Origin of the sequence: Actinophytocola xinjiangensis (genome assembly GCF_001921215.1) — a bacterium.
Taxonomy (GTDB): Bacteria; Actinomycetota; Actinomycetes; order Mycobacteriales; family Pseudonocardiaceae; genus Actinophytocola; species Actinophytocola xinjiangensis.
In genome coordinates, this window is record NZ_MSIF01000001.1 from 567,252 (window position 1) to 624,922 (window position 57,671).

Genomic DNA, 57,671 nt, shown 5'->3' on the forward strand with positions numbered 1-57,671 from the left:
CGGGGCCCGGTTCGGGGTCCGGCAGCTCGGTGAGCGCCAGGGAGCCGGCATGGCCGGGCTCGATCGTCAACGCACGCATAACCGCCGGTTACCCGCTCGCGTCGGCGTCACGCCACCCGATGGACCGCCTCGGGGAAGGTCAGCCGGTACGGGTGACCGCCAGCGCGCCGCAGCTCTCGGTGAGCATGGTGCCGTTCAGCTCCGTCATGCCCTCCGCCAGCTCGCTGGTCACCTCCAAGTCGACCATGACGTAGTTCGGCGGCTGCTCGATCCACTCCTCCTGGGTGAACACCAGCCGGCTGCCGCTGTAGGCACCGAGCAGGACGTAGCTGCCGGACTTGGCGTCCGGGTTCTCCGGCAGGGGGAAGAACTCGAACGTCATCTTCAGCGTCGACTCGTCCACCGCCTCGATGGCGAGCTTCGCGCCGGTCTCGCCCTGGGCGCAGGTGTAGGCGCCCTCCCAGGTCCCGACCAGCGCTCCCAGGTCGCCGCCGCCGTCGGGCTCATCGGGCTCACCGGGCTCGCTGGTGGTGGACTCGTCGCCGTCGGGGTCCTCGTCGGGCTCCTCGACCGTGGAGGTCTGCTCGGAGTCCCCGGTGTCGGCGCCGGGGTCGGCGACCGGCGTGCCGGTGACGGGGGCGGCGCAGGCGGTGGCGAGCAGCAGCGCCGGCACCAGGGTCGCCACCCAGCGGCGACGTGCTCTGTCGGTCATCGGTCCTGGCTCCAGGCTTCGGTGTCTCCAGTGGTCGGTGACATCCTGCCTGGTGCGCCGCCGCCGCGTTCACCACATCGGCATAATCGTCAGCGTTGGGCCGCCGCGCCCGCGCCAGCGCCACGTTGACGAGACGATGCGGCTCTGAGCTGGACGGACGGGCCGGGCGGCACATACCGTCGGCCGCATGGCAGCCCCCACCTCCGCCCGCCCGTCCACCAGCTCGTTCTGGGCCGACGCCGACCGGCACCTCGTGCGCTACGCCGGCGCCGGGGACTTCACCCGGGAGATCATCGCCCGCGCCGCCGGCAGTTATCTCTACACCGAGGACGGCCGGGAGATCCTGGACTTCACCTCCGGTCAGATGAGCGCGATCCTCGGCCACTCGCACCCCGAGATCGTCGACACCGTGCGCCGCCAGGTCGGCGAGCTGGACCACCTGTTCAGCGGCATGCTCAGCCGCCCGGTGGTCGACCTCGCGCGCCGGCTGGCCGAGACCCTGCCCGACCCGCTGGAGAAGGCGCTGCTGCTGACCACCGGCGCCGAGTCCAACGAGGCCGCCATCCGGATGGCCAAGCTGGTCACCGGCCGGCACGAGATCGTCTCCTTCGCCCGGTCCTGGCACGGCATGACCCAGGCCGCCGCGAACGCCACCTACTCGACCGGCCGCAAGGGCTACGGCCCGGCCGCCCCCGGCAACTTCGCCATCCCGGCCCCCGACTCCTACCGCCCCGACATCACCAACGCCGATGGCACACTCGACTGGGAGCGCCAGCTCGACCTCGGCTTCGCCATGGTCGACGCCCAGTCCGCCGGCAGCCTCGCGGCCTGCATCGTGGAGCCGATCCTCAGCTCCGGCGGCGTGCTCGAACCGCCGCCCGGCTACCTCGCGGCGCTGCGGCGCAAGTGCCGCGAGCGCGGCATGCTGCTGATCCTCGACGAGGCGCAGACCGGCCTGTGCCGCACCGGCACCTGGTACGCCTTCGAACGCGACGGCGTCGTGCCGGACATTCTCACGCTGTCCAAGACCCTGGGCGCCGGCCTGCCGCTGGCCGCCGTGATCACCAGCGCCGAGATCGAGCGCGAGGCGCACGAGCGCGGGTACCTGTTCTTCACCACCCACGTCGCCGACCCGCTGGTCGCCGCCGTCGGCAACACCGTGCTCGACGTGCTGCACCGCGACGGGCTCGACGTGCGGGCCGCCGAGCTCGGCGCGTTCCTGCGCCGGGGCCTGGAGGGCATCGCGCGGCGGCACCCGGTCGTCGGGGACATCAGGGGACGTGGCCTGCTGGCCGGCCTGGAGCTGGTGACCGACCGCGAGACCAAGGAGCCGTCCTCCGAGCTGGGGGCGCGGGTCACCGCCCGCTGTCTGGAGCTGGGCCTGCACATGAACATCGTCCAGCTGCCCGGCATGGGCGGCGTGTTCCGCATCGCCCCGCCGCTGACCGCGACCGAGGACGAGCTGGCGCAGGGCCTGGCCGCGCTCGACCAGGCCATCGGGGACGTGGTGGCCGCCGGTTAGCCCAGCCACATCCCGCCGTTGACGTCGATCACCGCGCCGGTGACCGACGCGGCGGCGGGCGAGCACAGCCAGCCGACCGTCCCGGCGATCTCGGCCGGCTCGGTGACGTGGTCCAGCGGGATCGTGGCCCGCAGGTCGCGCATCTCCTGGTCGGTGAGCCGGTCGAGCATCGAGGTGGCCACCGGGCCGGGGGCCAGGCAGTTCACCCGCACGCCCCGGGCCGCCTGGTGCTTGGCGAGGTGGCGGGTGAGGCCGATGATGCCGGCCTTGGCGACCGCGTAGGCCGGGCCGGACAGTTCGTTGCCGCCGTGGCGGCCGTTGACCGAGCTGAACAGGACCACCGAGCCGCCCCGGCCCATCATCGGCAGTGCCTGGCTGGTCACCACGGCGGCGGTGGTCAGGTTGTCGTCCAGGACGCGGCGCCACTGCGCGAGGTCGAGACCGGTGATGCCGCCGCTGCCGACCGTGCCGGCGGCGTGCACGACCACGTCGAGGCGGGGCACGCCGGCCAGTACCCCGGCGACCGAGTCCGGGTCGGCGGCGTCGTGGCCCTCGGCCCGGTCCAGGACCACCACCTCGTCGCCCTGCTCGCGCAACCACGCGGCGCACGCCGCCCCGATACCGCCCGCACCACCGACCACCAGCGCTGTCCGATCCATGGCCGGTTTCTAGCACGTGAAGGCGGGTGCCGCGCCGGGATGTGATCACCTAGAATCCACCGCCATGGGTCCGGAGTCCGAAGACGGTGAGACCAGCAGCGGCATCGCCCGGGCGCTGCGGGTCGTTTTCGCCGTCGCCGAGTCGCCGGAGCCGGACGTCGGTGTGTCCGAACTCGCACGCACCCTCGGCTACAGCAAGACCGTCGTCCACCGGATCGTGCGCACGCTCGTGGCCACCGGGTTCTTCGTGGTGGACGAGCGGACCCGCCGCTACCGGCTGGGCCCGGGGGCGGTGAGCGTCGGGCTGGCGGCGCTGGCGCGGATGGAGGTCCCGCGCGTCGCCCAGCCGCAGATGGAGCGGCTGGTGGCCCGCACGGCCGAGACCGCGACGCTGTCGGCGCGCTACGGGGACCAGCGGATGTACCTGGCCCAGGTGCTCTCCCCGCAGGAGATCCGGATGGCCGTGCCGCTGGGCCAGCTGTTCCCGCTGCACGTCGGCGGGTCGTCGAAGGCCATTCTGGCCTCGCTGGACCCGGCCGAGCAGGCTGGCTACCTCGACCGCACGCTGACCGGAACGCTGTCGGTCACCAGCCGCGAGGAGCTCGAGGACGAACTGCGCCGGGTCCGTCGCCGGGGGTACGCGGTCAGCCGGGGCGAGCGGCAGGTCGACGCCGGTTCGGTCGCCGCGCCGGTGTTCGACGCGACCGGCCGGGTGTACGGCGCGTTGTCGATCTGCGGACCGGTCGCCCGGATCAGCGACGACAAGCTCGACGAGTACGGCGCGCTGATCATCGACGCAGCCGCCACCGTCTCAACCGGACTCGGGTACCGCCGCGTCGGCGGCTGATCGTTAACACACAAGGAATCCGCGTTACCGTCGAGTGACGCCCCTGGTCGGTCGACCGTCCACATCGCACTGAACCGGTCCAGGTGTGACCGTGCGCGCACGGTCCCCTGCGGACCGTCCGGTCATGACGAATCCACTTCGGAGCAACCTGCCGGACGGCCTTGACCGCTCTTCTCGTGCCGACCTAGCATACCGAAATCCGGTACGGCGTTCCGCTAAGCGATACAACTCGGAACGTCCAGGGTTTCCCGTGGAGGACACCGCATGGTGAGTGCGACCCAAGCCCCATCCCCGACCGAGCCGAGGGTCGGACCGTCGCCGAAGAAGCGCGACACCGGTCCCCGTTGGTTGCTGTGGGTGACGACACCGCTGATCCTGGCCGCCCTCATCGGCGCCTGGAAGCTCTACACGGTCGTCTTCGACATCGGCGAGCTGATCCTGCCGCCGCCGGAGATGGTGTGGACCGCGCTGGTCGACCTGCTCGGCCAGTCCATGATCTACGAGGCCACGTACGTCACGTTCTACGAGACGATCGTCGGCTTCGGCATCGCCGTCGTCGTCGGGGTCGTGCTGGGCATCGTGCTCGGCAAGATGCGCTCGGTGGAGCGGGTGCTCTCCCCGTTCCTGGTCGCGACCCAGGTCGTGCCCAAGGTCGCGATCGTGCCGCTTCTGTTGCTGTGGTTCGGTTTCGGCCTCTCGTCCAAGATCTTCATGGCCGCGATCATCTCGTTCTTCGTGATGATGCAGAACACGATCCTTGGCATCCGCTCGATCGAACCGGGGCACCGGGACCTGATGCGCGTCATCCAGGCCCCGTGGTGGAAGCGGGTCATCTCGCTGGACATCCCGGCGGCGCTGCCCGCCGTGCTCACCGGCATCGAGCTGGGCATCGTCTTCGCCATCACCGGGGCGATCGTCGGCGAGTACCTCGGCGGCGACGAGGGCCTCGGTGCGCTGGCCACCGTCATGCTGGCCGCGCTGCGCACCGACCAGCTGTTCGCGGTCGTCATCATCATGACCGTTCTCGGATTCCTGCTCTACGCCATCGTGGCGGGCATTCGGCGGTTCGCGATCCCCTGGCACGAGTCGTCAGGGCGTGCCACCTCCCTCTAGTCCCCACAGCAATCCTGGAGCAGTACACAATGGATCGACGTTCTTTCCTTCGCAACAGCGGTTTGTTCGCGGTCACCACGGCGGTCGGCTCGTCGTTCGTGATGGCCTGCGCGCCCTCGACCGGCAACGACTCCGGCGACCAGAACCCCGCCGACCCGAGCCTGCGCGACCTGGCGTTCGTCACGCCGTTCCAGCACATCATCAACTACGCCGACGTCTACGTGGCGATCCAGGAGGGCTACTTCGAGCAGGAGGGCCTGCGGATCGAGCCGATCGGCGGCAGCGGCACCGCCAGCTCGATCTCCCAGGTCTCCGCCAGCCAGGCCTTCTTCGGCAAGGCCGCCGCCGTGATCACCTGCCCGCTGATCGCCGACACCGGCGCCACCATCATCACCGTCGCCCAGGGTGACCAGAAGAGCCAGTACAGCGTCGCGTCCCTGCCGGACAAGCCGCTGACCCACCCGGAACAGTGGCAGGGCAAGACGATCGGCGTCATCTCCAAGGGCGGCTCGACCGAACTGCTGCTCGACGCGATGTCGGTCGCCGAGGGCCTCGACCCGACCAAGGTGCGCAAGGTCGTCACCGGCGCCGACGTCGGCTCGCTGGAGTTCCTCAACCGGGGCGAGGTCGACGGCTTCATCACCTACCTCGGTTCGGAGACCGCCTTCGAGCAGCGCGGGATCGAGCTGAACTACCTCAACACCGACGACTTCGCCAAGATGCCCGGCGACTCCTACTTCGTGAAGTCCGCCGACGTGCAGAAGGAGGGCGAGTCGATCGTCGGGTTCCTGCGGGCCTCCCGCAAGGGCTACCAGTTCCTGGAGAAGTCGGAGAACCTGGACAAGGTCCTCACCGCCGTCGGCGCCTACAACGAGGTCGAGGTCAGCGACCAGGAACTGGCCCAGCTCAAGGTCCAGGCCCAGGTTCCGTTGTGCAAGCCCGAATCCGGCGACTACCTCAGCGTCGACCTGGCGTCCTGGGAGTCGGCCGTGGAGCTGATGCGCAGGTCCGGGATCATGAAGGACACGAAGATGCCCATCGAGAACTTCGTGACCTCCGAGTTCGTGGACCAGATCTGAGTTGGGTACCACGGAGCAGGTCGACCTGCTGATCATCGGCGCCGGCACCGCCGGCCTGCCGGCGGCCATCGAGGCCGCCCGGCACGGCCTGAAGGTGACCGTGCTCGAACAGGCCGACCAGACCGGCGGCACGCTGTGGCGGTCCTGGGCCCAGCTCTCGGCCGGCGGCACGGAACTGCAACGGGCGCGCGGCATCGACGACAGCCCGGCCCAGCACTTCGCGGACGTGATGCGGATCAGCAAGGGCACCGCCGACCCGACGCTGGTCCGGCTGGCCGTCGAGCACGCCCCGCACACCGTGGACTGGCTGGTGTCGGCCGGGTTCGACATGGACCCGGACGCCCCGGCGATCCTCTACTTCCACGAGCCCTACTCGCTGCCGCGCACCTACTGGGGCCGGCGTGCCGGCCGCTCGGTGCTGGAGGTCCTGCTGCCGCGCTTCGAGCGGGCCTGCGAGGACGGCGCGGTCACCCTGCACCTCAACACGACCATGACCGCGCTGCGCACCGACGGCGCCAACCGGGTCGCCGGGGTCACCGCCACCGGCCCCGGCGGCGAGGTCATCGAGATCGACGCCGCGTCGGTCGTACTGACCACCGGCGGCTACTCGGGCAACGCGCGGCTGTTCCCCGAGCTGACCGGCGGCGCGCCGCTGGTCGGACCCGGCGCGCCGACCTCGACCGGCACCGGTCTGCTGGCCGCGCTCGAACTCGGCGCGAAGACCAGGGGCGGCGACCTGTTCCTGCCGACCTACGGCGGCGTGCTGCTGCCCGACAGTCCCACCAGGACGGTCCCGCTCGACGACTACCCGCAGCTCACCCCACAGGCAAGGCCGCCGTGGGAGATCCACGTCAACGCCAGGGGCGAGCGGTTCGTCGCCGAGGACTCGGCCAGCGTCGACGTCCGGGAGACCGCCCTGCTCGACCAGCCCGACCTGCGGTTCTGGGTGGTCTACGACGAGGCCGCCCGGCGCAAGGCCCCGCCACTGCTGCCGAGCTGGACCGAGGCCGAGCTCGACGACGCCTTCGCCACCCACCCGTCGTTCAGCCGGGCCGACACCCTGGCCGAACTGGCGGAGCTGGCCGGGGTCGACCCGGAGGGCCTGCGCACCTCGGTCGAGGAGTACAACGCGGGGGTGGCGGCCGGGAACGACCGGTTCGGCCGCGCACACCTGCCGCTGCCGATCGAGCAGCCGCCCTTCCACGCTGTGCGCAACCACGGCTCGACCCTCAAGAGCCCGGCCGGGCTGGTCGTGGACGAGAACCTGCGGGTGGTCGGTCCGGCCGGCCCGATCGAGAACCTGTACGCCGCCGGCGAGGCGCTGGGCGGCAGCACGCTGTCGGGCAAGTCGTTCGTCAGCGGGATGAGCGTGACGCCGGCCCTGTCCTTCGGCCGGTTGCTCGGCCGGCGGCTGGCCGGCGCTGACCAGGGGAGTGTCTGATGTGGAACCGACCCGACGTCGACTTCGTGCACACCGCCGACCTGCCGTGGGTCCTGCCCGCCGACGGCGAGTTCGGGGCCACCGGCGGCGGCCGCAAACGGGTGCTGTCCCGCGACCCCGGCGACGGCGCGGAGACCGCCGTTCACCGGATCGCCGACCGCTGCCGCGGCGTGCTGGCCGCCGAGGTCGACGCCTACGTGCTGGCCGGCGGCGGCCTGCTCAACGGCCGGCCGGTCGAGGTCAACGACTACCTGCACATCGACGCCGGCTCGGCCGTCGACCTGCGGCCCGGGGTACGCGGACTGGTGCTGTACTGCGGCTTCTGGGCCACGCCCGGCCTGACCGCCGGAGACGGCCCGGACGGGGTGAGCGTCACCTCGACCGAGCGTCTCACCTGGACCCCGGCGACCTGGAGCGGTGAGGTCGAACTGGCGCCGGGCGCGATGCTCAAGACCCTGCGCCACGACGACCGCGCCTACATCTACCTGGCCGCGATGATGCCCGGCTGGCGCTCGGAGGCCGAGGAGTCGCACCCGGTCTACGAGGAGTCGTTCAAGATCTACGGCGACGTGCTGATGGGCGCGCGCGGCGTGATGCGCGACGGCGCCTACTTCTTCCGCTCGCCGGACGTGTTCCACGGGCCGCTGTACTCGCGCGGCGGCACCATGTCGTTCATCCGTTCGGACGCGGCCACCACGACCGAGTACCGAGACCCACCGCCCGGCGGCGCGTGGAACGAGTTGGCGAGGCAGGCCTATGTCGACTGAGAGCACCACCCGGGAGAAGGCGATGACCGAGACCACCGACGACCTGCCACCACAGGCGGGCAGCGGCGAGGCGATCTCCGTGCGCGGCGTCGGCAAGACCTACGCGGCCGGCGCCGGCCCGGTGCGCGCGCTGATGCCCACCGACCTGGAGGTCGAGCCGGGCGAGTTCGTGGTGCTGCTCGGCCCGTCCGGCTGCGGCAAGACCACCCTGCTGCGGATGCTGGCCGGGCTGATCTCGCCGACCGAGGGCACCATCGAGATCGGCGGTCGCCCGCTGTTCACCGGCCGCGACGCCACCCCGGCGCGCGACGCGCTCGGCTCGCTGGGCTTCGTGTTCCAGGCGCCGAACCTGATGCCCTGGCGCAAGGTGTGGCGCAACATCGCGCTTCCGTTGGAGGCCAAGGGAATCGGCCGGGCCGAGCGCAAGCGCCGGGCGACCGAGCTGGCGGAGCTGGTGGGACTGGGCGAGTTCCTCGACCACTACCCCAAGCAGCTCTCCGGCGGCATGCAGCAGCGGGTCGCGATCGCCCGCGCGCTCATCCACCGGCCGTCGATCCTGCTGATGGACGAGCCGTTCGGCGCGCTGGACGCGATGACCCGCGACACGATGAACCTGCTGCTGCAGAAGCTGTGGCAGGACACCGGCAAGACCGTCGTCCTGGTCACCCACTCGATCTCCGAGGCGGTGTTCCTCGCCGACCGGGTCGTGCTCCTGTCGCACCGGCCGGGCCGCGTGCAGGACATCCTCGACGTCGACTTCCAGCGCCCGCGTGACCTGACCGTCTCCGCCGAGCCGGAGTTCGGCGACCTGGTCAGCCACCTGCGCGGACAACTCGGCGGGCAGCAGTGACAGCTGTCCCACCGACCGCCGCACTGGCCGATTTCGCCGCCGGACTGTCCTACCGGGACCTTCCGCCGGCCGTAGTCGCCAAGGCCGGTGCGCTGCTGGTGGACTTCGTCGGCGCGGCCGTCGGCGGGGCCACCACGGCCGAGGTGGCGACGATGGTCGACCTGGTGGCGGCCCGCGCCGGCCGGCCGGCCGCGACCGTGCTCGGCGCCGGGTTCGGCGCACCCGCGCCGGACGCGGCGTTCTGCAACGGTGCCGCCGCCGACGTGTTCGAGCACCAGGACGGCTACCGCTTCGGCGGCTTCCACCCCTCGCACACCCTGCCGGCCCTGCTGGCGGTGGCCGAGGAGACCGACGCCGACCTGCGTGACCTGCTGGTCGCGGCGGTGGTGGCCTACGAGGTGGCCGACCGGATCGGCCGGGCCACCCACCCGCGCGCCACCCAGGCCGGCTGGTTCCCGATCGCCGCGTCCTTCGGGGCCGCCGCCGGCTGCGCGAAGCTGCTCGGCCTGCCGGCGGAACGGATCGCCGACGCCATCGGCGCCACCGCGTTCTTCGCCCCGGCCGTGCTGATCGAGTCGATCTTCGCCGGGCCCTCGGCCAAACCGGCCTTCGCCGGGCAACTGGCCAGGGCCGGGGTCGAGGGCGCCCAGCACGCCGCCGCCGGCCTGACCGGGTGGCGGGAGGTCGTCGAGCACCCGCGCGGGCTGGTCGCCGTGCTCGGTGGCGAGCCGGTCAGCGACCTCACCGACGACCTGGGTCAGGAGTGGACGATCCTCGACGTCCACCAGAAGCGGTTCGCCGGCTGCCGGCACACCCACGGCGCCGGGCAGGCGGCCGTCGAACTGGCCGTCGAGCACGACCTCGACCCGGCCTCGGTCACCGGCGTCGACGTCGAGACCTACGACATCGCGCTGCTGCTGGTGGACCGTCCGGTCGGGACGGATCCGTCCACCGTGGCGTGCACGCTGAGCCTGCCGTACGTGGTCGGCGCGGCGCTGGCCGACCGGGACGTCGGCGGCGCCCAGTACGACCGGGCCCGGCGCACCGACCCGGCCGTGCTGCGGGTCGCCGACCTGGTCCGGCTGCGCCCGGCCCCCGACCTGCAGGCACGCTACCCCGAGTACACCGCCACCCGGGTCACCATCACCACCGCCGACGGCGCCCGGCACACCAGGACCGTGGACGTGCCGGCCGGCGACAGCCGCGCCCCGCTGACCCGCGAGCAGCTGCTGGCCAAGTTCGGCGGCTACGTGGGCACGGCGTTCGGGGAGCGGATCGCCGCCCAGACCGCCGACCTGCTGCTCGCCCCGCCGCCGGCCTCGCCGGTGCGCCACCTGACCCGCCAGCTCGCCGCCCGACCGTAGGAGACCACGCTCGATGTCCGATGTAGACACCCAGATCCACACCATCACCCCGGAGCCGGTCACCGCCGAGGCGTTCGCCCCCTTCGGCGAGGTGGTGTCGCTCGACGACACCCCGAAGCTGCCGATCGACCTCTACAACGGCCTCAACGCCATCCACGGCCCGGTCGTGCTGCAGGTCGACGAGCGGCCGGAGTTCATCCTGTTCCGGGTCGGCTACCGGGGCGGCGAGATCCGCTACCTGGAACGCCACCACGGCATGACCCAGACGTTCATCCCCCTCAACGGGGACCCGTTCGTCTCGGTCGTCGCCCCGCCCGACACCCCGCTGGTCGACGGCTTCCCTGAGTTCTCCGCGATCCGCGCGTTCCTGGTGCCCGGCGACGTGATCCTCAACATCCACCGGGGAACCTGGCACGAGCCGCCGTTCCCCACCCGTGACGGCCAGAAGTTCTTCATCACCAGCTCCCCGGGCGTCACCGGCGGCCTCCAGTCCAGCGTCGACGCCAACGGCGAGGTGCACAAGCTCGACGTCGACAAGCGCAACCCCGTGTACCGCACGGGAAAGCGCCTGCGGGTGGCGATGCCCTGATGTCGGCTCCCGCCCGGTCGGGCATCGGCGCGTCGCCGCGCAAACGCGACGGCGCCGAGCTGCTCACCGGCCGTGCCCGGTTCCTCGACGACCACCGTCCCGAGGGGCTGCTGCACGCCGCCGTGGTGCGCAGCGAGATCGCGCACGGGCGGATCCGCTCGGTCGACACCACCGCCGCGTCGGCGGCACCGGGCGTGGTGCTGGTGCTGACCGGTGAGCAGGCCGCCCGGCACGCCGGCCCGGTGCCGTACTTCATCGACCCGGCCGCCCGGGGCGGGAACCGCACCGACATCCGGTGCCTGCAGGTCGACAAGGTCGTGTACGCCGGCCAGCCGGTGGCGGCCGTGGTCGCCCACACCCGCGAGCAGGCCCAGGCCGCCGCCCGGCTGGTGCGGGTCGACCACGAGGTCCTGCCGCACGTGCTCGACGCCCACGACGCGCTCGCGCCGGACGCGCCCCGGCTCTACGACGACTGGCCGGGCAACGTCGTCATGCACAACCGCTACGGCACCGGCGACCCGGACGCACGGCTGGCCGAGGCCGACGTGGTGGTCTCCGGGGAGGTGCGGATCGCCCGCAGCACCACCGCGCCGATCGAGCCGCGCGGCTACCTAGCGTCCTGGCAGGGCGACACGCTGACCATGCACGCCTCCTGCCAGAACCCGCACCAGCTGCGCTGGATGCTGGCCACCGCACTGGGCGTCGACGAGGGCCACATCCGCGTGGTGACCGCCAAGATCGGCGGCTCGTTCGGCCTGAAGATGCAGGGCTACCCGGAGGAGACACTGGTCGCGCTGCTCAGCAAGCTGGCCGGCGCGCCGGTGAAATGGGTGGAGGACCGCCGCGAGACGCTGCTGGCCGGTGCCCGCGAGCAGACCCACCGCTTCCGCGTCGGCGCCCTGGCCGACGGGCGGATCACCGGGCTGGTCAACGAGATCGTCGCCGACATCGGCGCCCTGACCGCGCAGGCGGGGTGGGCGATGCCGAACATGTCGGCCACCACCCAGCCGTCGGGCTACCGGATCCCGGACTGCCGCATCGAGCTGGACATCGTGGTCACCAACAAGCCGCCCAACAGCGCCGCGCGCGGGTTCGGCAAGGACGCCGCGCACCTGGTGATGGAACGCGCCATGGACCTGGTCGCCCGCGAGCTCGGCCTGGACCCCGCCGACGTGCGGCGCCGCAACTTCGTCCCGGCCGGCGAGTTCCCGTACCGCACCTCCACCGGCCTCAACATCGACAGCGGCGACTTCCACGGGCTGTTGGACAAGACCCTCGACACCGTCGACTACCCGGGGGTGCGCCGCCGGCAGGCCGAGCTGCGGGAGCACGGGCGGTACCTGGGCGTCGGGCTCGGGTTCGAGCTGACCCCGGAGTCCTCCGACAGTCCCGGCACGTTCGTCTCCGGCTTCGACACCACGACCGTGCGGATGAGCGTCACCGGCATGGTCACCGTGCTCACCGGCGTCACCTCACCCGGGGGCGGCAACGACACCGGCATCGCCCAGATCGTGGCCGACGAGCTGGGGATCCCGCTGGCCTGGGTGGAGCTGGTGCAGGGCGACACCGACCGCTGCCCCAACGGTTTCGGCAACTTCAGCGGCCGCAGCATGGTCGTCGGCGGCGGGTCGGCGACGCTGGCCGCGCGGGACGTGCGGGCCAAGCTGGTGGCGGTCGGGCGGCTGCTGCTGGGCGCCGGCGAGGTCGAGGTGCGTGCGGGCATGGTGTGCGGCGACGGCCGCGAGCTCCCGGTCCCCGAGGTCGCCCGCGCCCTGCTGACCAGGGCGTTCGCCATCGGCGACATCGAGCCGGTGCTGGAGTCGACCCGCGCCTACAAGCCGGGCAACATCAACCACGTCCCGGACGAGTTCGGCCGCATCCAGCCCTATCCGACCTACTCCTCCAGCCTGCACGCCGCCGTGGTCGACGTGGACGCCGAGACCGGGAAGGTCACGCTGCTGGACTACGTGATGGCCCACGACTGCGGCACGATGATCAACCCCGCGCTGGTCGAGGGTCAGGCCAGGGGAGCGGTGGCGATGGGCCTGGGCAGCGCGCTGTCCGAGCAGCTGCGCTTCGACGCCGACGGTCGTCTGCTCAGTGACCGGTTCAAGTCCTACCTGGTGCCCCGCGCCGGTGACCTGCCGCTGCTGCGGATGGTCCACCAGGTCACGCCGAGCCCGTTCACCATGCACGGCAACAAGGGCGCCGGTGAGGCCGGTGTCGGCGGCGCCCAGGCGGCGGTCGCCAACGCCGTCGAGGACGCCCTGGCCCCCTTCGGCGTCACCGTGCGGAGCCTGCCGCTGACCCCACCGGCCGTCCTGGCCCTGATCGACGAGGTACGGCCATGAGGTTCACCCGCCCACCGGACCTCGACGGCGTGACCACGGCGCTGGCCGGCGGCGACGCGCTGGTCGTCGGCGGCGGCACGATGGTCGTCCCGGAGCTGACCCACGGCAGGGTCGACCCGCCGGCCGTGGTCGACCTGTCCCACGCCGGGCTCGACGGGCTGACCCGCGCCGGCGGCTGGGTGGTCGGCGCGATGGTGACCTACACGGCCCTGGAACGCGCGGACGTGCCGCTGCTGTCCCGGGTGGCGCGCGGCATCACCGGCGGCCCGCAGATCCGCAACCGGGGCACGGCCGGCGGTTCGGCGAGCTACGCCAACCCGTCCTCGGACGTGCCGGCCTGCCTGGTCGCGCTGGACGCGCGGCTGCGGCTGGCGTCGGTCAGGGGCGTGCGCGAGGTCGCGGCGGCCGAGTTCTTCCTCGGTGCGTTCCGGACCGTGCGCGAGCCGGACGAGGTGCTCACCGAGATCCTCCTGTCCGATGTGGATGGAAAGATCGGCTATCTGAAGTTCAAACTTGTCGAGGGCAGCTGGCCGATCGTCACCGCGGCGACGGTGGCCAGGCCGACCGCGGTGCGGGTGGTCCTCGGCGGTGCGGCTGCCGTGCCGGTGGCGGTGGAGTTGGACCCGCCACCGGCCGGTACCACCGACCCCGCCTGGCGCGCGCACGTCGCGTCGGTGGTGGAGCGGGGGATCGACGAGGCCGGCGGCGGGTGGGACGACGTGCTCGCGCCGGGTGGCTACCGGCGGCGGATCGCCCCGGTCATCGCGGCGCGCTCGGTGGCCGACGCGCTCGGGGAGGTAACGGCATGACGACCGTCCGGCTGACCGTCAACGGGGTCCAGCGCGAGATCGACGTGGCCCCGGGAACCCTGCTGGTGCACGCGATCCGTGAACAGGTCGGGCTCACCGGCACACACGTGGGCTGTCTGACCGGCGACTGCGGGGCCTGCACGGTGGTGGTCGACGGCGCCACCACCAAGTCCTGCTCGGTGCTGGCGCACAGCGCCGACGGCGCGACCGTGGAGACCGTCGAGTCGCTGGCCGACGGCGAGGAACTGCACCCGGTCCAGCGGGCGTTCTGGGACGAGTTCGGCTTCCAGTGCGGCTTCTGCCTGCCCGGCATGCTGCTCACCGCCAAGGAGCTGATCGAGTCCACACCGGACCCCGACGACGCGGACATCCACCGCGCGATCAACGGGAACCTGTGCCGCTGCACGGGGTACAACACGATCGTCGCGGCCGTGCGCCGCGCGGCCAAGGAGGCGTCGTGACCACAGTGGACCCAGCAGCGGACCCAGCAGCGGACCCGGTGGCTCTCGTCGAGGACTACCTCGCCTGCGTCGGCGCCGGCCGCCGCGCCGACGCGTCCCGGTACCTCGCCCCGGACGCCGAGCTGGTCTTCCCCGGCGGCCGGCGCTACCGCGGCCTGGACGAGCTGGCCGCCGGCTCGACCGGCCGGTACCGGTTCGTCGACAAGCACCGCGACACCTACGAGTCGCTGTCCACCCCGGACGGCGCGGTGGTGTACTCGCTGGGCCGGCTGTTCGGCGAGAACACCTACGGCGTGCACTTCACCAACGTGCGCTACGTCGACCGGTTCCGGCTGCGCGACGGGCTGATCGTCGAGCAGTGGGTGTGGAACGACCTGGCCGAGACCGGCGTGCTCGACGCGGCCACGCCCGCGGAGTTGGTCGCGGAGTTCCGTCCGTGACGGCCTACCCCCGGGTGTTCTCCCCGGTCGAGCTGGGTGGGATCACCCTGCGCAACCGGGTGTTCGTCTCGGCCCACACCACCAACTTCGGCACCGACTTCCTGCCGACCGACCGGCACGTCGCCTACCACGCCGAACGCGCCAGGGGCGGCGCCGGGCTGATCATCACCGAGCCGCTGCGGGTGCACCCGACGAGCCTGGGCCGTGCCGGCGGGCTGGCCGCCGACCCGGCCGCCCTGCCCGGCCTGACCAGGATCACCACCGCCGTCCGCGAGCAGGGCGCGGCGGTGTTCACCCAGCTCACGCACGCCGGCCGGCACAGCGAGAACGTCTTCCGCCGCTCGGCGGCCTGGGGGCCCAGCCCGCGCCGCTGGACGGCGTCGGGCGCGGTGCCGCACGCGATGAGCCGCCGCGACCTGGCGCAGGTGCGCGAGGCCTACGCCGACGCCGCGCGGCTGGCGGTGCTCGCCGGCTTCCAGGGCGTGGAGATCCACTTCGGTCACGGTCACCTGCTGCACCAGTTCATCTCGCCGCTGGCCAACGACCGTGCCGACGACTACGGCGGCAGCGAGACCAACCGGCTGCGTTTCCCGCTGGAGGTGCTCGACGCGGTCCTGGACGCGGTCGGCGACCAGGTGGTCGTCGGCGTCCGGCTCAGCGCCGACGAGCTGGTGGCCGGCGGGCAGGACCTGGACACCGGCCGGCGGATCGCCGCCCTGCTGGACGGCACCCGACCGATCGGGTTCCTCAACGTCTCGGTCGCCTCCTACACCGTGCCCTCGATCGGCCACCACGTCGCCGACCTGAGCGAGGGCCACACCCCGTACCTGAACGAGATCCTCGCCGTGGCAAGGGAATGCGCGCGGGTCCCGGTGCTCGCCGCGTGCCGGTTCGTCGACCTGGCCGACGCCGAACGCGGCCTGGACACCGGACTGCTGGCCGCCATCGCGATGACCCGCGCACACATCGCCGACCCGGCGCTGCTGGCCAAGGCACGGGCTGGCGAGGAGCACCGGATCCGCCCGTGCGTGTCGTGCAACTTCTGCATCGGCGAGATCGCCGGCCACCGGCCGATGACCTGCATGGTCAACCCGCGTGTCGGCCGGGAGGCGCAGTGGCCGGAACACCCCGGCAGCGCCGAGACTCCCGGCCGGGTGCTGGTCGTCGGCGGCGGCCCGGCCGGGCTGGAGACGGCCAGGCTGGCCGCCGAACGCGGGCACGCCGTGGAGGTGTGGGAGCGCGCGGAGGAGCCGGGCGGCCAGGTACTCACCGGTCGTCGGGGGGTCGGGCGGCGAGACCTGGACCGCCTGCGGGTGCATCAGCAGCGCCGGCTCGCCGAGCTGTCGGTGCCGGTGCGCACCGGCCGCACGGCCACCGGCGACGCCGTGCTCGCCGAGGGTCCGGACGTCGTCGTCCTGGCCACCGGCGCCCGGCACCGGCCCCGACGCGTCCCCGGCTGGGGCCGGGCGCTGACCGTCCACGACGTCCTGGCCGGACGGACCTGGACCGACGCCACCGTGCTGGTGCTCGACGACGACGGCGGCTGGACCGCAGCCTCGGTCGCCGAGACGATCGCCGCCGGCGGCGGCACGGTGCACCTGGTGTCCCCGGCCGGCACGCCGCTGTGGGGCGTCACCGAGTACAGCCGGATGACCGCCGTGGAACGCCTGCGCGCCAACGGGGTCCAGCTCTGGACCGCCGCGGGTGCGGAGATCGACGGCCCGGTAGCGCGGATCACCAGCACGCTGGTGGACACCGTCACGACCGTCACCGGCGTGACCGACGTGGTCGCGCTCGACCCGCCGGCCGCCCAGGACGACCTGGCCACCCCGCTCACCGACGCCGGCCTGACCGTGCACGTCGTCGGCGACGCGGTGGCCCCCAGAACCCTGCTGGAGGCCATGGCCGAGGCACACGCCCTCGGCCGGGCGCTCTGAGAACGGAGAGGAGATTCCCATGGCGCGCAAGCTCGTGCTGCTGACCTACAACATCAAGCCCGGGGTACCGCTGGAGGAGTACGCGGAGTACACCCGCTCGGTCGACTACCCGGTCTTCCGCCGCAACCCGGGGATCCAGAACTACGCCAACTACGTCGTGCGGCGCAACGCCCGTGGCCAGGAGTGGTTCAAACACTTCGACCTGATGTTCGTCGACGACCTGGACGCCTTCCACGCCGAGGGCAAGCTCCACCACGGCGACCCGGCCGTGCTCGAGCACGCCGCCGGCTGGCGGGACAAGTGGGGCGCCGACCCCGACAGCGGCTGGCGGACCGACGTGAACATCACCTATGCGGACGAGATCTGGGGGTGAGGGCGACCACCCGAGGGGTGGTCACGCTCGCCGTACTGATCGGTGCCGCCTACATGTTCCCGCTGTACCTGGCGGGGGCGGTCGGGGTGGCGGTGCGGGCCGACCTGGAGATCTCCGGGACCCAGCTCGGCGCGGTGGTGTCGACGTTCTTCGCCGTCGGGGCGGTGCTGCTGCCCTTCGGCGGCCGGATCGTCGACGGCATGGGGCCACGGACCTCGGCCAGGATCGCGATCGCCGGGGCGGCGGTGTGCCTGGCCGCGGTCGCGGTGCTCGGCGGGACCTACCCCGGGCTGCTGGTCGCGATGGCCGTCGGCGGGATCGGTTCGACGGTGGCCGCGCCGGTCGGCGGGATGCTGATCGCCCGGGCGGTGCCGCCGGGCCGCCGGCCGCTGGCCTTCGCGATGGAGCGCTCCTCGATCCCGGCGGCGACGCTGCTCGCCGGCGCGGCCGTGCCGACGCTGGCGGCGGTGGTGCACTGGCGGGTGGTGTTCGCGATCGCCTCGGTCCTGGTCGCCGGCATCCTGCTGCTGCCGATCCCCCAGCTGTCCACACCGGACACCCGGGCGCCGCAGGCGCCACTGCGACCGCTGGCCCCGCTGCTGCTGGTGGTGGTGATGTTCCTGCTCGCCTCGGCGGCGGCGTTCGGGCTGAGCACGTTCTTCGTCGGCTACGGCGTCCACCTGGGACTGGCGGAGGGCACGGCCGGGGTGGTGCTCGCGGTGGCCAGCGCGGCCACCATCGGCGTGCGGATGACGTTGGGGCTGCTCGGGATCCGGGTACCCGGCCGGGTGACCTCGGCGACGCTGCTGCTGGCCGGGGCGTTCGGGTTCGTGCTGCTGGCGGTGCCCTCACCGGCCGCCGCGCTGGCCGGCGCGCTGCTGGGCGGCGCGGCCGGCTGGGGCTGGACGGGGGTGGTGGGCCTGGCGGTGGTGCAGTCCCATCCGGACGCTCCCGGCGCGTCGACCGCGCTGGTGCAGGCGGGTGGTTGTGCGGGCGGGATCGCCGGTCCGCTGCTGGTCGGCGCGCTGGCCGAACGGTGGGGCTACCCGGCGGGCTGGCTCGCGTTGGCGGGGCTCGCGTTGGTCGCGGGGATCGTCGCGGCGGCCAACTCCGGCATCTGGCGATGGGTATCACACGGGGTGGCCTCGTCCGAGGTTGACCTTGTCACCGGCCCCAGCTTAACCTCTGAGCGGACCGGCGTTAGCTATATCGGAACAACGATGGAGGGGGGCGCGGTGCAGGACGGACCGCTCACCGGGGTACGGGTGCTGGACGTCTCGACGATCCTCGCCGGCCCGCTGTGCTGCCGGATCCTCGGCGACCACGGTGCCGACGTGATCAAGATCGAGCACCCGGAGGCCGGTGACGGCATGCGCGGGCACGGCCAGGCCAAGGACGGCCTTCCGCTGTGGTGGAAGGAGATCTCCCGCAACAAGCGGGCCGTCGGCCTCAAGCTGTCCACACCGGACGGTGCGGACCTGTTGCTGCGCCTGGCCGCCACCGCGGACGTGCTGGTGGAGAACTTCCGCCCGGGAACCCTGGAACGCTGGGGGATCGGCCCGGACCGGCTGCACGAGGTCAACCCCGGCCTGGTGATCGTGCGGGTCACCGGCTTCGGCCAGACCGGGCCCTACGCCGGCCGCGCCGGGTTCGGCACGCTGGCCGAGGCGATGAGCGGCTTCGCCCACCTCACCGGCGAGGCCGACGGCCCGCCGACCCTGCCCGCCTTCGGCCTGGCCGACAGCATCTGCGGCATCGCCGCCGCCTCGGCCACCTCGATGGCGCTCTACGCCCGCGAACGCAACGGCGGGCGCGGCGAGATCATCGACATCAACCTGCTCGAACCGATCATGGACGCCGTCGGCCCCGGTGCCACCGTCTACCAACAACTCGGCATCGTGGGGGAGCGGCACGGCAACCGCTCCACCAACAACGCCCCGCGCAACACCTACCGCACCAGCGACGGCCGCTGGGTCGCGGTGTCCACCAGCGCCCAGCGCATCGCCGAGCGGGTACTGGAACTCGTCGGCCACCCCGAGGTGATCACCGAGCCGTGGTTCGCCACCGGCGCCGGTCGCGCCGAGCACGCCGACCTGCTCGACGGCCACGTCGGCGACTGGATCGCCGCCAGGACCGAGGCCGAGGTGACCGCCGCGTTCGAGGCGGCCGGTGCGGCCGTCGCCCCCGTCTACAGCGCCCGCGACCTCGTCGAGGACGAGCACGTGCGCGCCACCGGCATGCTCACCACCGTCCCCGACCCCGACTTCGGCCCACTGCTCATGCACAACGTGATGTGGCGCAGCACCGGCGCCCCCGGCCGGATCCGGTTCACCGGCCGCGCCCTGGGCGCCGACACCGACGACGTTCTGACCGAACTCGGCGTCCAGGCCGACGAACTGGCGCGGCTGCGCGCGGACAAGGTCGTGGCCTGATGACCGCAACGATCACCAGGACCCTGCTCGACGCGGTCGCCGCCGGGCTGACCGTGCACGACCTCGGCCGCCCGCTGACCGTCGGCATGCCGCAGTCGCCCAACCACCCCGCCTACTGGCACGCGCTGCCCCGCCGGCACGGCGACATGGTGCGCGCCGACGGCGGCTCGGCCGCCAACGACATGATCACCATGGGCACCCACGTCGGCACGCACATCGACGCCTTCGCCCACGTCTCCCACGACGGCCGGCTGCTCGACGGCTCGGACGCCGTCGCCGCCGGCCGGGGCGGCAAGTTCGTCGAACTCGGCGCGCACACCATCGCGCCGATGGTCCGCCGGGGCGTCCTGCTGGACGTGCCGGCCACCCTGGGCACCCCGCAGGGCTGCCCGGCCGGCTACGAGATCACCCCCGACGACCTCGCCCGCACCGAGAAGAACCAGGGCACCCCGGTCCGCGACGGGGACGTCGTGCTGATCCGCAGCGGCTGGGGCCGGCTGTTCGCCGACCCGAACCCGTTGACCTACCAGGGAAAGGACACCGGCGTGCCCGGTGTCGGCGCCGAGGGCGCCACCTGGCTCGCCGACCGGGGCGTGCACGCCGCCGGCGCCGACACCATCGCCTTCGAACGGCTCGCGCCCGGCAACGGCCACGCGGTGTTACCCGCGCACCGGGTCCTGCTGGTGGAACGCGGCGTCTACATCATCGAGGCGCTCGACCTGGAAGGCGTCGCGGCCGCCGGCGTGCACGAGTTCCTGTTCGTGCTCTCCCCGCTGCCGCTGTTCGGCGCGACCGGCTCCCCGGCCCGCCCGCTGGCGGTGGTCGGCGCATGACCACCGTGGACACCCCGACCCTCGCCGAGCGGCTGGCGGCCTTCGCGGCCACCACCCTCGCCGACGGGCCGCCGCCCGAGGTCGTGGCCAGCGTGCGCCAGCGGGTCCTGGACGTGCTCGGGCTCTGCGTCGCCGCGCGGGGCCTGCCGACCAGCGCGGCCATCGCCGGGCACGTCGCCGAGCAGGGCGGCACCGCGCAGGCCAGCGCGGTCGGCCTCACCGACCGGGTGCCGGCCGCGAGCGCCGCGTTCGTCAACGGCGTCCTGGCCCACTCCCTCGACTACGACGACACCCACCTGCCGTCCGTGGTGCACCCCAGCGCGGCGGTCGTGCCGGCGGCGCTGGCCGCCGGGGAGGCCGCCGGGGCCAGCGGCCGGGACACCGTCGCGGCCATCGCCGTCGGCCTGGAGATCGCCGTACGCCTGGGCATGGCCGGCTACGACAGCGAACTGGGCAACTCCGTCTACTTCGAACACGGCCAGCACGCCACCTCCATCTGCGGTGCCATGGGCGCGGCCGCCGCCAGCGCGCTGCTGTTCGGCCTCGACGAACCCGGCGTGCTGCACGCGCTGGGCGTGACCGCGTCGTTCGCGTCCGGGGTGATCGAGGCCAACCGCACCGGCGGCACCGTCAAGCGGCTGCACTGCGGGTGGGCCGCCCAGTCCGGGGTCACCGCCGCCGGCCTGGTGCGCCGGGGGTTCACCGGCCCACCGACCGTCCTGGAGGGCCGGTTCGGTTTCTTCCAGGCGTTCCTGCGCGACCAGACCGACCTCGACCAGGTCACCGACGGGCTCGGTACCGAGTGGTCGGTGCCCGGGATCTTCTTCAAGCCCTACCCGGCCAACCACTTCACCCACACCGCCATCGACGCCGGGCTGGCGCTGCGCGCCGACGGCGTGCCGGTCGACCCGGCGCGGCTCGCGTCCATCGAACTGCGGGTGCCGGCCGCGGTCATCCGCACCATCGGCCAGCCGATCGAGGTCAAGCGCGCCCCGGCGACCGGTTACCAGGCCCAGTTCTCCGGCCCCTACGCCGTGGTCACCGGGCTGCTCGGCGGCTCGGGCCTGGGCGCCGGCCTGGCCGACTACACCGACGCGTTGGCCACCGACCCGCTGCGCCGCGCGCTGATGGCCAAGGTCGACGTCGTGCCCGACGACCGGTGCGACGCGATCTTCCCCTACCAGTTCCCGGCCGTCGTGGTCGTGCGGGACACCGACGGTCGCGAGTGGACGGCCGAGGTGCTCGCCAACCGGGGCGGCCCGCGACGGCCGCTGTCCGAGGAGGAACTGGGCACCAAGTTCACCGACAACGTGGCCGGCCGGCTCACCCCGGCCACCGCGGCGACGATCAGGGACCTGGTCGCCACCCTGGACACCCTGCCCGACCTCGGTGCCGTGCTGCGCCCCCTCACCCGCCTTGAGTCCACAGGAGCCGATGATGACTGAACAACTGGACCTGCTCGTCAGGAACGTCCGCGTCGTCCGCCACGACCGGCCCGAGCCCGAGCGCGCCGACCTCGGCGTGCGTGACGGCACGATCGTGCGGGTGGCCCCCGGCCTCGACCCGGCCGGCGCCACGCGGGTCGTCGACGGCGGCGGCAAGCTCGCCTTCCCCGGTGTCGTCGACGCCCACCAGCACTGGGGCATCTACAACCCGCTGCCCGTCGACGCCGGCACCGAGAGCCGGGCCTGCGCCCAGGGCGGGGTCACCTCCGCGCTGAACTACATGCGCACCGGCCAGTACTACCTCAACCGGGGCGGTGCCTACCGGGAGGTGTTCCCCGAGGTGCTGGCCGAGACCGCCGGCCGGTCCTACGTCGACTACGCCTACCACCTGGCGCCGATGATGCGTGAGCACATCGAGGAGATCCCCGAACTGGTCAGCGAGCACGGCGTGACCTCGTTCAAGGTGTTCATGTTCTACGGCAGCCACGGCCTGCACGGCCGCTCCGCCGACCAGAACTCGTTCCTGATGATCCCCGAGGGCGAGCGTTACGACTACGCGCACTTCGAGTTCGTGATGCGTGGCATCCAGGCCGCGCGTGAGCGGTTCCCGGAGCTGGCCGACGAGATCTCGTTGTCGCTGCACTGCGAGACCGCCGAGATCATGACCGCCTACACCAAGCTCGTCGAGCAGGACGGCACGCTCACCGGCCTGGCCGCCTACAGCGCCGCCCGCCCGCAGCACTCCGAGGGCCTCGCGGTCTCGATCGCCTCCTACCTCGCGCACGAGACCGGCCTGCCGACGATCAACCTGCTGCACCTGTCCTCGGCCAAGGCGATGGACGCGGCGCTGCGGATGGCGACGGCCTTCCCGCACATCCGGTTCCGCCGCGAGGTCACCGTCGGGCACCTGCTGGCCGACATCGACACCGCGTCCGGGATCGGCGCCAAGGTCAACCCGCCGATCCGCCCGCGCGAGGACGTCGAGGCGCTGTGGGGCCACGTGCTCGCCGGTGAGGTCGACTGGGTGGTCTCCGACCACGCGTGCTGCCGCGACGAGCAGAAGTTCGGCGACCCGCGCGAGGACGTCTTCCTCGCCAAGTCCGGCTTCGGTGGCGCCGAGTACTTGCTGCCCGGCCTGGTCACCGAGGGCACCAGGCGCGGCCTGCCGCCCGGTGAGATCGCCCGGCTGACCGCGTGGAACCCCGCCGAGCGCTTCGGCCTGCGGACCAAGGGCGCGCTGGGCGTCGGCTTCGACGCCGACATCGCGCTGGTCGACCCGGACACCACCTGGACCGTGCGCGCCGCCGACTCCGAGTCCACCCAGGAGTACACCCCGTTCGAGGGCTTCTCGATGACCGCGGCGGTCACCGACACGTTCGTCCGGGGCCACCAGGTGTTGGCCGCCGGCAAGGTCACCGGTGAGCCCGTCGGGCAGTACCTGCGGCGGCCGACCGGCGTATGACCCCCCGCAGCTACCTCTACGTCCCCGGTGACCAGCCGGACAAGCTGGCCGGCGCCGGGCGGCGTGGCGCCGACGCGCTGATCGTCGACCTGGAGGACTCGGTCGCGCCGGGTCGCCGCCCGGCGGCCCGGTCCACAGTGGCCGAGCACCTCACCGGCGCCGTGGCGTGGGTGCGGATCAACGCCGACACCGCCGCCGAGGACCTCGCGGCGATCGCCGGCCGGCCGGGTCTGGCCGGGGTCGTCGTGCCCAAGGCCGAACCGGAGCTGCTGGCGGAGGTCGACGCGCTGCTGTCGGGCCACCCGGACCTGCCGGTGCTGGCGCTGCTGGAGACCGCCAGGGCGCTGCGTCGGCTGGACGAGGTCGCGGGGGCGCCCCGGGTGGTGCGCCTGGGTATCGGCGAGGCCGACCTGGCCGGCGAGCTGAACCTGCGGCCCGGCCCCGACCGTGAGGAGCTGTGGCCGATCCGGTCGGCGGTCGTCGTCGCCTCGGCGGCGGCCGGTCTGCTGCCGCCGGTCGGTCCGGTCGACACCTCGGTCCGTGACCTGTCCGCGCTGCGGCGCACCACCGAACTGTTGCTGCGTCAGGGTTTCCGTGCCAGGACGGCGATCAGTCCGACCCAGCTGGCGACGATCAACGAGGTTTTCACGCCCACCGAGCAGGAGGTGGCCGCCGCGCGGGACGCGGTGGCCCGCCTGGCGGCCGCACCCTCCGGCGTCGCCCTGGACGCGCGGGGTCGGATGCTCGACCCGGCCGTGGTCCGCGCCGCCAACGAGGTTCTAGGCCGCGCCCGCTGACACGGCGTTGGCCTCCGGCAGGACCTCCCGGGCGATCAGCACGCCGCCGACGAACGCCACCGGCATCACGATGATCGCGGCGAACGGGATCAGGCACAGCAGCGTGGTCGTCAGCCCGAGCCCGAGGGCCAGGCCGCGCCGGGTGCGCAGCAGCTTGCGGCCCTGGGTGAGGTCCAGGCCATGACGGTAGAACGACACCGCCGCCAGCTCCAGCGCCAGGAACCACGCGGTCACCAGCATCAGCAGGACCGGCACCACCGTCTGACCCAGGACCGGGATGAACCCGGCGATCAGCAGCGGGATCGTGAACAGCAGCGACCGCAGCACGAGTGCGAGACCGTCGCGTAACCCCAGCCACAGCAACCGTCCGCCGGACAGCTCGACGCGCCCCGGCGGGTCACCGAGGCCCTCGGCGACCTTCTCGGCGATGGACTCGTAGAACGGGCCGCCGATGGCGAGGGTCAGCGCCATGAAGCTGATCATGCCGATCACCAGCGACGCCGCGACCAGCGTGACCCCGACCAGGACCCGCACGACCGCCCGCAGACCGCTGGCCCAGTCGTCGGCGAACGGTGTGACCAGCGCGGCCAGGTCGTCGATCCGCAGGATCAGCGCCACCATGCCGCCGAGCAGCAGCAACGCGGTCAGTACCGCGGGCGCCGCGCCCAGCAGCAGCAGTCGGGGTGACCGGAGCATGATGCCCAGTCCCTGGCCGAAAAATCGGACACCAGTCATGAAATCTCGCACGGGGAACTTTCTACCAGTATGGCGCCTGGGCCAGGGCGGCGGAGCACCCACGGTGTCCGGTTCGGATCGGTGCGGGCCGGAGTGGCATTCCTATAAATGAGGGCCGGGCTTACTTCGAATGGGCCAGCGACCCTTTTCGTGCATTTGGCGTACTTTCCCGTGGTTAACATGAAGAACTTTTTGGTTTGGTATGTGTTTCACCTCACGTCGACTTACTTTGTTGGCGCGACGTGGCCCTCGTTGTCCCAGGATGTTGATCGATCAACCAAGAATGGATGCCGGTGCGATAGGGCAAATGGATGAATTGGAGCGTCTGTTCAGCCCCAGGTGTTGCATGGTGGGCCTTGTTGCCACACTTCTTGCGGCATGGTAAAACGTGCAGCGCAATCCGCGCCGAGACATGGTGCGCTGTATTTGGGTGGCTGAAGGAGAACGTCGGCGATGAGGCGATCCGCCCCTTCGAAGGATCAACCATGCTTACCGACTGAGGTCGGTTTGGGGGAATCGGCGCGGTGAACGTCGTTACCCAGCGCTACCTTGCCGCCTGTTCGGACCATGACTCCGGTCTACGGCATGCCGCACGTGATCTCGCTCTGCCGGAGGTGTATCGGACCTCCTACGGCGGACTCCAGCTCGACCGGCCGATGCTGGCCCCCGAGTCGGAGATCACCGGGTTCGGCGCGTCCCTGGTTGACCTGTTCGACCTCCTGGTCTCGTTGCCCGCCCGGGTGAGCGGCGGCGACCTACGCGGATACTGCGCCAGGCTCGGCATGGACGACCGCCTCGCGGACCTGGCGTGCCGTGGCGACCGACACGACCTTCCGGTGTACGCCCGCGCGGACGCCTACCACGACGGCAACGGATTCCAGCTCCTTGAGCTGAACGTCGGCAGCGAACTGGGCGGCATCGACACGGCCCAGGTCAACCGCGCCTTCCTCCAGGTCCCCGCGTTCGCCGACTTCGCCGAGCGACACGACCTGCGTCACCTGGACACCCTGCCCAGAACCGCGCGCGCCCTGCGCACGGCGGCCCGGGAGGTCACCTCCGGCGAACCGGTGATCGCGCTGATCGAGAGCAACGGTGGTCTCGCCGCCCACCAGCACGTCTTCGTCGCCATCCAGGAGGCGATGGCCGGACTCGGCATCGTCCTGCTGCTCGGTGAGCTGGACGAACTGGGTGAACGCGCCGGCAAGGTCACCCTGCGCGGCACCCCGGTCGACGTCATCCTGCGGTACTTCGTCGCCGGCGAACTCGTCGACGACCCGGCCGGGCAGCGCGTCCTGGACCTGGTGCTCCGAGCGCGGGACACCGTGCTGTTCGCCCCGCTCAGCGCCGCGGCCTTCGCCAGCAAGGGCAGCCTCGCGATGCTGCACGAGCCCGACGTCGCCGGCACGCTCTCGGCCGGGGAACGCGCGTTGGTCGACCGGATCGTGCCGTGGACACGCCTGCTCGCCGGCGCCGACCCCGAGCTGGTCGAACGCTGTCGCGACGAACGCGAAGAACTGGTCCTCAAGCCGGGAATCGGCTACGGCGGTGTCGGCACCGTCGTCGGTCACGAGGTGTCCGACGAGGAATGGCACCACGCACTCGCCGAACGGACCACCGGCGACCACGTCGTCCAGCGACGGGTCCGCCCGGCCACCGAGTCCGTGATGGACGCGGACACCGGCGCCATCGACGAGTGGGTCGCCAACTGGGGGATCTTCGTCGACGCCGACGGGTACGCCGGCGGTTTCGTGCGGGCACTGCGGCCCGAGCACGGTGCTGTCGTGTCCTATTCGAACAAGGGCACCCGGGGCACCTGCGTCTTCACCGCGCCCTAGCCCAGATCCGCCAAACAGCACCGAGACACCCCTCCGAAGCGTGCCCCTCGTCGGGCCGTCTTCGGCTGCTCGCGGAAGGGAGCTGTGTCCATGGCAGATTCGCCGACCGGCGACACCCGTGCACACGTCGTCGTCATCAACCGATGGCGTGAGCACTACGCCGAGTACGCCGGCTATCTCGACCACCAGACACACCGCGTGACCTACATCAGCACCTCGGTCGGCCTCGGCTCGGTGCCGGACACGGCGGCCGACGTGGTCCTGGTCGAGGCCACCGACGATCTCGACGAGGCCCGCGCCGCGCTCGCCGAGCTGGTGCGCCGGCACGGCCGGCCACATCGGATCGTCGCGCTCAAGGAGGACGACCTCCTGGTCGGGGCACAGCTGCGCGCCGACCACGACGTGCCGGGCGACCGGCCGGCCGACCTGGTCCGCTTCCGCGACAAGTTCCTGATGTGCCAGGCGATCGAGGCCGCCGGAGGGCCGGTGCCGCGGTTCGCCGCTGTGGACGGTCCCGCCGGGATCCTCGACCTGGCCGACCGGGCCGGCTGGCCGCTGGTGCTCAAACCGAGGGTGGGCAGCTCCAGCGCCGGCGTGGTGCTGCTGACCGGGCTGTCCGACGTCGCCGAGCTGGCGCCGTTCACCGAGCCGATGATGGTCCAGGCGTTCAACCCGCATCCGATCCACCACGTCGACGGCGTCTTCACCGGCACCGGGCTCGACCGGTGGCGGGTGTCGCGGTACGTCAACACCTGTCTCGGTTTCCGCGAGGGCACCGTGCTCGGCTCGGTCGAGGAGGACGACCCGGAGGTCGTCGCGGCCGTCGGGGCGGCGGCCGCCGCGTTCCTCGGCGCGCTCACCGACGCCCCCGTCCCGTTCCATCTCGAGGTCTTCGTCGAACGCGGCCCCACCGGGGTCTCCTGCTCGTTCCTGGAGGTCGGGGCCCGCGTCGGCGGCGCGGAGATCCCGTTCATCTGGCGTGACCTGCACGGCTGGGACCTGATGCGCGTCGCCTTCGACCTGCAGATGCGTGCCACGCCGCGACCGCCGGGCCGGGAGACCGGCGAGGCCGGCGGCTGGCTGCTGGTCCCGGCCCCCGCCACCCGACCGTGCGTGATCACCGAGGCGACCCCGATGGTCGGCCGGGAACCCGGCCCGTACGCCGAGGTCCTGCTCAGCCCGGGGGAGGTGCTGCCCGACGCCGACGCCTACTACGAGCACGTCGGCGGCCGGTTCCGCTTCCGCGGCCGGACCACCGCCGACGTCGAGGCCGCCCTGATGGCCACCGCGGCCGAGTTCCGGGTGCACGCCGAGCCCACCACCGCACACCTCCAGGAGATGACCCGATGAGGGACTACAACGAACAGATCCTCTCGGGCGACGGTGTCGACGACTACGCCCGCTACATGCGCACCGACACGCTGCTGTCGTTGCAGCGCGGCCCGGACGAGGTGATCCACCGCGACGAGCTGCTGTTCCAGGTGGTGCACCAGTCCAGCGAGCTGTGGCTCAAGCTGGTGTGCTCGGAACTGTGCGAGGCCGCGGTCAAGGTGCGCGACGGTGACCCGGTGGCCGCGGCCGGCCTGCTGGCCCGCTCCTCGCTGGGCATCCACCTGGTGACCGAGCAGCTGGAGATGTTCCGGTTCCTGTCCCCGTGGGACTTCCAGACCATCCGGACCGTGCTCGGCCACGGTTCCGGTGCGGACTCGCCGGGGTGGCGCTCGGTGCAGCGCGCCGGCCGCGACCTCGAACGTGCCTTCCACGACTTCGTCGACACGCGCGGCCTGGACATCGCCGGCCTGTACCGCGAGGGCCAGGGCAGCCGGGAGCACCAGCTGGCCGAGGCGATGATCGAGTGGGACGAGCGGGTGTCGCTGTGGCGCGTGCGGCACTACAAGATCGCCACCAGGGTCAACGGCAACCAGACGGTCGGCACCCAGGGGACTCCGGTGGACACCCTGGCCAAGCTGATCGAGTACAAGTTCTTCCCCGAGCTGTGGGCGGTGCGTACCGAACTGACCTCCAGCGGCCCGATGGGTGACTACCACCTGGCCAGGTCATGACCCCCGAGGACTTCCGCGCGCGTTTCCCGTCGCTGGGCCGCCGGACCCACCTGGCCAGTTGCAGCCTCGGCGCACGGTCGGTCGACCTCGACGACGCGCTGCACCGGATGCTGGAGGACATGGCCTCCGGCGGTGCCCCGTGGCAGCTGTTCGAGGAACAGGTCGCCGGGGCCCGTGACCGGTTCGCGGCGCTGATCGGTGCGCGCCCCGACCAGGTCGCCGTCCTGCCCGACGCGTCGACCGGGGCGTACCAGGTGGCCTCCACACTGGACTGGACGGGGCGGCCGGGGATTCTCGGCAGCACCCAGGAGTTCCCGTCGATCGCGCACGTCTGGCTGGCGCAGCGGTCACGGGGGGCGGAGGTCTCGCTGACCGAGGACCCCCACGACCTCGCCGGGATGATCGACGAACGCACCCGGCTGGTGTCGGTGCCGCTGATCACCTACCAGAGTGCCCGGCGCTCCCCGGTGGAGCAGCTGACGGCGCAGGCGCACGCGATGGGCGCCCGCGTGTTCGTCGACGCCTACCAGGCCGGTGCCGCCGGGGCGGTCGACGTCCGCGAGCTCGGCTGCGACTACCTGGTCATGGGCACGATGAAGTACCTGCTCGGCCTGCCCGGCCTGGCGTTCCTGTACGTGCGGGAACCGGAGCGGACCGACCTGCCGCCCAGCCTCACCGGGTGGTTCGGTCGTACCGACCCGTTCGCCTTCGACCCGACGGCACTGGACTTCGCGGCCAGCGCCGACCGGTTCCGTGCCGGCACGCCGTCGGTGCCGGCGGCCTACGCCGCGGACGCCGGCCTGCGCCTGATGGGTCTGCTCGACCCGTACGCGGTACGCGAACACGTCCACGACCTGACAGACCTCGCGATCGAGCGGTTGACCGCCGCGGGTGAGCGGGTCCAGGCCGCCGCGAGGAAGAGTCGCGGAGCCCACATCGGCCTGTACGACGCCGATCCGGCGGCCCTGGGCGCCGCGCTGGCGCAGCGTGGTGTCGCGGTCGCGCCGCGCGGCCAGGTCGTGCGGATCTCCCTGCACTACTACAACAACGCCGAGGACGTCGCCGCGCTGTGCGACGCGCTGGCCGAGCTGCGAGGGGCGGCTCGGGCGACTGACGAAGAGGTCCTATGTGCACCCACGAGCTGAGGCACTGGTTACGCAGTCCACAGCTGCGCACCTTTCCCTTCGACCAGGTGGTCCGACACTTCCACGAGGTCGGCAAACACTTCGTCGCGGCTGAGCTGCTCGACCTGCTCGCCAGGGCGCGCCAGCTGCTGCCGTCCCTGCCGGGTCCGTGGCCGCAGCTGCGGACGCTGGCGTCCTTCCTCGACACGGCGTTGGACAAGCCGGACGGACGGTACGACTACGGCACCTACCTGGGACTCTCGCTGCTCCAGGTGCCCCATGTGGACGATCCGGTCGAACAGGCCCCGTTCGCCAGGACCCGCTGCGACCGGCTGAGCGCACAGCTGCTGGCCGACGCGCTGGCCTTCGAACTGGTCGCCGCCGAGGAGGGCGCGACGCTGCTGCCCGCGATGCGCCCGGCCCCGGACCTGGTCACCAAACGGCACAAACACGGTCTGCGGGTGCTGCGGCCGATCCTGGTGCGGATGAACCTCGAACGCGCGCTGACCGGCACCGCGCCCGAGGAACTGGCACGGCAGGCGGCCGACGCGGTCCACGCCGACATGTCGATGACCGAGCAGCGGGCGATCCAGCTCAGCGTGCTGCCGGTGTACACCGCGCACGACGAGTACCTGTTCCTGCGCGTGCTGCAGACGTTCGAGACGACGTTCGCGCTGCTGGCCGTCCAGCTGCGGGCGGTGATCGCCGCGTTCGCCGAACGGCGGGTCGACGAGGCGGTGCACTTCCTGTCGGTGTCGGCCACCGCGCTGTCCGAGTCCGCGCCGCTGTTCTCGATGCTGGCCACCATGCAGGTCGAGTCGTTCCGCACCTTCCGGCAGTTCACCGAGGGCGCGAGCGCGATCCAGTCCACCAGCTACAAGATCCTCGAGTCGCTGTGCCGCCGGCCGGACGAGGACCGGCTCGACTCACCCGCCTACCACTCCGTGCCTCCGGTGCGTCAGCGGGTGCTCGACGGACAGGCCACCCTGGACGACGCCTACCGGGAGGCCGTCGACTCCGGCGACCTCGACCCGCGCGACCACGACCGGCTCGCCGAGGCCATGTCCTCCTTCGCGCACGGGCTGCTGCGCTGGCGCAACACCCACTACCGCCTGGCGGTGCGGATGCTCGGCGAGGCGTCGGGCACCGGCTACACCCAGGGCACGCCCTACCTGAACGCGGTGCGGGACATCCCGGTGTTCCGCACCGTCACGGACACCGAGAACACCGCGAGGACGTCATGACAGAGTTCACCGGCCAGGTGGGAATCGTCGGTGCCGGGCCGGTCGGCCTGATCGCCGCCCTGCGACTGGCCGACGCCGGCGTGTCCAGCGTCCTGCTGGACGTCAAACCGGAACTGCTCCGGCAGGGGTCCAAGGCCTGCCTCATCCAGGGTGACGTGCTGGAGATCCTGGACAGGGCCGGCTGCGCGGCGCCGATCGCCGAGGAGGGGGTGACCTGGACCGTCGCCCGCACCTACGTGCGGAACAAGGTGATGCGCACGACCACCTACCCGCACGGCCCCGGCTTCGGCCCGTTCGTGAACATCTCCCAGTACCGCATCGAGCAGGTGCTCGCCGACGCGGTCGCCGCCAACCCCCGCTGTGACCTCAGATGGGGTCAGGAGGTCGTCGGCGTCGACCAGGACGACGACTCGGTCTCCGTGCGGGTGCGGGACTCCGGGACGGAGGCGGAGAACACGCTGCGGTTCGAGTACCTGGTGGCCGCCGACGGCGTGCGGAGCCGGATGCGTGAGCTGATGGGCGCGGACTGGACCGGCTACACCCACGCCGACCGGTTCCTGATCACCGACATCAAGGCGAAACTGCCGCTGGCCAAGGAACGACACTTCCACTACGACCCGTCCTTCAACCCGGGCCGCCAGCTCGTGATGCACCCCCAGCCCGACGACATCTGGCGGATCGACTGGCAGTTGCCGCCCAACGCCGACGTGGACGCCGAACGCGCCGACGGCCGGTTCGACGAGCGGGTCCGCGCGGTCATCGGAGACATTCCCTACGAGGTGGACTGGGTCAGTACCTACCGCTTCCACCAGCGGGTCGTGGCCAGGCTGCGGATGGGCCGGGTGCTGTTCGCCGGCGACGCGGCGCACTCGTTGCCACCTTACGGCTCACGCGGGATGAACAGCGGTATCCAGGACGCCGACAACCTCGCCTGGAAACTCGGCGCCGTCCTCGGTGGACAGGCCGACGAGGAACTGCTGGAGACCTACCACACCGAGCGCTACGCGGCGGCCAAGGAGAACCTGCGGGTCACCGAGGCGACGATCCGGTTCATGGTGCCGCCCAACCGGCTGCGCCGCTGGACGAGGGCCGTCCTGCTCGCCTTCTCGCACACCCTCGGCCTGGCCCGCGACCGGGTCAACAGCGGCCGGATGGCCGAGCCCTACGTCTACGACGACTCGGCGATCGTCCAGCCACAGAACGGAAACCCGCTGCTCGGCGCGTTCGCCCCGGACGCCGTCGCCCGGGTCGAGGGCCGGGCGACCCGCCTGCGCACGCTGCTCAACCGGACGGGTTTCACGGCGTTGTGCGTCGCCAGCGACGCCACCCGAATCGCCGAACTGGCCCAGCGGGTGAAGGCCATCCAGGACGACGACCAGGTGCTGGTCGTGGTCCTGGCGAGTGGGGTCAGCGGGTTGGACGAGCCGGACGGGGCCATCGTCGCCGACGTCGACCCGTCGGTGGTCGAGCTCTACGGCGAAGGCTGGTGGCTGGTCCGCCCCGACGGCCACCTCGCCGCCCGGGGCGCGGTCACCGACGACCCCGCCGACGCACTGCGGTTCGGGCTCGGCCGCCCCACCCAGCCCGCACTCCTGCTGAAGGGAACCCCATGACCACCGCACCGCCGTACGCCTGGCAGAACGGCCGCATCGTCGCGTGGGACGACTGCGTCGTCCACGCCCGCAGCCAGGGCGCGTTCTGGGGCGCGAACGTGTTCGAGGGGGTGCGGGCCTACCTCAACGCCGACGACGGACGGTCCTACACCTTCCGCGTGCGCGACCACCTCGCGCGGCTGCGCCGGTCGATGAAGAGCCTGCACATGGAGATCGACCACACCGACGACGAACTGGCCCAGGCGTGCTCGGACCTGGTGCTGGCCAACGACCTGGGCGTCGACGTGCATGTGTGCGTCGTGGCCTACTTCGACACCGGCCCCAACTTCGACCCGCTGGCGCACACGACCGACACCGGCGTGCACATCACCTCCACCGTGGTGCCGCGGTCGCCGGCCTACGAGCGCGGTGTGGCGGCGACCGTGTCGTCCTGGCGGCGGATCAGCGACGACGCGATGCCGCCGAGGATCAAGGCGGGCGCGAACTACCACAACAGCCGGCTCGCCCAGCACGAGGCGAAGCGCAACGGCTACGACACCACGTTGCTGCTCAACCAGCGCGGCACGGTCTCCGAGGCCCCCGGCTCGTGCGTGGTGATGGTCCGCGACGGCCAGATCATCACCCCGCCCGGCACCAGCGGCGTGCTGGAGGGCATCACCGTCGCCACGATGGCCGACCTGGCCGCCGAGCACCTCGGCAAGACCGTGCACCGCAGGGAGATCGATCGCACCGAGCTGTACGCGGCCGACGAACTGTTCCTGTGCGGCACGATGACCGAGCTGCTGCCGATCACCAGCGTCGACCGGATCCCGGTCGGCGACGGCGTCCGAGGTCCGGTCACCCACGCGTTGCAGGAGCGCTACGACGAGGTCGTGCGCAACCGGGTCCCCCGGCCGGACTGGTGCACGCCGGTCGAGCCGGCGCGGGCGGAGGTGCCGGCATGAGTCACCTGTTGACCGAGTTGGCGGCCGCGCTGCGTGGCGGCGCGGTCGAGGTCGTCGACCTGACCGCGCCGCTGTCCGAGGACACCCCGATCATCGGCCTGCCGCCCGAACGTGGCCAGCCGTGGGCCTTCGCCCGCGAGGTGATCAGCAACTACGACGAGGCCGGCCCGACGGTCTACTGGAACAACATCCGCCTCTCCGAGCACACCGGCACGCACTTCGACGCGCCAGTGCACTGGTTGTCCGGCAAGGGATCCCAGGACGTCTCCCAGGTCCCACCCGGCCGGCTCGTCGGTCAGGCGGCCGTGCTCGACCTGCGGGAGCAGGTCGCGCGGGACCCCGACTTCCTGCTGCGCCGCGAGCACGTCGAGGCCTGGATCGCCGAACACGGCCCGTTGCCGGAGAACGGCTGGCTGCTGTACCGCACGGGGTGGGACGAGCGCGCGGGCGACCCGGCGCGGTTCCTCAACGACCGGCACACGCCCGGCGTCGCCGAGGACTGCGCGCGCTGGCTGGCCGAACAGACCCCGCTGTTGGGCATCGGCGTGGAGACCGTCGGCACCGACGCCGGCCTCGCCGGCGACTTCGAACAGCCCTACCCGTGCCACTGGTTCTTCCACGGTGCCGGCAAGTACGGCCTGACCCAGTTGCGCAACCTGGGTGAGCTGCCCCCGACCGGTGCGATCGTGATCGCCGGCCCGCTGCCGATCGTCGGCGGATCGGGCAGCCCGACGCGCGTACTGGCACTCGTGGAGCGACATGCGGGGACCTGACAGGCGATCGCCTGGGGCCGCTAGGGTCGCTGCGACGCGCGGCCGATCCGGGACCGTCCGGTCCTGCCCCCGCTGACCTCAGAACACACCGAACACCAAGGAGTTTCGACCACCGATGGCACCCCGCCTGCACATTCTCATCGCCAGCACGCGTCCGCAGCGCTCCGGTGCGGCTGTCGCCGACTGGATCACCGCTGTCGCCAAGGACAGCGGCCTGTTCGACGTACACCTGGTGGATCTCGCCGATTTCGCCCTGCCGCTGCTCGACGAGCCCAACCACCCGTCCGAGCGGGAGTACACCCAGGAGCACACCCACCGGTGGAGTGCCTCGGTCGAGTCCGCGGACGCGTTCGTCTTCGTCGCGCCCGAGTACAACTACGGGATCAACGCCGCGTTGAAGAACGCGATCGACTACCTGTTCTTCGAGTGGCAGTACAAGCCGGTCGGCTTCGTCAGCTACGGCAACACCTCCGCCGGGCTGCGCGCGCAGCAGATGACCAAGCAGGTGATCACCACGCTGAAGATGGTGCCGGTCAACGAAAGCGTCGCCATCCACTTCATCGGCACCCACATCGACGAGCAGGGCCGGTTCACCGCCACCGACGCGATGGCCGGTGCGGCCGACGCCATGCTGACCGAGCTGCGCAAGCTCGCCGACGCCCTGACGCCCCTGCGCGCCAAGGACTGACCCAACACCGCGACGGAGGGCCCGACAGTGGATGAGATCGTCGTGGTCGGCAGCGGCGGACAGCCGTACCGGGAGTACGCCTTCGAGGCGCTCGCCGGTCGGTTCCGCGTGTCGGCGCTGCTGGCCGCCGAACCCACCTGGCAGCGGCCCTACCTGGCCGAGTGGGCCGTGGCCGACCTCGGGAACGAGGTCGGCGTCGTCGAGGCGTTGTCCACGTTGACCGGGCGTGGTGCCGGAGTCCTGACCTGGGACGAGACCGCGCTGGAGATGACGGCCGCCGCGGCGGAGAAGTTGTCCCTGCGGCACATGTCCCGTGCCGGCGCGGCCCACTGCCGGGACAAGCACGACACCCGGCGGCTGTTGGCCGAGGCGGGGCTGAACCCGGTTCGGCACGCACTGGTGCACACCCCGGACGAGGCCGTGCGCTGGGCGAGCGGTGTCGGGTTCCCCGTGGTGGTGAAGCCGCGGGCGCTGGCCGGCAGTATCGGCGTCGCGTTCGCCCAGGACGCCGACGCGGTGCGGGCGGCGTTCACGCTCGCGGAGAACGCCGAGTTCGCGACCCTGCCGACGGGTCACGGCGTGCTCGTCGAGGAGTACCTGGACGGGCCCGAGATCAGCGTCGACAGCGTCGTCGACGACGGTGTGGTCACCTGCGTCCAGGTCGCCCGCAAACGCCTGGGCTTCGACCCGTACTTCGAGGAGGTCGGGCACCTGGTCGCGCCGTGGACCGACGAGCCGTGGGCCGACGAGGTCCGCGAACTCGTCGTGGCCGCGCACACCGCGCTCGGGGTCGACCTCGGCGTGACCCACGCGGAGGTCCGGCTGACCGCGCGCGGGCCACGCCTGGTCGAGCTCAACGGACGACTCGGCGGGGACCTGATCCCCTACGTCGGGGTCCTGGCCGGTGGCACGGACCTCGTGGTCGCCGCCGCCGAGCTGGCGCTGGGCCACCGGCCGAGGGTCTCGCCGGACCTGGAGCGCTGCGCCGAGGTGCGGTTCGTGTACCCGCCGCACGACAGTGTGGTCCGCGAGGTCGACCTTGGCGCGGCGGCGGCGGTCCCGGGGATCGCGCACACCACCGCGCTGGTCGCGCCGGGAGCCACCCTGCGGCTTCCTCCCCGTCAGGTCATTCCCCGGCTGGCCGCGCTGGTGGCCACGGGAGCGGGGCAGGCCGAGTGCGCGGTGGCGCTGGACGCCGCCGAGGCCGCGGTGGTCAGCACGGTCGACCCGCTGGTGGACGCCTGAGATGCGTCCGGTCAACGCCCTCATCGCGACCCACGGACTGTCCTCGTTCGGGCTGGGGCTCGTGTTCCCCTACACCGCGATCTATCTGGCCGACCAGCCGGCGGTGGGGACCACGGGCGTCGCGATGTTCTACGCGTGCACCGGCGGGGCGAACGTCGTGGTCGCGCTGCTGCTGAGCGCTCACGTGATCCGGTTGCCGAAGGTCACCCTCGGCGTGCTCGGCACCGTGCTGTGGTTCGCGGGCTACCTGCTGCTGCCCGCCGCGGCGGCGCCGCCGGTCGTGGCGCTGGCCGCGCTGATGATCGGCGCCGGCCAGGGCTGCTTCATGGCCGCCATCATCCCGTTGGTCAACGCGCTGGTGACGGCCCAGGAACGACGGTCGGTGTTCGCCCGCCGGTACGCGGTGTTGAACGTGACCCTGGCGCTGGGCTCGCTGGCGGCGGGCGTGCTGACCCTCGTGCTGCCCAGAACGGTCATCCCGTGGTTCTTCGTGGCGAACGCCGTGGGCATCCTGCCGATGACGCTCGCCATCGTCGTGGCCGGCCGGCACCTGCCGCCCGAGGAGGACGACAAGGACACCGGCGAGGGCGGGAAGTCAGGCGGTACCCTGCCGGCGCTCGGGCTGTGGAAGCTGGCGATGCCGGCGGCGGCGTTCCAGCTCGCCGTCTACCTGTTCGGGTACAGCCAGTTCGAGGCCACCGCGCCGCTGGTGACCGAGAAGCTGATGGGGATGGAACTGGTCACCATCTCGATCATGCTGGTGCTCAACGTCCTGGTGATCGTCGTCGGTCAGCGGCCGATCACCCGGCTGCTGGAGAAGCATCCGGAGACGACCGGTCTGCGGTGGACGGTGATCGCCTGGGTCACCGGGTTCCTCGTGGCGGGGGTGTGTGCCTTCGGGCCCACCGAGGTGAAGTTCGCCGGCCTGCTGGTGTACGCGGCGTTGTTCGCGCTCGGCGAGTGCGCCTACTCGTGCTCGTTCCACCCGTGGCTGATCTCGATGGTCCCCGACCACGAGTTGACCAGGGCCAACGCCCTGGTCAACTCGATGATGGGGATCGGCAACTTCACCGGCCCGTCGATCGGCGTCGCGCTCGTGCTGACCGGCGACACCAGCGTGGTCTGGTTCGGGCTGGCGGCTTCCTGCACCGCGGTGATGGTGTTGGTCGGGTTGCTGGCCCGGCGGCGGCCGGCCGCCACGGCGACCCTCCCGGCCTGACCGGCTCAGGCCGGGGCTCCCAGGTCGACCTCGCAGGCGCGGCGGACCTCCTGCACGGTGGCCGGGGCGTCCAGCCGGAACAGCCCGTCGAGGCCGCGTTCGACCCGGGAGGCGCGTACCGCGTCCTTGACCGCGAGGAACACGCTGGTGGCCAGGACCAGCGGCGGCTCACCGACCTCCTTGGCGGACAACACATCCGTCGGGTTGTCCGGCACCTCGGGAGCCAGGTCCCGGGGGAACAGGTGGGTGTTGAACACCAGCGGGATGGTGGTGACCGCCGGCGGCTTGTACCGCCAGGTGTTGACCGTGTTCAGCCGGCCCTCGGCCTGCTCACCCGGCGGCTGGAACACCAGGTCCTCGGTGAGCACGTACCCGATGCCCTGGACGAACGCGCCCTCCACCTGGCCGATGTCCAGCGCCGGGTTGAGACTCCAGCCGATGTCGTAGGCGATGTCGGTGCGCAGCACCTTCACCTCACCGGTGAGCACGTCGACCTCGACCGTCGAGCACGCGGCCGAGTAGGTGAAGTCAGGGAAGGCGTCGACCGCGCCGCCCGGGAGGGCCCGGCGGTCGACCTCGATCCCGGGGATGTCGCGCTGCTGGTCCATCGGCTTGAAGGTCAGCGCCGGCACCGGGTTCTCCCCACCGGGGATCCGCGCGCTGAACGACACCACCAGGTCGACCCGCTGCTGGTAGGCGACCTGGACCAGGTTCTGCCAGATCAGCCTGGTGGTGCCGGTGATGGGGTTGGTCAGCGGCGTCGCCCAGCCCTGCTTGCCGTAGTTCCAGAAGTCGATCTGGTTGGCACAGCACCAGTCAGGGCCCTTCTCCGCCAGCATCCGGTGGCCGAACTCGGTGAGCCGGCCCCGCAGCTGCTCGCAGGCCCGCTTCACCGCCTCGGCGCTGTAGTTGGTGCCGGTCGAGGCGCCGGTACTGGTCGGGTTGGGGGTCACGGCGGTGTTCGGTCCACTGACCCGCAACAGGTCGAACGGCACGTTCAGCACGTAGGAGGCGACCTGCTCGACGCGGGTGGTCAGACCCTGCCCCATCTCGACGCCGCCCTGGTGGATGACCACGCTCCCGTCACCGGCGTACACCGCCAGGTGCGCGACCGCCTGTTCGAGCTGGAGCAGGTTGTAGCCGGAGCCGTACTTGACCGGCATCATCGCGATCCCGCGCTTGCGCCACCGGTTGCGCCGGTTGAACTCGGTCACCTCGGCGCGCTGGGTGTCGTAGTCGCACAGCCGGCGAAGGTAGGACCAGACCTCGCGCATGTAGCAGTAGGTCAGTGCCTGGCCGAACGGGGTCACGTCGCCGCGCCGGTACAGGTTGGCCTCGCGGACCTCGGTCGGGTCGAGCCCGGCGGCGTGGGCGGCGTCGTCGACCGCGTTCTCGATGATCAGCTTGCCCTGGATGTCGCCGAACGCGCGGAAGGCGGTACTCGGCGCCTTGTTGGTCCGCAGGACGTCGATCTGGCTGCGGAAGTTGTCGATCCGGTAGGCGTTGTCGGTGCGCAGTTGCAGGCAGTTGGCGACGACGAACGAGCAGTCGTAGAACGCGCCGCCGTCGGCCAACATCACCGCGTCCAGCCCGTGCAGCAGCTTGGTCCTCGGGTCGATGGCCACCTGGTAGCCACCGTGCACGGCGTGCCGCTTGCCGATCAGACCGGTGTCCGCGTCGCGCGGCATCACCAGGCGCACCGGGCGGCGCAGCGCGTTGGCCGCCACCAGCGCCGGCCCGACCACGAACCGGGTCTGCTCGGTCTTGCCGCCGTACCCGCCGCCGACCTGCGGCACGTCCACCTGGACCCGGTGGTACTCCACGCCCAGTGCCATCGCGGCGGTCTGGTGCATCTCCATCGGGCTCTGGGTCGATGGCACGATCCGCCAGCGGTCGCCGTCGAGCGGTTCGACCACACAGGACTGGGTCTCCAGGTAGAAGTGGGCCTGGCCGCCGGTGGACTGGGTGTTGCCGACCACGACGCACTCGACCCCGTCGACGACCTTGGTCGTGCGGCTGGGTTCCCGTTCCAGCGGCGCCCGCTTCTCGGTCCAGCCGAGGTCGCTGCCCGGGCGGGTGATCCGCCAGATGTGGGAGTTGAAGTTGGCGGTCGTCGGGTAGTCGGGGAAGACCGAGCCGAGTTCGATGGCCTGCTCGACGGTCAGCACCGGCCGGCGCCACTCCTGCGGCCACTCGCGGACCTCGGTGTAGCCGAGGCAGTGGTCGGCGACGTAGCCGGCGATCGTCTGGGCCTCCTGCTCGCCGCCGGCCAGGACCAGCGCGATCGCCTGCCCGACGTAGCTGACCCGGCGCACCGCCAGCAGCGGCTGGTCACCGCCCATGCCCTGGTGGTTGATCCCGTGCTCGGGCACCTGCTCGTGGGTGACCAGGTCGACGAAGCCGGGGAAGCGGCCGGCGAGGTGGGCGACCAGCTCACCGCGCTCGACCGGTCCGCCGTCGGTGCCGGGCAGCCGGAAGTGGTAGTTGGCCAGCGCCACACCGCTCTGCACGAACGCGGCGTTGACCGTGCGGGCGGGTACCGGGGTCTCGTGGGTGTAGGTGACCTGCCCGGTGGCCTGGTAGAAGGCCATCAGCTTGATGTAGGGCTGGGAGACCGGCGCCTTCCAGTCCTGGATCCGGTAGGTCTGCTCGCCCCCGCTGGTCGGCCAGTGGCCCCAGCTGCTGACGCCGGCCGAGCGCTCCTGCTCGGGCACCTCGTTCGGCGCGACCCTGAGCAGGGTGTTGACCAGCGCCTTGTACAGGAACGAGGTCGCCAGCTGGACGCGGTACTCGTCGGTGACGCCCTCCCACGGCACGGTCCGCATCCGGTCGTGCCAGCACTCCAGCTCGTCGGTGACCTCCGCGCGCAGGATGGCGGCCAGCCGGCCGAACTCGCCCAGCGTGACCGTGGACCCGCGCAGCGCGGCCTCGGTACGGGTCGGGCGCCACGGGTAGGGCGCGATGCCGCCGAGGACGATGACCGCCTCGTCCACGGTGGTGCCGGTCAGCCGCAGTCGGGTGGTGGCGTTGACCAGGGTGTGGGCGTTGATGTCGCGCAGCGCGACCTTCTGCGCGAAGACCGTGGTCGACGGCGCGGGCAGCAGCGGGAGGTGGTAGGTGAGCAGGATCAGCCCGTCCAGCCAGGTGTGGTCGTCGGCGACCCGTTCGACCAGCCGGCCCAGCGGCAGCCGTTCGGGGGCGTCGTCGCCGGTGGCCCAGCGCACGGTGACCTCGGCGTCCACCGCGACCAGCGCGGTGAGCAGGTCGGAGGGGAACGGCTCGCCGTCCTCGATGTGGTCGAGCACCAGCATGGTGTTGCCGGCGAGGGTGGCGGCGTTGCGCACGATGGTGCCGGCGGTGCGGCGGGCCATGAACCACAGCGCGCCGACACCGGTGTCCTCGTCGAGGTCGCGGGTCTGGCGCACGTCGTCGAGCAGGTCGATCAGCTCGGCGTAGGTGGTGCCGCCGCCGACGTCGGCCCAGCCGTCGCGCACGGAGATGTCGCGCAGCTCGGGGACCAGTTGCACGTCGATGAGCACCTCGGCGGCGCGGACCTCCTCCGGGTAGACGCCGTAGGAGGTGTTGCCGTTGACCAGGCGGGTGCGTTCGCCGGGGAACTCGCGCAGCAGCGCCACCAGCTCGTCGAGCGTGGTCGGGCGCGCCCACACCCGGCCGCCGACCCGTAGCCGGTTGCCCGACGGGGTGGGCGCGCCGCCGGGCGGCAGCGGGATCCTGGGACGGGCGGCGGGTTTCACGGCGGCGAGTGCCTCCTCGGGCAGGCACTTCATCCGCCTGCGCTCGTCCTCGGCGGTCCAGTCGCTGGCGAAGGTCTCCAGGCCGGTGAGGATCGGCCGGTAGCCGGTGCAGCGGCACAGGTTGCCGTCGAGGGCGTCCTCGATCTCACGCTTGGTCGGCTCGGGGCGGTTGGCCAGCAGCGCGCACATGTTCATCACGAAGCCGGTGGTGCAGTAGCCGCACTGGGTGCCGTTGTTCATCGCCAGCCGGTGCGCGACGGGGTTCATGCCGTCGGTGTCGCCGGTGCCCGGGGCGCCGAGGGCCTGGTCGGTCTCGGTGCGGGCGGTGGCCAGCTCCCGGCTGGCGGCCGTGGCCGCCTGCGCCTCGCGGAGGGTGGCGTAGGTGGCGGCGGCGCGGGAGTAGGTCAGCTGGTGGGTGAGGTGTTCGGGCGCCGGCCGGACGGTCTGGCCGGTGCCCTCGACGGTGGTCACGGCCAGGCCGTCGAGGGAGCAGACCGGGCGCAGGCAGGAGTTGATCGAGCGGTGGGCCAGCTCACCGGTGTCCGGGTCGCGGGAGGTCAGGATCACCGTGCACGCGCCGCAGCCGCCCTGCCCGCAGCCCTTCTTGGCGCCGGTGAGGCCGACGCCGGGGGAGCGGAGGTGGTCGATCAGCAACAGGTCCGGCGACGGGTCCTCCACGGTGACCGGTTCGCCGTTGAGCAGGAAGGTGACGGAGGCGTTCACGGTCGTTCAAGTTATTCAGGACCGCGTTTTTGTCCACCATCGTGGGGTACGGAATCCGGCCCTGACCTGCACGGAAGGTGATGTGCACCCGATCGGACGCGTGCGAGTCCAGCCGATGCGGGAATTGACGCCGGGAATTCACCGCGCTGCGCGACGACGATTGTGTCTCCCGGCCACAGGTCACCGTATCGACGGAACTCGAACGGGATTCGGGTCAGCCGCCGCCGGTTCGTCGCCTGGCGGCCCGGGGGCGGCTGGCCGGCTCGTCCTCGGGCACGAAGTAGTGCGGGTAGCGCTGCTCGAAGGCCTCCAGGTGGTCCAGGACCAGCCGCAGGTGGCGGACCAGCTCGAACTCGGCGGTCCGGCGTTCGCCGCTCAGCGCGCTCTCCACGATCCGCGCGTGCTGGCCGATCAGGTCCTCGATCACCTCGGGCTCGGGCAGGCTCAGCATCCGGACCCGGTCCATGTGCGCCTTGGCCGACTGCACGATCGACCAGACCCGCCGGTGGCCGGCGATCTCCAGCAGGGTGCGGTGCAGGTCCTCGTCGAGCTCGAACCAGCGGCGCAGGTCGTGTTCGGCGGCCGCGGCCCGCTGGTCGTCGAGCAGCGCGCGCAGCGCGGCGGCGTCGGCCTCGGTCGCCCGGCCGGCGACCTCGGGCAGCGAGGCCACCTCCAGCGCCTCGCGGATGAACTGCGCCTCGCGCACGTCGCGCGGGTCGATCCGGGACACGAACGTGCCCAGTTGCGGCACGATCTCCACCAGCCCGTCGTCGGCCAGCCGGATCAGCGCCTCGCGCACCGGCGTGCGGCTCACGCCGTACTGGTCGGCTAACTCGTTCTCCGAGAGCGCCTGGCCGGGAACCAGGTCCAGCCCCACCACCGCCTGGCGCACCAGTGCGTAGACCTGTGCGCGCACACTCGGCCCCCGGGACACGCCGCCCCGCCGAATGACCTGCCTCGTCATGTGTCCCCTTCGTCCGGCTCGCTCGGTGGCTCAGTATGCCGGGCGCGTCCGGAAACCCTGTCTAAGGTACTAGTATACCAGTCGGCGGCCTGGTTGACAGGAGGTCAATTAAATGGTTTTACTACGGCCATGACGGTGCTCCTCCGAGGTCTGTGCTGGGACCATCCGCGGTGCGTCCGCCCGATGGCCGCGGCCACCGAGGCCTACCGCCGCGTGCGGCCCGACGTCCGGCTCGAGTGGAGCGCCCGCCCGCTCGCGCAGTTCAACGACCAGCCGGTGGACCAGATCGCCGCCGAGTACGACCTGATCTTCGTCGACCACCCGACCGTCGGTTCGGTCGCCGGGGCGAAGTCGTTGGTACCACTGGACACCGTGCTCGACGCGGACGTGCTGGCCGGCATCGCCGCCCGCTCGGTCGGCGGCTCGCACGACTCCTACCGGTGGGACTGCCACCTGTGGGCCCTTGGCGTCGACGCCGCCTGTCAGGTCGCCGCCTACCGCGCCGACCGGCTGCCCGGCGACGTCCCCACGACCTGGGACGAGGTGTTCGCCCTCGCCCGCGCCGTCCCCGGCTCGGTCGCGCTCCCGCTCTACCCGAGCGACGCGATCTGCACGCTGTTCTCGCTGTCGGCCGGCGCCGCCCTGGCGGCGGGGGAGGAGCCGGTCTGGCTCAATCGGGACGGCGCCGACCTGCTGGTGGAACTGGCCGGCCTGGTCGACCCCAGCTGCTACGGAACCAACCCGCCGACCCTGCTCGACGCGATGGCCGGCGGCCCGGCCGGTGGAGGAATCGCTTACGTGCCCATGATCTTCGGCTACGCCAACCTGTCCCGGCCGCCGCTGCGGTTCGCCGACGTGCCCGGAGTGGACGGTCGCCCGCGCGGCGCCGTGCTCGGCGGCGCCGGGCTCGCGGTCTCCCCGTCCAGCGAGCACGTCGCCGAGGCCGCCGCGTTCGCCGCGTGGTGCCTGCGCACCGACACCCAGCGCGAGGTGCTGCTGCCCGTCGGCGGCCAGCCCGCCGACCGCGCCGTGTGGGACGACCCCACCGCCGACGCGCTGACCAACGGCTTCCTCTCGGGCACCCGCGCCACGATGGACGCCGCCTTCGTCCGACCACGCGAACCCGGCTGGCCGGAGTTCCAGCGCGACGCCGGCCGGATGCTGGTCGACCTGCTGCGCACCGGCACGACCGGTCACCAGGTCGTCTCCGAGCTGACCGCCCTCGCGGATCGGGCGAGCGCATGACCGGGCCCTGGGTCGCCGACACCGACGCGCTGGTCGCGGGCATCGCCGACGGGACGCGGCTGAGCGTCAGCGGTTTCCACTTCACCCGCTCCCCGGTCGCCGCGCTGCGCGCGCTGGTCGCCACCGGCGTGCGTGACCTGCACTACATCGCCTGGGGTGGTGGGCTCCCGCTGGAGCTGCTGCTGGGCCACGACGCGGTCTCCCGCGCGACGCTGTGCTTCGCCAGCCTCGACGTGCTCGGCCCGGCCCCCCGGTTCCGCCGCGCGGTCGAGTCCGGCGAGCTGGAACTCTCGGAGTGGACGGCGCTGGGCATCATCAACGGTTTCCGCGCGGCCGGCGAGAACCTGGCGCAGGAGGTGCTCCAGGAGCCGGCCGGGTCCTCGCTCACCGAGGGCTTCAGCCGCCCGGTCGACGCGCTGTTCGACTCCGGCGCGGCGCCGCTGCGCGCGGTGCCGGCGCTGCCGGTGGACGTGCTGCTGCTGCACGCCCAGCGCGCCGACGAGGACGGCAACGTGGAGATCGCCGGGGCGCGCGGGCTGGACATGTCGGCGATCTTCGCCGCGCGGAAGGTCTACGTGACCGTCGAGGAACGGGTCGCCAGGGGCGAACTCGGGGCGCCACGGTCGTTCGTACTGCCGCGCACGTTCGTCAGCCGGGTCGCGCTCGCCCCGCTCGGCGCCTACCCGACCTCGTGCCTGCCGCACTACTCGGCCGACTTCCGTGCCCTGCGGTCCATCGTGGACGTCAAGGCCGGGCCGCTGCCCGACGCCGCGCTGACCCCGCGGCCGGCGCGCGCCACGGCCATCACCCGCCGCGCGTCGCTGCCGGCGGCCGCGGTCGCGGCGGCGTTCACCCCGGTCGCCGAGCCCGCCGTGACCTACACCACCGACGAGCTGATCGTGTGCGTGATCGCCAGGACCATCGACGAGAACAGCATCTGCTCGGTCGGCTCGGCCAGCCCGCTGCCCACCGCGGCCTACCTGCTGGCCAAGCACCTGTGGTACCCGCGCCTGCTGCTGATGTCCCACAACGGCGGCCTGGTCGACCCGCCGGTGCGGCCGCTGTCGCTGTCCTGCTCGGAGTTCCTCGACCACCACCTGGCGATCGCGCACACCGGCGGCGACGAGACCTACCACTGGTACTACCAGCGGGGCCTGATCACCCACGAGGTCGTCGGCGCCGCCCAGGTGGACGCGACCGGCGCCACCAACAACCTCTGGGTGTCCAAACAGGACGGAACGCCGGTGCGGCTGCCCGGTCAGGGCGGCATGGCCGACGTGGCCAACCTGCACGCCAACTTCATGATCTACCTGCCCCGGCAGAGCACCCGCAACCTGGTCGAGAAGGCCGGCACGGTCAGCGCCCGCCGCGCCTGGCACGACCCCGACCAGCGTCGCCGCTACGGCCTGCGCCCCGGCGCGACCAGGGTCGTCACCGACCTCGGGGTGTTCGGCTACGACACCGGGCGCGGCCTGCTCACCCTGCGCAGCCTCCACCCCGGCGTCGACCTCGCCGAACTGCGCGAGCGGACCGGCTTCGAGGTGCTGCTCGACGACGACCTCACCACCACCGAGCCGCCGACCCCGGCCGAGCTCACCGCGCTGCGCATGGTGGTCGACCCCCTCGGGGTCCGCCGCCTGGACATGGTCGGCTCCCTCGACCGCCAGCGCCTCATCGACGAGCTCCTCGACACCGAGGAGCGAACCATGGACGACCTTCTTGACACCGGAGCGGAGCTGCGATGACCAACCCAGACGGCGGACCGTTGTCCCATGTGCGGGTGCTCGACTTCACCCAGTTGCTACAGGGCCCGCTGGCCACCCAGATCCTGGGTGACCTCGGCGCCGACGTGGTGAAGGTGGAGAAGCCGGGCGGCGAGTGGATGCGCTTCTGGGGAATCCTGGCCAGCGCCACCGACGGCGAGATGGACAGCTTCCTCGCCTTCAACCGCAACAAGCGCAGCGTCGCCGCCGACCTCAAGGACAGCTCGGTGCGTGACCGGCTGCTGGCCCTGGCGTCGGAGGTCGACGTCGTGGTCGAGAACTTCCGGCCGGGCGTGATGGACCGGCTCGGCCTGGGCTACGACGACTTCGCCACGATCAACCCGGAGATCATCTACGCCTCCTCCAGCGGCTACGGCCAGGACGGCCCCTACCGCGACCGGCCGGGCCAGGACCTGCTGGTGCAGGCGCTGGCCGGCACGTTGCAGCTCACCGGCCGCGACGGCGACCCGCCGACCCCGTGCGGCATCGGGATCAGCGACGAGTACACCGGTCTGCACCTGGTGATCGCCATCCTGTCCGCGTTGTCGCACCGGCAGGCCACCGGCCGGGGCCAGCGGGTCGCGGTGGACCTGTTCTCCTGCACGGTCGCCGCCCAGCAGCAGGAGCTGACCGTGTTCCTCAACCACGGCGACCCGATGCCCCGCGCCAAGGAGAACGTCGGCCACGTCGGCGCCACCGCGCCGTTCGGCACCTACCCGACGGCCGACGGGCACCTGGCGCTGGCGATGATGCCCTGCCCGGACCTCGGCCGGATCCTGGGCGTGGACTGGCTCGACGAGTACGACACCAACGAGAAGATGTTCGCCAGCCGCGACGAGATCCACCGCCGGCTCGCCACGCACTTCGCCACCGACACCACCGGCAACTGGCTGGCGCTGCTCGACCAGCACGACGTGTGGTGCGCGCCCGTGCAGGACTACCCGGCGCTGGAGCGCGACCCGCAGGTCGAGCACGCGAAACTGCTGTGGACGGTCCCGCTCGGTGAGGACGAGGGCACCTTCCGCACGGTCGGCTCGCCGTTCACCTTCTCCCGCACCCCACCGAGCCTGCGCCGGGGGGTGCCGCGCGCCGGCCAGCACACCGCGGAGGTGCTGGGTGGCTGAGTGGGTCGACCTGCCCCGGGGGTGGCGCGGCCTGGCGCTGCGCACCCCGGAGGTCGAGGTGGTGCTGCTGCCGGAGAAGGGCTGCGACCTCTACTCCTGGACCGACCGCGAGTCCGGTGTGGACGTCCTGTTCAAGACCCCGTGGGGCCTGCCGCCGCGCGGCCCGGCCGCGCTGCCGCCCGGCTCGGAGAGCGCCTGGCTGGAGCGCTACCCCGGTGGCTGGCAGGTGCTGTGCCCCAACGGCGGCGCCGAGACCGACGCGCCCGGCACCCGCTGGGGCTTCCACGGCGAGGCGTGCCTGGTGCCGTGGGACCTGGTCGGGCACGGCCCCGGCTTCGCCGAGCTGACCGTGCGGCTGCACCACGCGCCGCTGCGGCTGCGCCGGCGGGTGAGCCTGGAGGGCCGGCTGCTGACCGTCGAGGAGTCGGTCACCAACACCTCGCCCGACGAGGTCGAGCTGATGTGGAGCCACCACCCGGCGTTCGGCGCGCCGCTGGTCGGCCCGGAGACGGTGATCACCACCGGCGCGAGCACCGTGGTGGCCGACGACGAGGCGCCGGGCACGGTGCTCGCCCCGGGCAGCCGGCACACCTGGCCGGTGGCGTCCACGGCGGACGGCCAGGAGGTCGACCTGTCGCGGATCCCGGACGGGCCGACCGCTCAGCTCGCCTACCTGACCGACTTCGCCGACGACGCCGGCTGGTTCGCCATCACCAACCCGAGCCTGGGCCTGGGCGTCGGGATGCGCTGGCCCACCGAGGTCCTCGGGCACGCCTGGCTGTGGCAGGAGCTGGGCGCCACCCCCGGCTACCCGTGGTGGCGCGAGGCCTACGTGTGCGCGGTGGAGCCGGCGACGACCTTCCCCGGCCAGGGCGTGGCGAAGGCCAGGAGCAAGGGCGCGAGCCTGCTGCGGCTGGGCGGCGGTGAGTCCCGGGACGTGGTGCTGGAGGCGGTGCTGTTCCGCACCACCGCCGGGGTGCGGGGTATCGGCCCCCGTGGTCAGGTGGAGACCGGTCTGCCGGAAGGAGCGGAACAGTGACACAACGGTTCACGGACAAGGTCGCGGTGGTCACCGGTGCCGGGGCTGGCATCGGCGCGGCGGTGGCGCGGCGACTGGCGGCCGAGGGCGCCCGGGTCGCGGTGTTCGACCGGGACCTGCCGGCGGCGCGGGAGACCGCGCGGGTCGCCGGCGGTGGCGCGGAGGCGTTCGAGGTGGACGTGAGCGCGCCGGCCGGCGTGCGGGACGCGATGGCCGAGGTGGTCGAGCGGTTCGGCGGGATCGACGTGCTGGTCAACGTGGCCGGCGTGGTCCGCTACGGCGAGGTGCCCGACTTCTCCGAGCAGGACTGGGACCTGGTCATCGGCACCAACCTCACCGGCACGTTCCTCACCACCAAGTACGCGATCCCGGCGATGCGGGCCAGGGGCGGCGGCTCGATCGTGACGTTCGCCTCCGCGCAGGCCTTCGCCAGTCAGCCGCTGGTCGCGGCCTACTCGGCGTCCAAGGGCGCGGTGGTGTCGATGACCAGGACGCTGGCCCTGGACCACGCCAAGGACAACATCCGGGTCAACTGCGTGTGCCCCGGCTCGGTGGAGACCCCGATGCTCCAGTACGGCGCGGAGCTGCTCGACGAGCGCGACCCGAAGGAGACCATGCGCGACTGGGGCGGCCAGCACCCGATCGGCCGGCTCATCCAGCCCGAGGACGTGGCCACCGTGGTGGCGTTCCTGGCCAGCGACGACGCCTCGGTGATCACCGGTGCCTCGCACCTGGTCGACGGCGGCCTGCTCGCCCGCCTCGGCGTCTGAGTTCTTTCCTGCTGTCAACTCTGTGCGCAACGAAGCGAGGGAGACCATGACACACACGAATCCGTTACGCCGCCGCAGTTTCCTGCTCGCGGGCGGCGGCGTCGCGGCCGGGCTGGCGATCGGCCTGCCCGGCCTCGCCGCCGCTGATCCGGACACCGACCCAGGCCGCGACGAGAACGCCGGTGAGAACGTCGAGGCCGCGCTCTACTACCGGTTGCTGCTGCTGCACACCCGCTGGGCGGAGACCCTCTGGGACGAGGCCACCGGGCACTACCCGTCGCAGGACTTCTACTTCCTCAACGTCCTGGGCAACGCCGTGCTGGTCAGCCAGGGCGACTACGACGCGGACCTGGCCGGGGTCGAGCGGGACGTGCTGGCCGACCACACGATCCGCACCATCCGCCACTTCGCCGCCACCAACTTCTGGGCCACCGGCTCGACCTGGGGCGATGGCGGCTACGAGTGGGGCGGGCGGATCTTCTGGGACGGCACCTTCGAGTCCTACTTCGTCGCCGCCGCCCGGCTGCTGTGGGACCGGCTCGACCAGTCCACACGGGACAACGTGGACGCGATCGCGATCGGCGGCGCGGAGTACGTCGTGGGTCTGGGGACCGCCGAGGACCCGCGCAGCGGCGGCTGGTCGTCCAACGGCCTGGCCGGCGGCTACCGGGGCGACTCCAAGATCGAGGAGATGGGCGCGAAGTCGATGCCCATCGCCACGGGCCTGGCCCACCACGGCGACCACCCCAACGCCGGCGCGTGGCGGGAGTGGCTGACCCGGTGGCTGTCCAACATGACCGGCCTGCCCTCGGCCGACCGGAACAACCACACCCTGCTCGAGGGCCGGCCGGTGTCGGAGTGGAACACCGCGCAGAACCTGTACGAGGGCCACGTGGTGGAGAACCACGAGAGCTACGCGCCGATGTACCAGCAGTCGACCGGCGCCTACCCCGGTCGCAACGCGGTCCACTTCCTGATCGCCGGCCAGCCGCTGCCGGACGTGTTCACCCACCAGCCCAACGCCGAGGGCCTGTGGCGCACGTTGACGGCCCTGGGCAACCGCGCCGGCCTGTCCTCCCACCCCATGGTCAACGACCGCTACCACCTCTACGGCCGGGACGTGCTGCCGTTGACCTGGCGGCGGATGGGGCAGGCCGACCCGGTGGTCGCCCGCTCCGAGCGGATGCTGATCGAGCACCTGGAGCCCTATCTGGCCCACCCGCCGGAGAACCGGCTGACGAAATTCAGCGGGGAGCCCAAGTACGAGCCGGAGGCCCGCGCCGAGGTGGCGATGGCCTACCTGCTGCACCTGTGGCGCGACCGCCTGCACGGCGACGTCCACCCGGTCAGTGAGGCGCGGTACTGGGCCGAGGTCGCTGGCGTGACCGACTACGGCGCGGACCTGGGCATGGTGGGCCACCAGTCGGCGGCGGCGCTGGCGATCGCGGTGACCAAGGCCAACTACGTGAAGTTCGCGTTCGTGCCCGAGCACGACGACTGGCTGTTCGACGTGACCGGCCGCGCCCCGGCGTTCCTGCCGTCGACGACCCTGGCCGTCACCGGCCGCACGGTCACCACCTACGACCAGGACACCGACGGCTTCGCCGCCTCGGCCACCACCCTGCGGTTCGCGGGTGGCTTCGCCGGGTTCGCGACGCTGCCCACCGGGGCCGTGGTGTACGCGACCACCGGTCTGGCGGCCGAGGAGGGCGCGCTGCGGCTGCACTCGCTGGACATGCCGGGCGTCCCCGGTCTGGACGGCGACCGCGTCTTCCACGGTGAGGGCGGCGCGGTGACCCTGCGGGCCGACGGCGGCGACGGCGGCGTGGACGAGGTGGCCTTCCCCGGGCCGGTGACCGGGCGGTACGTCCGCATGCTGGGCGGGCGGTCGGGCAGCCAGTACGGGTACTCGCTGTGGCGCTTCGAGGTGTTCGGGCCCGGCTCGGACACCGACCTGGCGCGGGGTCGGCCGACCACGGCGTCCTCGTTCGACCCGGCGTTCCCGCCGGAGCTGGCGACCGACGGCGACCCGGCGACGCGCTGGGCGGTGGCCCGGGCGCAGCGTCCCCGCCCGGACAGCTGGCTGGCGGTCGACCTCGGCGCGGAGCACGAGCTGGACCGGGCGCTGCTGAGCTGGGACCCGGCCTTCGGGGCCGAGTACCGCGTTCAGGTGTCCTCCGACGGGGTGACCTGGCGGGACGCGGTGAGCGTCCCGTCGGCGCACACCTTCGCCGGCGGCTGGGTGAACGTGGAGGACCGGGCGGGGTTCGTGGTGCGCGGTGGCGAGAACCCGATCCGGGTGACCGGCACGTCGGTGACCCTGTCGGCCGGTGCGCCGGCCCCGGTGGTCGTGGCGGGTTACCCGGCCCAGCGCGCGGCCAGGACCCGGGAGCTGGCCGGCGCGCCCGCGCCGTCGGCCGACGTACCGGGCGTCGCGGCGGCGCTGGCCGACGACCACCTGGCGGTGTTCAACCTGACCGGCGCCGCGGTGACGGCCGCCGTCCGTGTTCCGGGCCGGCGGCTTTTTCCCGGTACCCAGGCGATCGCCGCCGACCACACCGTCCGCATCGGACTGGACGCGGCGTCGTCGGCGGTGCTGCCGGCGGTGTTCGAGCTGTCGACGCGGGGCGGTGGGCCGGTGCGGTTGACCGCGACGGTGGCCGGCCGGGAGAGCGTCGAGCTGACCAACGAGGGCCGGCGGGTCGCGGTCGTCGTGCTGCGTCGCCTGGACGACGGGCGGGAGCGGACGGTGCCGGTCCGGCCGGGCACACGCGAGGTGGTCCGCTTCGGACGGTGACGGAACAGGTCGGTTGATGGTGAGGCACTAGTATACTAGTGTTGAAGTGTGGAGCGAGAGTTCGTGGACAAGGTCGTACTGGTCACCGGGGGTAGTTCGGGGGTGGGGCGCGCCGCCGTGGAGCGGTTCGCCTCATCGGGTGCCTCGGTGACGTTCTGTGGGCACGATCCCGAGCAGGTCGCGGCTGTCGCCGACGAACTGCGGGGAGCGGGGCACGACGTCACCGGGGTGGTCGCCGACGTGCGCGACCACGACCAGGTGCGCGACCTCGTCGCCGGGGTCGGACCGCTGGACACGGTGGTCTGCTCGGCCGGCATCCAGCGGTACGGCACCGTCGAGGAGACCGGCGAACGGCTGTGGGACGAGGTCATCGACGTCAACCTCAAGGGTGTCTACCTCACCTGCCACCACGCCGTGCCCCAACTGCGGGCGCGCGGCGGCGGGTCCATCGTGACCATCGCCTCGGTCCAGGCCTTCGCCACCCAGACCGGGGTCGCCGCCTACGCCACGTCCAAGGGTGGGATCGTCGCGCTGACCAGGGCGATCGCCGTCGACCATGCCGCAGAGGGCATCCGGGCCAACGTCGTGTGCCCCGGCTCGGTCGACACCCCGATGCTGCGCTGGGCCGCCGACCGCTTCGCCGGCGACCGCGACCCCGACGACCTGGTCCGCGAGTGGGGGGCGAGCCATCCGCTCGGCCGGGCCGCGCGGCCCGAGGAGGTCGCCGAGGTGGTGGCCTTCCTCGCCTCCGACCGCGCCTCCTTCGTCACCGGTGCCGAGTACCGGGTGGACGGCGGCCTGCTGTCCACCCTGCCCGTGGCACTGCCGGAGTGAGGGGGAGTACCGCATGAAGATCGTCGACCTGAGGGCCACCACCGTCGCCATGCCGCTGGAGGCGCCGCTGCGGCACGCCAACGGCGCGCACTGGGGCCGGTTCGTCCGCACCATCGTCGAGGTCGAGACCGACGAGGGGATCGTCGGCATCGGCGAGATGGGTGGCGGGGGCCAGAGCGCGCAGGCCGCGTTCGCCGCCCTCAAGCCCTACCTCGTCGGGCACGACCCGTTCCGCGTCGAGGAGTTGCGGTTCAAGCTCGCCAACCCGACCTCCTCGCTGTACAACAACCGCACCCAGCTGCTCGCGGCCGTCGAGTTCGCCTGCCTGGACATCGCCGGCAAGGCGCTGGGCTGTCCGGTGCACACGCTGTTGGGCGGCAAGGTCCGCGACGAGGTGGAGTTCGCCAGCTACCTGTTCTTCCGCTACCCGGACGCCGGGACCGGCCGGGGCGAGGTCCGCACGGTCGACCAGCTCGTCGAGCACGCGCTGGAGCTCAAGCGGGAGCACGGTTTCCGCAGCCACAAGCTCAAGGGCGGGGTGTTCCCGCCGGACCACGAGCTGCGTGCCTACCGGGAGCTGGCCAAGGCCCTGCCCGGGGACACCTTCCGCTACGACCCCAACGCCGCGTTGCCGATGGAGGAGGCCATCCGTTTCGGCCGTGCCATCGAGGACCTGGACAACGACTACCTCGAGGACCCGACGTGGGGACTCAACGGGATGCGCCAGGTGCGCGACGCGGTGCGCATTCCCTTGGCCACCAACACGATCGTGGTGAACTTCGAACAGCTGGCGACCAACGTGCGGGATCCCGCGGTGGACGTCGTGCTGCTGGACACCACGTTCTGGGGCGGGATCCGCGCCTGCGTGAAGGCGGCGGGGGTGTGCGAGACCTTCCAGATCGGGGTGGCCGTGCACTCCTCGGGCGAGCTGGGCATCCAGCTCGCCACGATGCTGCACCTGGGTGCGGTGGTGCCCAACCTCACGTTGGCCGCCGACGCGCACTACCACCACCTGGTCGACGACGTGATCGTCGGCGGCAAGCTGTCGTACCGGGACGGCCGGATCGCCGTGCCGGACGGTCCTGGGCTGGGTGTCAGCCTCGACCGTGACAAGCTCGCCAGGTATGCCGAGCTGTACCAACGGCTCGGCGACTACCCCTATGACCGTGACCCCGGCCGTCCGGACTGGTTCGCCATGGTGCCGAACCAGTCGTGGGCCGATCCGGAAGACGCCGCATCCGGGCTTGCCCGCCCCGGCGGCGCGACAGGTTGACTACCGCGCGTTTATTGCCAGGATGTAGGTAAACCGTTTTAATAACCGCGGGCGGACGGACGAGGAGGTCCACATGAGAATGACCAGATTGCTGCCGGCCGCGTTGGCGATGGCCCTCGTGGCGGTGGGGTGCTCCACCCCCGGCGACGACTCCGGGGCGCTGAAGCTCGGCTACGTGGTGAACTTCGGCTCCCACGAGTGGTACCAGAACGTCATCCAGGGCGCGGAGGACGCGGCCAAGGACGAGGGCTACGACTTCGACTGGGCGGACGCCAACGTGGATCTGTCGAAGCAGATCACGCAGGCCGAGAACATGCTCACCCAGGGCGTGGACGTCCTGATGATGTCGCCGGTCGACCCGGAAGGCCTGTCCAGCGTGATGAGCCAGGCGGCCGAGAACAACGTCCCGGTGGTGACCGAGTCCAACACGGTCCCCGGCGCGGAGACCGCCGTCGGCATCGAGAACCTGGAAGCGGCCAAGCAACTCGGCCAGTGGGCCGGTGACTACATCACCAACACCTTGAAGACCAAGGCGAAGGTGCTCATCGTCGGGCTGCCGACCCAGGTGGACACCCGGGACCGCACGGCCGGCTTCAAGGAGGGCCTGGCCGCCAGCGGCGCGGACTTCGAGATCGTCCAGGAGGTCAACGGCGGCGGTCTGAAGGACCAGGCGCTCAAGGTGTCCGCGGACGCGATCACCGCGAACCCGGACATCAACATGATCTTCGGCATCAACGACGACTCCGCGCTCGGCGGCACCCAGGCCTACGAGGAGGCCGGGCTGGACATCACGAAGCTGACCACCCTCGGGTTCGGTGTGGAGGGTCAGGCCGGCAAGACCGCGCTCACCTCCGGTGGCCCGTACAAGGCCGGCATGGGCATGTTCCCCGAGTACGTCGGCCGCGCGATGGTCGAGCAGGCCAAGGCGGTCAAGGACGGCAAGAGCGTCGACGAGCGGACGGTCACCCCGGCCACGGTGCTGACTCCGGAGAACCTCTCCGAGTACTACACCCAGGACGGCAAGAACTGGAAGATCAACTACGACGCGGTCGCGGCCCTGCTGGAGAACGAGAAGTGACCGGAGGAGCCGAGCCGGTGCTCCAGCTGCGGGGGATCGGCAAACGATACCCCGGAGTGCTCGCCCTTGACGGGGTGGACTTCGACGTGCGGCCGGGCGAGGTGCACGCGCTGCTCGGTGAGAACGGCGCCGGGAAGTCCACCCTGATCAAGGTCATGGCCGGCGTGCAGGTCCCCGACGAGGGCGAGTACCTCGTCGACGGGAAGCCGATGACCTTCGGCAGCCCGAAGGACGCGCACGCCGCTGGAGTGAGCGTCGTGTTCCAGGAGCTGAGCCAGGTGGAGAGCCTGTCGGTGGCGGAGAACGTGTTCTTCGGCCGGCTGCCCGCCTCCCCGCTCGGCACCGTGGACCGTGGCACGCTGCACCGGGAGGCACGTCGCCTGCTGGAACGCGTCGGCCTCACGGTCGACCCCGGTACCCGGCTCGGTTTCCTCAGCGTCGCCCAACGTCAGCTCGTGGAGATCGCCAAGGCGTTGTCGACCGACGCCAAGGTGATCGCCATGGACGAACCGACCTCGGCACTGAGCTACGCCGAGATCGAGACGCTGTTCGACCTCGTCGACCGGCTCACCGAACAGGGCGTGGGCATCGTCTACGTCTCCCACAAGCTGGAGGAGCTCTTCCGGCTCTCCGACCGGATCACCGTGCTGCGCGACGGCCGCAAGGTCGCCGAGACACCGACCACCGAGATCACCGCCGACGAGCTGGTGACCCAGATGGTCGGCCGCGAGCTGGACGCGATGTTCCCGAGGATGGCGCGCACGTTCGACCCGAACGACACGCCACTGCTGGAGGTCACCGGCCTCACCTCGGACATGGTCCACGACGTGACGTTCTCCGTGCACGCCGGCGAGGTCGTCGGCTTCTCCGGCCTGATGGGCGCCGGGCGCACGGAACTGGCCAGGGCGCTGTTCGGTCTGGATCGGACCAAGGCGGGACAGATCCGGCTCGACGGCCGGGTCGTCCCGCGCGGTTCCTCCCCCCGCGCCGCCGAGCGCGGCATGGGTTACGTGCCGGAGGACCGCAAGAGCGACGGCCTGGTCCTGGTCTCCACCATCAGGGACAACATGACCCTCGCGGTGCTGCGCCGGCTGTCCCGGGGCGGCACGGTGAACCGGTCCAAGGAACGCGGCGTGGTCCGCGACGCCATCGCGCGGTTGCGGGTCAAGGCGCACTCGGCCGAGGTGAAGGTCGCCACCCTCTCCGGTGGCAACCAGCAGAAGGTGACCCTCGCCCGCTGGCTGATCAAGGAGGACCTCAAGGTCCTGATCCTCGACGAGCCGACGCGCGGGATCGACGTCAACTCCAAGAGCGAGATCTACAAGCTGATCGCGGGCATCGCCGAGCGCGGTGTCGCGGTGCTGGTGATGTCCTCGGAGATGCCGGAACTGCTGTCGCTGTGCGACCGGATCCACGTGATGCGCGACGGCCGGCTGGTCAAGGAGTTCGACCACGCCGACGCCAACCAGGAGGACCTCATGACGGCTGCAATCGGTAAGGGGAAGCAGTGAAGGGCCGGATCTCCACCCTGACCCGCTCGATCGGGCGGTACGAACAGGTGCCGTTGCTGCTGGCACTCGTAGTCATCTGCGTGATCCTCACGATCGCCACCAACGGCCTGTTCTTCACCACCGGCAACATCACCAACATGCTGCGCGCGTCGTCGATCGAGCTGATCGCGGCGCTCGGGATGACGGTGGCGATGGTCACCGGCCAGGTCGACCTGTCGGTCGGCTCGGTGCTCGCGGTGACCGGTGTCGCGTCGGTGTCGATCTACAACGCCACCGGCAGTATCCCGATCACCGTCGTCGCCGGGCTCGCCGTCGGTGCGGTGGTCGGCATCATCAACGGCCTGCTGGTCACCAAGCTCGGCATCAACGCGCTGATCACCACGCTGGGCATGATGTCGATCCTGCGCGGAATCGGTTATCTGTCGACCAACGCGCGTGCCCTGCAGACCGAGGGCGACACGCTGCGCCAGATCGGCGTCGGCTACATCGGCCCGATACCGATCCCCGTGGTGATCGCCCTCGCGGTGGTCGTGCTGACCTACTTCCTGCTCAACCGCACGGTGTTCGGCCGGTACCTGTACGCCGCCGGCGGCAACCCGGAGGCGGCCCGCTCGGCCGGCCTGCCGGTGACCCGGATCTACATCATCGCGTTCATCGTGGTCGGGGTGGCGGCGGCGCTGGCCGGTCTGATCACCGCCGGGCGGCTGAACTCCTTCCAGCCGACCATCGGTGTCGGGTTCGAGCTGAACGTGATCGCCGCGGTGATCCTCGGCGGAACCCGCCTGAACGGCGGTGAGGGAACCGTGTCGGGCACCGTGCTCGGGGTACTGATCCTCGGCGTGCTCGCCAACGGCCTGGTGCTGCTGGACGTCAACACCTTCTGGCAGGACGTCGTGCGCGGTGCCGTGATCATCCTGGCGGTGGCGATCGACGAGGCCCGCCGGCGCCGCCGCAACCGCCGCTTCCGGGAGGAACCGGCGGTCGAGGAACCGGAGGAGGGGGATCGGGAATGGCGCGCGGTCGGGTCTT

The 57,671-nt window shown here is 71.8% G+C and carries 49 protein-coding genes (3 of these 49 running past the window's edge); 43 read left to right on the forward strand and 6 right to left on the reverse strand.

The window, feature by feature from the left end:
• Positions 1 to 79, reverse strand: partial view of a glucose 1-dehydrogenase gene (locus BLA60_RS02670; RefSeq protein ID WP_075131034.1) — the start only. It extends 977 nt beyond the left edge of the window; only the first 79 of its 1,056 coding nucleotides appear in the window; its start codon is at positions 77 to 79; the stop codon falls past the left edge of the window.
• A gap of 60 nt (positions 80 to 139) precedes the next feature.
• A complete protein-coding gene (locus tag BLA60_RS02675) occupies positions 140 to 712 on the reverse strand; it encodes a hypothetical protein (protein ID WP_154814068.1) in 573 nt (190 codons plus the stop codon).
• 187 nt (positions 713 to 899) lie between these two features.
• On the opposite strand from BLA60_RS02675, the gene BLA60_RS02680 reads away from it, so the two are divergent.
• Entirely contained in the window at positions 900 to 2,234 is a 1,335-nt protein-coding gene (locus tag BLA60_RS02680; RefSeq protein WP_075131036.1) for an aspartate aminotransferase family protein, read from the forward strand.
• Here BLA60_RS02680 and BLA60_RS02685 read toward each other — a convergent pair.
• Positions 2,231 to 2,893 (reverse strand): SDR family NAD(P)-dependent oxidoreductase, encoded by a 663-nt coding sequence (locus BLA60_RS02685; RefSeq protein WP_075131037.1) that lies wholly within the window; start codon positions 2,891 to 2,893, stop codon positions 2,231 to 2,233. The genes BLA60_RS02680 and BLA60_RS02685 overlap by 4 nt on opposite strands.
• A gap of 64 nt (positions 2,894 to 2,957) precedes the next feature.
• On the opposite strand from BLA60_RS02685, the gene BLA60_RS02690 reads away from it, so the two are divergent.
• From BLA60_RS02690 to BLA60_RS02785, 19 genes are all read left to right on the forward strand, one after another.
• Positions 2,958 to 3,740, forward strand: a complete 783-nt coding sequence (locus BLA60_RS02690; protein WP_075131038.1) for an IclR family transcriptional regulator — start codon at positions 2,958 to 2,960, stop codon at positions 3,738 to 3,740.
• A 357-nt stretch (positions 3,741 to 4,097) separates the two neighbouring features.
• Positions 4,098 to 4,853: an ABC transporter permease gene (locus tag BLA60_RS02695; RefSeq protein WP_245811792.1), complete on the forward strand. Its 756-nt coding sequence runs from the start codon at positions 4,098 to 4,100 to the stop codon at positions 4,851 to 4,853.
• Positions 4,854 to 4,882: 29 nt separating this feature from the next.
• On the forward strand, positions 4,883 to 5,932 hold the full coding sequence (locus BLA60_RS02700; RefSeq protein WP_084734562.1) for an ABC transporter substrate-binding protein: 1,050 nt from the start codon (positions 4,883 to 4,885) through the stop codon (positions 5,930 to 5,932).
• Position 5,933: 1 nt separating this feature from the next.
• Positions 5,934 to 7,373 carry an FAD-dependent oxidoreductase gene (locus BLA60_RS02705; protein ID WP_075131040.1) on the forward strand — a complete coding sequence of 480 codons (1,440 nt, stop codon included), beginning with the start codon at positions 5,934 to 5,936 and terminating at the stop codon, positions 7,371 to 7,373.
• Complete coding sequence (locus tag BLA60_RS02710; RefSeq protein WP_075131041.1) at positions 7,373 to 8,140, forward strand: DUF4437 domain-containing protein; 768 nt, start codon at positions 7,373 to 7,375, stop codon at positions 8,138 to 8,140. Before BLA60_RS02705 ends, BLA60_RS02710 begins: the two co-directional genes overlap by 1 nt.
• Before the next feature lie 22 nt (positions 8,141 to 8,162).
• Positions 8,163 to 8,990, forward strand: a complete 828-nt coding sequence (locus BLA60_RS02715) for an ABC transporter ATP-binding protein (protein WP_075131476.1) — start codon at positions 8,163 to 8,165, stop codon at positions 8,988 to 8,990.
• Entirely contained in the window at positions 8,987 to 10,354 is a 1,368-nt protein-coding gene (locus BLA60_RS02720; RefSeq protein WP_075131042.1) for an MmgE/PrpD family protein, read from the forward strand. The genes BLA60_RS02715 and BLA60_RS02720 overlap by 4 nt, the downstream gene beginning before the upstream one ends.
• A gap of 13 nt (positions 10,355 to 10,367) precedes the next feature.
• Positions 10,368 to 10,943, forward strand: a complete 576-nt coding sequence (locus BLA60_RS02725; RefSeq protein ID WP_075131043.1) for an ureidoglycolate lyase — start codon at positions 10,368 to 10,370, stop codon at positions 10,941 to 10,943.
• Complete coding sequence (locus tag BLA60_RS02730; protein WP_075131044.1) at positions 10,943 to 13,294, forward strand: xanthine dehydrogenase family protein molybdopterin-binding subunit; 2,352 nt, start codon at positions 10,943 to 10,945, stop codon at positions 13,292 to 13,294. The genes BLA60_RS02725 and BLA60_RS02730 overlap by 1 nt, the downstream gene beginning before the upstream one ends.
• Positions 13,291 to 14,103 (forward strand): FAD binding domain-containing protein, encoded by an 813-nt coding sequence (locus BLA60_RS02735; RefSeq protein ID WP_075131045.1) that lies wholly within the window; start codon positions 13,291 to 13,293, stop codon positions 14,101 to 14,103. Before BLA60_RS02730 ends, BLA60_RS02735 begins: the two co-directional genes overlap by 4 nt.
• The gene (locus BLA60_RS02740; RefSeq protein ID WP_075131046.1) at positions 14,100 to 14,564 is read left to right on the forward strand and encodes a (2Fe-2S)-binding protein; all 465 of its coding nucleotides are present in this window, start codon (positions 14,100 to 14,102) and stop codon (positions 14,562 to 14,564) included. Before BLA60_RS02735 ends, BLA60_RS02740 begins: the two co-directional genes overlap by 4 nt.
• On the forward strand, positions 14,561 to 15,004 hold the full coding sequence (locus BLA60_RS02745) for a nuclear transport factor 2 family protein (RefSeq protein ID WP_075131047.1): 444 nt from the start codon (positions 14,561 to 14,563) through the stop codon (positions 15,002 to 15,004). Before BLA60_RS02740 ends, BLA60_RS02745 begins: the two co-directional genes overlap by 4 nt.
• Positions 15,001 to 16,941 carry an oxidoreductase gene (locus BLA60_RS02750; protein WP_075131048.1) on the forward strand — a complete coding sequence of 647 codons (1,941 nt, stop codon included), beginning with the start codon at positions 15,001 to 15,003 and terminating at the stop codon, positions 16,939 to 16,941. The genes BLA60_RS02745 and BLA60_RS02750 overlap by 4 nt, the downstream gene beginning before the upstream one ends.
• A gap of 19 nt (positions 16,942 to 16,960) precedes the next feature.
• A complete protein-coding gene (locus BLA60_RS02755; protein ID WP_075131049.1) occupies positions 16,961 to 17,314 on the forward strand; it encodes a hypothetical protein in 354 nt (117 codons plus the stop codon).
• Positions 17,311 to 19,746, forward strand: coding sequence for an MFS transporter (locus BLA60_RS46400; protein WP_154814069.1), 2,436 nt, complete (start codon positions 17,311 to 17,313; stop codon positions 19,744 to 19,746). The genes BLA60_RS02755 and BLA60_RS46400 overlap by 4 nt, the downstream gene beginning before the upstream one ends.
• Complete coding sequence (locus BLA60_RS02770) at positions 19,746 to 20,579, forward strand: cyclase family protein (protein WP_075131050.1); 834 nt, start codon at positions 19,746 to 19,748, stop codon at positions 20,577 to 20,579. Before BLA60_RS46400 ends, BLA60_RS02770 begins: the two co-directional genes overlap by 1 nt.
• Entirely contained in the window at positions 20,576 to 22,024 is a 1,449-nt protein-coding gene (locus BLA60_RS02775; protein WP_075131051.1) for an MmgE/PrpD family protein, read from the forward strand. The genes BLA60_RS02770 and BLA60_RS02775 overlap by 4 nt, the downstream gene beginning before the upstream one ends.
• Positions 22,017 to 23,486 carry a dihydroorotase gene (locus BLA60_RS02780; protein WP_075131052.1) on the forward strand — a complete coding sequence of 490 codons (1,470 nt, stop codon included), beginning with the start codon at positions 22,017 to 22,019 and terminating at the stop codon, positions 23,484 to 23,486. Before BLA60_RS02775 ends, BLA60_RS02780 begins: the two co-directional genes overlap by 8 nt.
• Complete coding sequence (locus BLA60_RS02785; RefSeq protein WP_075131053.1) at positions 23,483 to 24,283, forward strand: HpcH/HpaI aldolase/citrate lyase family protein; 801 nt, start codon at positions 23,483 to 23,485, stop codon at positions 24,281 to 24,283. The genes BLA60_RS02780 and BLA60_RS02785 overlap by 4 nt, the downstream gene beginning before the upstream one ends.
• Here BLA60_RS02785 and BLA60_RS02790 read toward each other — a convergent pair.
• Entirely contained in the window at positions 24,266 to 25,030 is a 765-nt protein-coding gene (locus BLA60_RS02790) for an EI24 domain-containing protein (protein ID WP_075131054.1), read from the reverse strand. The genes BLA60_RS02785 and BLA60_RS02790 overlap by 18 nt on opposite strands.
• 602 nt (positions 25,031 to 25,632) lie before the next feature.
• Between BLA60_RS02790 and BLA60_RS02795 the strand changes: the two genes are divergently transcribed.
• The 11 genes from BLA60_RS02795 to BLA60_RS02845 all read left to right on the forward strand — a co-directional run bounded on the left by BLA60_RS02795 (position 25,633) and on the right by BLA60_RS02845 (position 37,766).
• Positions 25,633 to 26,853 carry a hypothetical protein gene (locus tag BLA60_RS02795; RefSeq protein WP_211288567.1) on the forward strand — a complete coding sequence of 407 codons (1,221 nt, stop codon included), beginning with the start codon at positions 25,633 to 25,635 and terminating at the stop codon, positions 26,851 to 26,853.
• Positions 26,854 to 26,943: 90 nt separating this feature from the next.
• Positions 26,944 to 28,203 carry an ATP-grasp domain-containing protein gene (locus BLA60_RS02800; protein WP_075131478.1) on the forward strand — a complete coding sequence of 420 codons (1,260 nt, stop codon included), beginning with the start codon at positions 26,944 to 26,946 and terminating at the stop codon, positions 28,201 to 28,203.
• The gene (locus BLA60_RS02805) at positions 28,200 to 28,916 is read left to right on the forward strand and encodes a tryptophan 2,3-dioxygenase family protein (protein ID WP_075131056.1); all 717 of its coding nucleotides are present in this window, start codon (positions 28,200 to 28,202) and stop codon (positions 28,914 to 28,916) included. Before BLA60_RS02800 ends, BLA60_RS02805 begins: the two co-directional genes overlap by 4 nt.
• Entirely contained in the window at positions 28,913 to 30,061 is a 1,149-nt protein-coding gene (locus tag BLA60_RS02810; RefSeq protein ID WP_075131057.1) for an aminotransferase class V-fold PLP-dependent enzyme, read from the forward strand. The genes BLA60_RS02805 and BLA60_RS02810 overlap by 4 nt, the downstream gene beginning before the upstream one ends.
• Positions 30,043 to 31,284, forward strand: coding sequence for a tryptophan 2,3-dioxygenase family protein (locus tag BLA60_RS02815; RefSeq protein WP_075131058.1), 1,242 nt, complete (start codon positions 30,043 to 30,045; stop codon positions 31,282 to 31,284). Before BLA60_RS02810 ends, BLA60_RS02815 begins: the two co-directional genes overlap by 19 nt.
• Entirely contained in the window at positions 31,281 to 32,897 is a 1,617-nt protein-coding gene (locus BLA60_RS02820; protein WP_075131059.1) for an FAD-dependent monooxygenase, read from the forward strand. The genes BLA60_RS02815 and BLA60_RS02820 overlap by 4 nt, the downstream gene beginning before the upstream one ends.
• Positions 32,894 to 33,841 (forward strand): branched-chain-amino-acid transaminase, encoded by a 948-nt coding sequence (gene ilvE / locus BLA60_RS02825; protein ID WP_075131060.1) that lies wholly within the window; start codon positions 32,894 to 32,896, stop codon positions 33,839 to 33,841. Before BLA60_RS02820 ends, ilvE begins: the two co-directional genes overlap by 4 nt.
• Positions 33,838 to 34,614, forward strand: a complete 777-nt coding sequence (locus BLA60_RS02830) for a cyclase family protein (protein WP_154814070.1) — start codon at positions 33,838 to 33,840, stop codon at positions 34,612 to 34,614. Before ilvE ends, BLA60_RS02830 begins: the two co-directional genes overlap by 4 nt.
• Before the next feature lie 115 nt (positions 34,615 to 34,729).
• Entirely contained in the window at positions 34,730 to 35,302 is a 573-nt protein-coding gene (locus BLA60_RS02835) for an NADPH-dependent FMN reductase (RefSeq protein ID WP_075131061.1), read from the forward strand.
• Positions 35,303 to 35,329: 27 nt separating this feature from the next.
• A complete protein-coding gene (locus BLA60_RS02840) occupies positions 35,330 to 36,547 on the forward strand; it encodes an ATP-grasp domain-containing protein (RefSeq protein WP_084734567.1) in 1,218 nt (405 codons plus the stop codon).
• Between the two features lies 1 nt (position 36,548).
• Positions 36,549 to 37,766 (forward strand): MFS transporter, encoded by a 1,218-nt coding sequence (locus tag BLA60_RS02845; RefSeq protein ID WP_075131062.1) that lies wholly within the window; start codon positions 36,549 to 36,551, stop codon positions 37,764 to 37,766.
• A 5-nt stretch (positions 37,767 to 37,771) separates the two neighbouring features.
• On the opposite strand, the gene BLA60_RS02850 is transcribed toward BLA60_RS02845, so the two are convergent.
• Together BLA60_RS02850 and BLA60_RS02855 are read right to left on the reverse strand one after the other, a co-directional pair.
• Positions 37,772 to 42,244, reverse strand: coding sequence for a molybdopterin cofactor-binding domain-containing protein (locus BLA60_RS02850; protein WP_075131063.1), 4,473 nt, complete (start codon positions 42,242 to 42,244; stop codon positions 37,772 to 37,774).
• Positions 42,245 to 42,458: 214 nt separating this feature from the next.
• A complete protein-coding gene (locus BLA60_RS02855) occupies positions 42,459 to 43,208 on the reverse strand; it encodes a GntR family transcriptional regulator (RefSeq protein WP_075131064.1) in 750 nt (249 codons plus the stop codon).
• Positions 43,209 to 43,337: 129 nt separating this feature from the next.
• Between BLA60_RS02855 and BLA60_RS02860 the strand changes: the two genes are divergently transcribed.
• The gene (locus BLA60_RS02860) at positions 43,338 to 44,453 is read left to right on the forward strand and encodes an extracellular solute-binding protein (RefSeq protein WP_084734568.1); all 1,116 of its coding nucleotides are present in this window, start codon (positions 43,338 to 43,340) and stop codon (positions 44,451 to 44,453) included.
• The gene (locus BLA60_RS02865; RefSeq protein WP_075131066.1) at positions 44,450 to 46,198 is read left to right on the forward strand and encodes a CoA-transferase; all 1,749 of its coding nucleotides are present in this window, start codon (positions 44,450 to 44,452) and stop codon (positions 46,196 to 46,198) included. The genes BLA60_RS02860 and BLA60_RS02865 overlap by 4 nt, the downstream gene beginning before the upstream one ends.
• Positions 46,195 to 47,340: a CaiB/BaiF CoA transferase family protein gene (locus BLA60_RS02870; protein WP_075131067.1), complete on the forward strand. Its 1,146-nt coding sequence runs from the start codon at positions 46,195 to 46,197 to the stop codon at positions 47,338 to 47,340. The genes BLA60_RS02865 and BLA60_RS02870 overlap by 4 nt, the downstream gene beginning before the upstream one ends.
• Positions 47,333 to 48,379, forward strand: coding sequence for an aldose 1-epimerase (locus BLA60_RS02875; RefSeq protein WP_075131068.1), 1,047 nt, complete (start codon positions 47,333 to 47,335; stop codon positions 48,377 to 48,379). The genes BLA60_RS02870 and BLA60_RS02875 overlap by 8 nt, the downstream gene beginning before the upstream one ends.
• Complete coding sequence (locus BLA60_RS02880) at positions 48,376 to 49,149, forward strand: SDR family NAD(P)-dependent oxidoreductase (RefSeq protein WP_075131069.1); 774 nt, start codon at positions 48,376 to 48,378, stop codon at positions 49,147 to 49,149. Before BLA60_RS02875 ends, BLA60_RS02880 begins: the two co-directional genes overlap by 4 nt.
• Before the next feature lie 46 nt (positions 49,150 to 49,195).
• Complete coding sequence (locus BLA60_RS02885; RefSeq protein WP_084734570.1) at positions 49,196 to 51,946, forward strand: discoidin domain-containing protein; 2,751 nt, start codon at positions 49,196 to 49,198, stop codon at positions 51,944 to 51,946.
• Between the two features lie 48 nt (positions 51,947 to 51,994).
• On the forward strand, positions 51,995 to 52,780 hold the full coding sequence (locus BLA60_RS02890; protein ID WP_075131070.1) for an SDR family NAD(P)-dependent oxidoreductase: 786 nt from the start codon (positions 51,995 to 51,997) through the stop codon (positions 52,778 to 52,780).
• A 13-nt stretch (positions 52,781 to 52,793) separates the two neighbouring features.
• The gene (locus BLA60_RS02895; protein WP_075131071.1) at positions 52,794 to 54,053 is read left to right on the forward strand and encodes an enolase C-terminal domain-like protein; all 1,260 of its coding nucleotides are present in this window, start codon (positions 52,794 to 52,796) and stop codon (positions 54,051 to 54,053) included.
• A gap of 73 nt (positions 54,054 to 54,126) precedes the next feature.
• Positions 54,127 to 55,131: a sugar ABC transporter substrate-binding protein gene (locus BLA60_RS02900; protein WP_084734571.1), complete on the forward strand. Its 1,005-nt coding sequence runs from the start codon at positions 54,127 to 54,129 to the stop codon at positions 55,129 to 55,131.
• Positions 55,132 to 55,148: 17 nt separating this feature from the next.
• Positions 55,149 to 56,642, forward strand: coding sequence for a sugar ABC transporter ATP-binding protein (locus BLA60_RS02905; RefSeq protein ID WP_075131481.1), 1,494 nt, complete (start codon positions 55,149 to 55,151; stop codon positions 56,640 to 56,642).
• On the forward strand, positions 56,639 to 57,671 hold the 5' portion of the coding sequence (locus BLA60_RS02910; protein WP_075131073.1) for an ABC transporter permease. It continues 17 nt past the right edge of the window; 1,033 of the gene's 1,050 nt are visible here — the first part of the coding sequence; the start codon lies at positions 56,639 to 56,641; its stop codon lies off the right edge, out of view. Before BLA60_RS02905 ends, BLA60_RS02910 begins: the two co-directional genes overlap by 4 nt.
• A protein-coding gene (locus BLA60_RS02915) for an SMP-30/gluconolactonase/LRE family protein (RefSeq protein WP_075131074.1) crosses the window boundary here: on the forward strand, positions 57,652 to 57,671 show its 5' portion. It continues 805 nt past the right edge of the window; 20 of the gene's 825 nt are visible here — the first part of the coding sequence; its start codon is at positions 57,652 to 57,654; the stop codon falls past the right edge of the window. Before BLA60_RS02910 ends, BLA60_RS02915 begins: the two co-directional genes overlap by 37 nt.

Excerpts from the sequence above, each read along its gene's own strand:
- BLA60_RS02675 (WP_154814068.1), bottom strand. The coding sequence starts at position 712 with ATGACCGACAGAGCACGTCGCCGCTGGGTGGCGACCCTGGTGCCGGCG.
- BLA60_RS02680 (WP_075131036.1), top strand. The coding sequence starts at position 900 with ATGGCAGCCCCCACCTCCGCCCGCCCGTCCACCAGCTCGTTCTGGGCC.
- BLA60_RS02685 (WP_075131037.1), bottom strand. The coding sequence starts at position 2,893 with ATGGATCGGACAGCGCTGGTGGTCGGTGGTGCGGGCGGTATCGGGGCG.
- BLA60_RS02690 (WP_075131038.1), top strand. The coding sequence starts at position 2,958 with ATGGGTCCGGAGTCCGAAGACGGTGAGACCAGCAGCGGCATCGCCCGG.
- BLA60_RS02700 (WP_084734562.1), top strand. The coding sequence starts at position 4,883 with ATGGATCGACGTTCTTTCCTTCGCAACAGCGGTTTGTTCGCGGTCACC.
- BLA60_RS02710 (WP_075131041.1), top strand. The coding sequence starts at position 7,373 with ATGTGGAACCGACCCGACGTCGACTTCGTGCACACCGCCGACCTGCCG.
- BLA60_RS02715 (WP_075131476.1), top strand. The coding sequence starts at position 8,163 with ATGACCGAGACCACCGACGACCTGCCACCACAGGCGGGCAGCGGCGAG.
- BLA60_RS02725 (WP_075131043.1), top strand. The coding sequence starts at position 10,368 with ATGTCCGATGTAGACACCCAGATCCACACCATCACCCCGGAGCCGGTC.
- BLA60_RS02730 (WP_075131044.1), top strand. The coding sequence starts at position 10,943 with ATGTCGGCTCCCGCCCGGTCGGGCATCGGCGCGTCGCCGCGCAAACGC.
- BLA60_RS02735 (WP_075131045.1), top strand. The coding sequence starts at position 13,291 with ATGAGGTTCACCCGCCCACCGGACCTCGACGGCGTGACCACGGCGCTG.
- BLA60_RS02740 (WP_075131046.1), top strand. The coding sequence starts at position 14,100 with ATGACGACCGTCCGGCTGACCGTCAACGGGGTCCAGCGCGAGATCGAC.
- BLA60_RS02755 (WP_075131049.1), top strand. The coding sequence starts at position 16,961 with ATGGCGCGCAAGCTCGTGCTGCTGACCTACAACATCAAGCCCGGGGTA.
- BLA60_RS02770 (WP_075131050.1), top strand. The coding sequence starts at position 19,746 with ATGACCGCAACGATCACCAGGACCCTGCTCGACGCGGTCGCCGCCGGG.
- BLA60_RS02775 (WP_075131051.1), top strand. The coding sequence starts at position 20,576 with ATGACCACCGTGGACACCCCGACCCTCGCCGAGCGGCTGGCGGCCTTC.
- BLA60_RS02780 (WP_075131052.1), top strand. The coding sequence starts at position 22,017 with ATGACTGAACAACTGGACCTGCTCGTCAGGAACGTCCGCGTCGTCCGC.
- BLA60_RS02785 (WP_075131053.1), top strand. The coding sequence starts at position 23,483 with ATGACCCCCCGCAGCTACCTCTACGTCCCCGGTGACCAGCCGGACAAG.
- BLA60_RS02800 (WP_075131478.1), top strand. The coding sequence starts at position 26,944 with ATGGCAGATTCGCCGACCGGCGACACCCGTGCACACGTCGTCGTCATC.
- BLA60_RS02805 (WP_075131056.1), top strand. The coding sequence starts at position 28,200 with ATGAGGGACTACAACGAACAGATCCTCTCGGGCGACGGTGTCGACGAC.
- BLA60_RS02810 (WP_075131057.1), top strand. The coding sequence starts at position 28,913 with ATGACCCCCGAGGACTTCCGCGCGCGTTTCCCGTCGCTGGGCCGCCGG.
- BLA60_RS02815 (WP_075131058.1), top strand. The coding sequence starts at position 30,043 with ATGTGCACCCACGAGCTGAGGCACTGGTTACGCAGTCCACAGCTGCGC.
- BLA60_RS02820 (WP_075131059.1), top strand. The coding sequence starts at position 31,281 with ATGACAGAGTTCACCGGCCAGGTGGGAATCGTCGGTGCCGGGCCGGTC.
- ilvE (WP_075131060.1), top strand. The coding sequence starts at position 32,894 with ATGACCACCGCACCGCCGTACGCCTGGCAGAACGGCCGCATCGTCGCG.
- BLA60_RS02830 (WP_154814070.1), top strand. The coding sequence starts at position 33,838 with ATGAGTCACCTGTTGACCGAGTTGGCGGCCGCGCTGCGTGGCGGCGCG.
- BLA60_RS02835 (WP_075131061.1), top strand. The coding sequence starts at position 34,730 with ATGGCACCCCGCCTGCACATTCTCATCGCCAGCACGCGTCCGCAGCGC.
- BLA60_RS02845 (WP_075131062.1), top strand. The coding sequence starts at position 36,549 with ATGCGTCCGGTCAACGCCCTCATCGCGACCCACGGACTGTCCTCGTTC.
- BLA60_RS02855 (WP_075131064.1), bottom strand. The coding sequence starts at position 43,208 with ATGACGAGGCAGGTCATTCGGCGGGGCGGCGTGTCCCGGGGGCCGAGT.
- BLA60_RS02860 (WP_084734568.1), top strand. The coding sequence starts at position 43,338 with ATGACGGTGCTCCTCCGAGGTCTGTGCTGGGACCATCCGCGGTGCGTC.
- BLA60_RS02865 (WP_075131066.1), top strand. The coding sequence starts at position 44,450 with ATGACCGGGCCCTGGGTCGCCGACACCGACGCGCTGGTCGCGGGCATC.
- BLA60_RS02870 (WP_075131067.1), top strand. The coding sequence starts at position 46,195 with ATGACCAACCCAGACGGCGGACCGTTGTCCCATGTGCGGGTGCTCGAC.
- BLA60_RS02885 (WP_084734570.1), top strand. The coding sequence starts at position 49,196 with ATGACACACACGAATCCGTTACGCCGCCGCAGTTTCCTGCTCGCGGGC.
- BLA60_RS02895 (WP_075131071.1), top strand. The coding sequence starts at position 52,794 with ATGAAGATCGTCGACCTGAGGGCCACCACCGTCGCCATGCCGCTGGAG.
- BLA60_RS02900 (WP_084734571.1), top strand. The coding sequence starts at position 54,127 with ATGAGAATGACCAGATTGCTGCCGGCCGCGTTGGCGATGGCCCTCGTG.